Source organism: Chryseobacterium sp. KBW03 (genome assembly GCF_003852415.1).
Taxonomy (GTDB): Bacteria; Bacteroidota; Bacteroidia; order Flavobacteriales; family Weeksellaceae; genus Chryseobacterium; species Chryseobacterium viscerum.
On the sequence record NZ_QAJO01000002.1, the window covers coordinates 230,687 to 288,357 of the forward strand.

Annotated in this window: 53 protein-coding genes and 13 tRNA genes (2 of these 66 running past the window's edge); 10 read left to right on the forward strand and 56 right to left on the reverse strand. The window is 36.5% G+C overall.

Features of this window, described 5'->3' with window-relative positions; all coding sequences use genetic code 11:
• Positions 1-1,182: the 3' portion of a GMC family oxidoreductase N-terminal domain-containing protein gene (locus DBR39_RS03040; protein WP_124530796.1), read on the forward strand. 399 nt of this gene lie to the left of the window's left edge; only the last 1,182 of its 1,581 coding nucleotides appear in the window; the start codon falls outside the window, past its left edge; the stop codon is at positions 1,180-1,182.
• Between the two features lie 2 nt (positions 1,183-1,184).
• On the opposite strand, the gene DBR39_RS03045 is transcribed toward DBR39_RS03040, so the two are convergent.
• The 3 genes from DBR39_RS03045 to mqo all read right to left on the reverse strand — a co-directional run bounded on the left by DBR39_RS03045 (position 1,185) and on the right by mqo (position 4,034).
• Positions 1,185-2,051: an AadS family aminoglycoside 6-adenylyltransferase gene (locus tag DBR39_RS03045; protein WP_124530797.1), complete on the reverse strand. Its 867-nt coding sequence runs from the start codon at positions 2,049-2,051 to the stop codon at positions 1,185-1,187.
• 1 nt (position 2,052) lies between these two features.
• A complete protein-coding gene (locus tag DBR39_RS03050) occupies positions 2,053-2,454 on the reverse strand; it encodes a hypothetical protein (protein ID WP_124530798.1) in 402 nt (133 codons plus the stop codon).
• 74 nt (positions 2,455-2,528) lie between these two features.
• The gene (gene mqo, locus DBR39_RS03055) at positions 2,529-4,034 is read right to left on the reverse strand and encodes a malate dehydrogenase (quinone) (protein ID WP_124530799.1); all 1,506 of its coding nucleotides are present in this window, start codon (positions 4,032-4,034) and stop codon (positions 2,529-2,531) included.
• A 512-nt stretch (positions 4,035-4,546) separates the two neighbouring features.
• On the opposite strand from mqo, the gene DBR39_RS03060 reads away from it, so the two are divergent.
• From DBR39_RS03060 to DBR39_RS03070, 3 genes are read left to right on the forward strand one after another with little or no spacing between them, the layout of a single operon-like run.
• A complete protein-coding gene (locus DBR39_RS03060; protein ID WP_124530800.1) occupies positions 4,547-5,650 on the forward strand; it encodes a hypothetical protein in 1,104 nt (367 codons plus the stop codon).
• Positions 5,651-5,661: 11 nt separating this feature from the next.
• Positions 5,662-6,483 (forward strand): hypothetical protein, encoded by an 822-nt coding sequence (locus tag DBR39_RS03065; RefSeq protein WP_124530801.1) that lies wholly within the window; start codon positions 5,662-5,664, stop codon positions 6,481-6,483.
• 10 nt (positions 6,484-6,493) lie between these two features.
• Entirely contained in the window at positions 6,494-7,264 is a 771-nt protein-coding gene (locus DBR39_RS03070; RefSeq protein WP_124530802.1) for a hypothetical protein, read from the forward strand.
• A 79-nt stretch (positions 7,265-7,343) separates the two neighbouring features.
• Here DBR39_RS03070 and DBR39_RS03075 read toward each other — a convergent pair whose 3' ends face one another.
• Positions 7,344-8,384: an NAD(P)H-dependent glycerol-3-phosphate dehydrogenase gene (locus tag DBR39_RS03075; protein ID WP_124530944.1), complete on the reverse strand. Its 1,041-nt coding sequence runs from the start codon at positions 8,382-8,384 to the stop codon at positions 7,344-7,346.
• 225 nt (positions 8,385-8,609) lie between these two features.
• Here DBR39_RS03075 and DBR39_RS03080 point away from each other — a divergent pair, with 225 nt between their 5' ends.
• Positions 8,610-9,638 carry a M23 family metallopeptidase gene (locus tag DBR39_RS03080; RefSeq protein ID WP_124530803.1) on the forward strand — a complete coding sequence of 343 codons (1,029 nt, stop codon included), beginning with the start codon at positions 8,610-8,612 and terminating at the stop codon, positions 9,636-9,638.
• Between the two features lie 219 nt (positions 9,639-9,857).
• On the opposite strand, the gene DBR39_RS03085 is transcribed toward DBR39_RS03080, so the two are convergent.
• The 5 genes from DBR39_RS03085 to DBR39_RS03105 all read right to left on the reverse strand — a co-directional run bounded on the left by DBR39_RS03085 (position 9,858) and on the right by DBR39_RS03105 (position 13,756).
• Positions 9,858-11,030, reverse strand: a complete 1,173-nt coding sequence (locus DBR39_RS03085) for an MBL fold metallo-hydrolase (protein WP_124530804.1) — start codon at positions 11,028-11,030, stop codon at positions 9,858-9,860.
• A 16-nt stretch (positions 11,031-11,046) separates the two neighbouring features.
• Positions 11,047-11,700, reverse strand: coding sequence for an NAD(P)-dependent oxidoreductase (locus DBR39_RS03090; RefSeq protein WP_124530805.1), 654 nt, complete (start codon positions 11,698-11,700; stop codon positions 11,047-11,049).
• A gap of 59 nt (positions 11,701-11,759) precedes the next feature.
• The gene (locus DBR39_RS03095) at positions 11,760-12,170 is read right to left on the reverse strand and encodes an Rrf2 family transcriptional regulator (RefSeq protein WP_109738725.1); all 411 of its coding nucleotides are present in this window, start codon (positions 12,168-12,170) and stop codon (positions 11,760-11,762) included.
• A 65-nt stretch (positions 12,171-12,235) separates the two neighbouring features.
• Positions 12,236-13,186, reverse strand: a complete 951-nt coding sequence (locus tag DBR39_RS03100; RefSeq protein WP_124530806.1) for a hypothetical protein — start codon at positions 13,184-13,186, stop codon at positions 12,236-12,238.
• A 135-nt stretch (positions 13,187-13,321) separates the two neighbouring features.
• The gene (locus DBR39_RS03105; RefSeq protein ID WP_103233616.1) at positions 13,322-13,756 is read right to left on the reverse strand and encodes an FKBP-type peptidyl-prolyl cis-trans isomerase; all 435 of its coding nucleotides are present in this window, start codon (positions 13,754-13,756) and stop codon (positions 13,322-13,324) included.
• 226 nt (positions 13,757-13,982) lie between these two features.
• On the opposite strand from DBR39_RS03105, the gene DBR39_RS03110 reads away from it, so the two are divergent.
• The gene (locus tag DBR39_RS03110; protein ID WP_124530807.1) at positions 13,983-14,990 is read left to right on the forward strand and encodes a catalase; all 1,008 of its coding nucleotides are present in this window, start codon (positions 13,983-13,985) and stop codon (positions 14,988-14,990) included.
• Positions 14,991-15,113: 123 nt separating this feature from the next.
• Here the strand turns inward: DBR39_RS03110 and DBR39_RS03115 are convergent, their stop codons facing one another.
• From DBR39_RS03115 to DBR39_RS03160, 10 genes are all read right to left on the reverse strand, one after another.
• Positions 15,114-16,502 (reverse strand): T9SS type A sorting domain-containing protein, encoded by a 1,389-nt coding sequence (locus tag DBR39_RS03115; RefSeq protein WP_124530808.1) that lies wholly within the window; start codon positions 16,500-16,502, stop codon positions 15,114-15,116.
• Positions 16,503-16,670: 168 nt separating this feature from the next.
• Positions 16,671-17,084 (reverse strand): DUF1348 family protein, encoded by a 414-nt coding sequence (locus tag DBR39_RS03120; protein WP_124530809.1) that lies wholly within the window; start codon positions 17,082-17,084, stop codon positions 16,671-16,673.
• 3 nt (positions 17,085-17,087) lie between these two features.
• Entirely contained in the window at positions 17,088-17,615 is a 528-nt protein-coding gene (locus DBR39_RS03125) for a TetR/AcrR family transcriptional regulator (RefSeq protein ID WP_124530810.1), read from the reverse strand.
• Positions 17,616-17,974: 359 nt separating this feature from the next.
• On the reverse strand, positions 17,975-19,021 hold the full coding sequence (locus DBR39_RS03130) for a TerC/Alx family metal homeostasis membrane protein (RefSeq protein ID WP_124530811.1): 1,047 nt from the start codon (positions 19,019-19,021) through the stop codon (positions 17,975-17,977).
• A gap of 85 nt (positions 19,022-19,106) precedes the next feature.
• The gene (locus DBR39_RS03135; RefSeq protein ID WP_124530812.1) at positions 19,107-19,715 is read right to left on the reverse strand and encodes a TerD family protein; all 609 of its coding nucleotides are present in this window, start codon (positions 19,713-19,715) and stop codon (positions 19,107-19,109) included.
• Between the two features lie 80 nt (positions 19,716-19,795).
• Positions 19,796-20,743, reverse strand: coding sequence for a hypothetical protein (locus DBR39_RS03140; RefSeq protein WP_124530813.1), 948 nt, complete (start codon positions 20,741-20,743; stop codon positions 19,796-19,798).
• Between the two features lie 16 nt (positions 20,744-20,759).
• The gene (locus tag DBR39_RS03145; protein ID WP_185147122.1) at positions 20,760-21,935 is read right to left on the reverse strand and encodes a toxic anion resistance protein; all 1,176 of its coding nucleotides are present in this window, start codon (positions 21,933-21,935) and stop codon (positions 20,760-20,762) included.
• Positions 21,936-21,937: 2 nt separating this feature from the next.
• Complete coding sequence (locus DBR39_RS03150) at positions 21,938-22,495, reverse strand: TerD family protein (RefSeq protein ID WP_124530814.1); 558 nt, start codon at positions 22,493-22,495, stop codon at positions 21,938-21,940.
• Entirely contained in the window at positions 22,485-23,309 is an 825-nt protein-coding gene (locus tag DBR39_RS03155) for a phosphoribosyltransferase family protein (protein WP_124530815.1), read from the reverse strand. Before DBR39_RS03155 ends, DBR39_RS03150 begins: the two co-directional genes overlap by 11 nt.
• Before the next feature lie 8 nt (positions 23,310-23,317).
• Positions 23,318-23,986 (reverse strand): HAD family hydrolase, encoded by a 669-nt coding sequence (locus DBR39_RS03160; RefSeq protein ID WP_124530816.1) that lies wholly within the window; start codon positions 23,984-23,986, stop codon positions 23,318-23,320.
• Positions 23,987-24,612: 626 nt separating this feature from the next.
• Between DBR39_RS03160 and fusA the strand changes: the two genes are divergently transcribed.
• On the forward strand, positions 24,613-26,679 hold the full coding sequence (gene fusA / locus DBR39_RS03165; RefSeq protein WP_228447756.1) for an elongation factor G: 2,067 nt from the start codon (positions 24,613-24,615) through the stop codon (positions 26,677-26,679).
• 126 nt (positions 26,680-26,805) lie between these two features.
• Here the strand turns inward: fusA and DBR39_RS03170 are convergent, their stop codons facing one another.
• The gene (locus DBR39_RS03170; protein ID WP_124530818.1) at positions 26,806-28,344 is read right to left on the reverse strand and encodes a SulP family inorganic anion transporter; all 1,539 of its coding nucleotides are present in this window, start codon (positions 28,342-28,344) and stop codon (positions 26,806-26,808) included.
• Between the two features lie 624 nt (positions 28,345-28,968).
• Here DBR39_RS03170 and DBR39_RS03175 point away from each other — a divergent pair.
• The gene (locus tag DBR39_RS03175) at positions 28,969-29,397 is read left to right on the forward strand and encodes a transposase (protein WP_124530819.1); all 429 of its coding nucleotides are present in this window, start codon (positions 28,969-28,971) and stop codon (positions 29,395-29,397) included.
• 45 nt (positions 29,398-29,442) lie between these two features.
• Positions 29,443-29,748 (forward strand): helix-turn-helix domain-containing protein, encoded by a 306-nt coding sequence (locus tag DBR39_RS03180; RefSeq protein WP_228447757.1) that lies wholly within the window; start codon positions 29,443-29,445, stop codon positions 29,746-29,748.
• Between the two features lie 519 nt (positions 29,749-30,267).
• Here the strand turns inward: DBR39_RS03180 and DBR39_RS03185 are convergent.
• The 5 genes from DBR39_RS03185 to DBR39_RS03205 form a co-directional block, all read right to left on the reverse strand.
• Positions 30,268-30,684, reverse strand: a complete 417-nt coding sequence (locus DBR39_RS03185) for a hypothetical protein (RefSeq protein WP_124530821.1) — start codon at positions 30,682-30,684, stop codon at positions 30,268-30,270.
• Between the two features lie 27 nt (positions 30,685-30,711).
• On the reverse strand, positions 30,712-31,023 hold the full coding sequence (locus DBR39_RS03190; RefSeq protein ID WP_124530822.1) for a hypothetical protein: 312 nt from the start codon (positions 31,021-31,023) through the stop codon (positions 30,712-30,714).
• Between the two features lie 1,304 nt (positions 31,024-32,327).
• Complete coding sequence (locus DBR39_RS03195; protein ID WP_124530823.1) at positions 32,328-32,855, reverse strand: DUF6584 family protein; 528 nt, start codon at positions 32,853-32,855, stop codon at positions 32,328-32,330.
• A gap of 425 nt (positions 32,856-33,280) precedes the next feature.
• Complete coding sequence (locus DBR39_RS03200) at positions 33,281-33,937, reverse strand: hypothetical protein (RefSeq protein ID WP_124530824.1); 657 nt, start codon at positions 33,935-33,937, stop codon at positions 33,281-33,283.
• 162 nt (positions 33,938-34,099) lie between these two features.
• On the reverse strand, positions 34,100-35,617 hold the full coding sequence (locus DBR39_RS03205) for a TROVE domain-containing protein (RefSeq protein WP_124530825.1): 1,518 nt from the start codon (positions 35,615-35,617) through the stop codon (positions 34,100-34,102).
• 414 nt (positions 35,618-36,031) lie between these two features.
• Between DBR39_RS03205 and DBR39_RS03210 the strand changes: the two genes are divergently transcribed.
• A complete protein-coding gene (locus DBR39_RS03210; RefSeq protein WP_124530826.1) occupies positions 36,032-36,484 on the forward strand; it encodes a VOC family protein in 453 nt (150 codons plus the stop codon).
• Positions 36,485-36,630: 146 nt separating this feature from the next.
• Here the strand turns inward: DBR39_RS03210 and DBR39_RS03215 are convergent, their stop codons facing one another.
• From DBR39_RS03215 to DBR39_RS03355, 31 genes are all read right to left on the reverse strand, one after another.
• Entirely contained in the window at positions 36,631-37,974 is a 1,344-nt protein-coding gene (locus DBR39_RS03215; protein ID WP_124530827.1) for an SWIM zinc finger family protein, read from the reverse strand.
• A gap of 3 nt (positions 37,975-37,977) precedes the next feature.
• A complete protein-coding gene (locus DBR39_RS03220; protein WP_124530828.1) occupies positions 37,978-40,674 on the reverse strand; it encodes a DUF6493 family protein in 2,697 nt (898 codons plus the stop codon).
• A 6-nt stretch (positions 40,675-40,680) separates the two neighbouring features.
• Positions 40,681-41,553: a DUF6493 family protein gene (locus tag DBR39_RS03225; RefSeq protein ID WP_124530829.1), complete on the reverse strand. Its 873-nt coding sequence runs from the start codon at positions 41,551-41,553 to the stop codon at positions 40,681-40,683.
• 474 nt (positions 41,554-42,027) lie between these two features.
• Positions 42,028-42,579, reverse strand: a complete 552-nt coding sequence (locus tag DBR39_RS03230) for a 3'-5' exonuclease (protein WP_124530830.1) — start codon at positions 42,577-42,579, stop codon at positions 42,028-42,030.
• A gap of 106 nt (positions 42,580-42,685) precedes the next feature.
• On the reverse strand, positions 42,686-43,228 hold the full coding sequence (locus tag DBR39_RS03235) for a 3'-5' exonuclease (protein ID WP_124530831.1): 543 nt from the start codon (positions 43,226-43,228) through the stop codon (positions 42,686-42,688).
• 88 nt (positions 43,229-43,316) lie between these two features.
• On the reverse strand, positions 43,317-43,880 hold the full coding sequence (locus DBR39_RS03240) for a metallophosphoesterase family protein (protein ID WP_124530832.1): 564 nt from the start codon (positions 43,878-43,880) through the stop codon (positions 43,317-43,319).
• Positions 43,881-44,071: 191 nt separating this feature from the next.
• Positions 44,072-45,016 (reverse strand): MBL fold metallo-hydrolase, encoded by a 945-nt coding sequence (locus tag DBR39_RS03245; protein WP_124530833.1) that lies wholly within the window; start codon positions 45,014-45,016, stop codon positions 44,072-44,074.
• Positions 45,017-45,182: 166 nt separating this feature from the next.
• Complete coding sequence (locus DBR39_RS03250) at positions 45,183-46,199, reverse strand: RNA ligase, Rnl2 family (protein WP_185147124.1); 1,017 nt, start codon at positions 46,197-46,199, stop codon at positions 45,183-45,185.
• A gap of 7 nt (positions 46,200-46,206) precedes the next feature.
• The gene (locus tag DBR39_RS03255) at positions 46,207-46,770 is read right to left on the reverse strand and encodes a DinB family protein (protein ID WP_185147125.1); all 564 of its coding nucleotides are present in this window, start codon (positions 46,768-46,770) and stop codon (positions 46,207-46,209) included.
• A gap of 17 nt (positions 46,771-46,787) precedes the next feature.
• Positions 46,788-47,273, reverse strand: a complete 486-nt coding sequence (locus DBR39_RS03260) for a ribonuclease H-like YkuK family protein (RefSeq protein WP_124530836.1) — start codon at positions 47,271-47,273, stop codon at positions 46,788-46,790.
• Positions 47,274-47,351: 78 nt separating this feature from the next.
• Positions 47,352-47,422, reverse strand: a tRNA-Trp gene (locus DBR39_RS03265).
• A gap of 184 nt (positions 47,423-47,606) precedes the next feature.
• Positions 47,607-47,679: transfer RNA gene (locus DBR39_RS03275), tRNA-Phe, on the reverse strand.
• A gap of 94 nt (positions 47,680-47,773) precedes the next feature.
• Positions 47,774-47,849, reverse strand: a tRNA-Leu gene (locus DBR39_RS03280).
• A 91-nt stretch (positions 47,850-47,940) separates the two neighbouring features.
• Positions 47,941-48,014: transfer RNA gene (locus tag DBR39_RS03285), tRNA-Leu, on the reverse strand.
• A gap of 355 nt (positions 48,015-48,369) precedes the next feature.
• A tRNA-Glu gene (locus DBR39_RS03290) sits at positions 48,370-48,441 on the reverse strand.
• 81 nt (positions 48,442-48,522) lie between these two features.
• Positions 48,523-48,606, reverse strand: a tRNA-Tyr gene (locus DBR39_RS24125).
• Between the two features lie 175 nt (positions 48,607-48,781).
• Positions 48,782-48,863: transfer RNA gene (locus tag DBR39_RS24130), tRNA-Cys, on the reverse strand.
• Between the two features lie 226 nt (positions 48,864-49,089).
• A tRNA-Asn gene (locus DBR39_RS03295) sits at positions 49,090-49,163 on the reverse strand.
• Positions 49,164-49,167: 4 nt separating this feature from the next.
• Positions 49,168-49,241, reverse strand: a tRNA-Ile gene (locus tag DBR39_RS03300).
• Between the two features lie 83 nt (positions 49,242-49,324).
• Positions 49,325-49,396: transfer RNA gene (locus DBR39_RS24135), tRNA-Pro, on the reverse strand.
• Between the two features lie 68 nt (positions 49,397-49,464).
• Positions 49,465-49,538 (reverse strand) — tRNA-Arg (locus DBR39_RS03310).
• Between the two features lie 3 nt (positions 49,539-49,541).
• Positions 49,542-49,618, reverse strand: a tRNA-Lys gene (locus DBR39_RS03315).
• 8 nt (positions 49,619-49,626) lie between these two features.
• Positions 49,627-49,694 (reverse strand) — tRNA-His (locus tag DBR39_RS03320).
• Positions 49,695-49,756: 62 nt separating this feature from the next.
• Complete coding sequence (locus tag DBR39_RS24505) at positions 49,757-49,882, reverse strand: hypothetical protein (RefSeq protein WP_262697051.1); 126 nt, start codon at positions 49,880-49,882, stop codon at positions 49,757-49,759.
• 387 nt (positions 49,883-50,269) lie between these two features.
• On the reverse strand, positions 50,270-50,398 hold the full coding sequence (locus DBR39_RS03325; RefSeq protein ID WP_047428305.1) for a hypothetical protein: 129 nt from the start codon (positions 50,396-50,398) through the stop codon (positions 50,270-50,272).
• A gap of 394 nt (positions 50,399-50,792) precedes the next feature.
• On the reverse strand, positions 50,793-51,053 hold the full coding sequence (locus DBR39_RS03330) for a hypothetical protein (RefSeq protein ID WP_124530838.1): 261 nt from the start codon (positions 51,051-51,053) through the stop codon (positions 50,793-50,795).
• Positions 51,054-51,068: 15 nt separating this feature from the next.
• The gene (locus tag DBR39_RS03335) at positions 51,069-52,091 is read right to left on the reverse strand and encodes a hypothetical protein (RefSeq protein ID WP_124530946.1); all 1,023 of its coding nucleotides are present in this window, start codon (positions 52,089-52,091) and stop codon (positions 51,069-51,071) included.
• Positions 52,084-53,781: an APC family permease gene (locus DBR39_RS03340; protein ID WP_124530839.1), complete on the reverse strand. Its 1,698-nt coding sequence runs from the start codon at positions 53,779-53,781 to the stop codon at positions 52,084-52,086. The genes DBR39_RS03335 and DBR39_RS03340 overlap by 8 nt, the downstream gene beginning before the upstream one ends.
• A complete protein-coding gene (locus DBR39_RS03345) occupies positions 53,771-56,149 on the reverse strand; it encodes a hypothetical protein (protein WP_124530840.1) in 2,379 nt (792 codons plus the stop codon). Before DBR39_RS03345 ends, DBR39_RS03340 begins: the two co-directional genes overlap by 11 nt.
• Positions 56,140-56,883: a hypothetical protein gene (locus tag DBR39_RS03350; RefSeq protein ID WP_124530841.1), complete on the reverse strand. Its 744-nt coding sequence runs from the start codon at positions 56,881-56,883 to the stop codon at positions 56,140-56,142. Before DBR39_RS03350 ends, DBR39_RS03345 begins: the two co-directional genes overlap by 10 nt.
• Positions 56,856-57,671, reverse strand: partial view of an AAA family ATPase gene (locus DBR39_RS03355; RefSeq protein ID WP_103234728.1) — the 3' portion only. 318 nt of this gene lie beyond the right edge of the window; only the last 816 of its 1,134 coding nucleotides appear in the window; its start codon lies off the right edge, out of view; the stop codon is at positions 56,856-56,858. Before DBR39_RS03355 ends, DBR39_RS03350 begins: the two co-directional genes overlap by 28 nt.

A 57,671-nucleotide genomic window follows, 5' to 3' on the forward strand; every position in this document is an offset into this window, starting at 1 on the left:
GGTGGTTCTCTTGTGAATGGAGGAATGGCTGTAACCCCGAAAGAGAACTATTTCAAAGAAGTTTTCCCTGACCTTGATGCTGAAAAATTTTACAGTCATTACTTTCCTCTGGTAAAGGAAGAACTGAAAGTAAATGTTATTGATGAACAGTTTTTAAAAGACTGTCCTTATTATAAGTTCACACGGGTAGGTGAAGAAGAGGCTCATAAGGCCGGTTTTAAAACCATCAGAGTTCCGAACGTATATGATTTTAAGTATATGGAAAAAGAGTTCAAGAATGAAGTTCCGCGCTCTGCTCTCAATACTGAAGTTATTTATGGAAACAATCACGGGAAAAACAGCTTAGATAAAACCTATCTGAGAAAAGCACTGGAAACCGGAAATTTGGAAATTCTTGATCTTCACCGTGTACAAACGATTCAACTTAATGATGATAAAGGCTATACATTAAATGTCCAGCAGATCGATACTTCTGGCGCTTTGGTTACCGATAAAGTTTTCAACTGTAAAAAGCTGATTCTTTCTGCAGGAACTATGGGAACTTTACAGCTTTTGCTGCAGTCCAATGCTGAGAATGGCTTCCCTGTTCATGAGAAGATCGGGAAAAACTGGGGAAATAACGGAAATTTCATGACGGGCAGAAACTGGGTGCGGCCTTTATCAGGCGGTACGGGAGCCAAGCAATCCACTATTCCGGTAGGTGGAATTGACAATTGGGATGATCCGGAACATCCGTTTTTCACGGAAATAGCTCCTTTACCGATGGGAATGGACGTTGCTACTGCTTTATACCTGCTGATCAACAGGGTGGATAAAAAAGGGGAAGTTGTGTACAATAAAGCCAGCCAATCCCTGACCTTGAATTGGGACGAAAGCAATACTGCCAAAATGAAAGAAAACGCTCAATATTTTATCCGGAAAATGAATAAGGCTAATGGCGGAACCAGAAGTCATTTGCTTTTCAATAATGGTTTCGGGGCAGATATCTGTTATCATCCGCTCGGAGGATGTGTCCTGGGTGAAGCTACCAATGAGTATGGAAAGCTAAAAGATCATGAGAATCTGTATGTGCTGGATGGATCCTTAATTCCCGGAACAATTGGCGTCAATCCCTTTGTTACAATTACTGCCATTGCAGAATATTGTATTGAGAACCTCATCAGCCAGAATGAATTTGCCTGAAATTAAGATACTGCCTGTATTTCAGTAAGATAATTTCTGATATCAGCTTCCAGCTTTGCCGGATAGGTACAATTAAGTTTTTCTGCCAAAGAAGTTCCTAATTCATGCACCAGATCAGCATAACCAAACAAAGCTTTCCAGTTGTCATCAATATCACTTCCGGAGAAAGTGGCTTCAATTCTATTCCATAGATCTGAGGGCAGATATTTTTTGAAAAGCCTTCCGTGTTTGTTAGTCGTTATATGATTCCAGTTATGATTGCTGGCAATATACCATTCTATCAAAGGAACAAGATAGTCTGTTCGCAAAACATTTTCAGACATAAATTTGGCATAAAAAATATCCCCGCGCTTAAGACATTTTGCCACATAGGTGGTATCCCACCAGAAATCATTCATCAGCTGTTGAAACTTTTTTTCCGTTGGTTTCTGAATCATGATTGACTGGTACGTTGGGAGCTTCAGATTTTTGGTCAGATTATCTTTATCTACTAAAACTTTATAGCCTACGTCCCAATCTTCAGGAAGGATTTCCTCATTTATTTCTCCAATAAAGTCTGATACCTGATACAGCTTAAAATCAACTTTCACATGGTCTTTATACAATACCATTTTCATAGCATGCTTTCTATCAAAAACACGGTCATCTTCGTCAATAATAGAAATGGGATCACCAAAAAGTCTGATCCATTCATTCCCGGATTCATAAGATCTTCTGTTTTCAAATACAAGTTCTATATCAAGATCACTTAAATCGTCTACAGGAGCATAAGGGTTTACCAATGAACTCGTAAGGAGCACAGCACGGATATCAGGATTGTTTTCAGCCCAATGAATAATCTGTTCCAGCTTTTCTTCCCTTACTTTCATATTAATAAGATTCTGATATTTTCACACGATAAACGTCTGAAGAATTTCTTTTGATTGATTCTACAAAAAAGCCTCCTTCCTCAGGAATAACCTCTTTTAAGTCAAAACTTTTACAGTCTCTCGGAAGCCCTGAAAATATTAGGGTAAACCAAAAGTCTTTCATAAAAGGAACCGGTGTCCAATACGGGGAAATTGAAATATTTTCGGCATGAATCATCTTGCTTCTATGCTCAGACTGCTTGTCAAAAAGATAGGTTGAGTGCCAGATCCTGATCAGATTCCCTAAAAACGGAGATGCCGGAAAACAGCAATGTACAATAACCTGCTTCTCCTCTTCTATTTTCGTCTGAAGAGATTCCAGGATTTCCTTTGCAATAACAGGTTTTACAATTATTTCTTCCACCTTTTTATGAGTAATGAGTAATAAGTAATGAGCAATGAGTAATAGCGATTATTACTTATTGCTCATTACTGATGTTAATATTCTAATTCTAATTTTTCTTTTGTATAATTTCTTACTTCATTGGTCAATTCAGGATTTCCTGCTAATCTTTGTCCATAAGAAGGAATCATTTCAAGCAGTTTTCCTTTCCATTCCCCATTAAGTTTTTCCGGGAAACATTTCTCAAGAACATTCAACATTGCATATACTGCAGTGGATGCACCCGGTGAAGCTCCCAATAGAGAAGCAATAGTCCCGGTCTTGTTTACCACGACCTCGGTTCCGAACTCCAGCTTTCCTCCTTCTTTTTCATCTTTTTTGATGATCTGAACTCTCTGTCCTGCCACTTTCAATTCCCAATCTTCTTCCTTAGCGTCTTTGATGAATTCTCTCAGGTGCTGCATTCTCTGAGATTTTGTCATAGCAACCTGCTGAATCAGATATTTCGTCAGAGGAATATTATGCCACCATGCACCAAAGAGTGATTTTAAGTTTTTGGTGTTGACACTTTCAGGAAGGTCAAGGTAACTTCCTTCTCGCAAAAATTTGGTGGAGAATCCTGCAAAAGGTCCGAAAAGAAGGGCTTTTTCCCCATCAATAATTCTAAGGTCAAGGTGTGGAACAGACATTGGAGGTGCATCTACCGTAGCCTGTGTATATACTTTAGCCTGGTGTTTTTCTACCAGCTCCTGATTATGGCTTACCAGCCACTGTCCTGAAACCGGGAAACCTCCATAGCCTTCACTTTCTTTAATATCTGAACTATCTAACAATGGAAGTGCATATCCTCCTGCACCGATAAATACAAAATCAGCCACCACTTCCTGCTTGTGGCTGTGGATTCTGTCTTTGATCTTCATTTCCCATTGGCCATTTTCTCTAGGATTCACATCCTTTACTTCATGGTATAAAAAAACCTCTACATTGGAATCTTCCAGAAGGTGTCTTCCCATTTTTCTTGTCAGTGTTCCAAAGTTTACGTCCGTCCCCATATCCATCTTCGTTGCCGCCATGACTTCAGACTGATTTCTTTTACTCATCACCAGAGGAATCCATTCTCTCAGTTTCTCGTGGTCTGTTGAGAACTCCATTCCTGAAAAAAGAACAGATTCTGCCATTTTATCGTGGCGTTTTTTAAGATATTCAGCATCTTTTTCTCCGAATACCAGACTCATATGCGGGCAGGAATTGATAAATTCTTTGGGTTCCTGGATATATCCTTTGGTAAGCAGATAAGCCCAGAACTGTTTTGAGATTTCAAATTGTTCCGCAATGCTTTCTGCCTTGGTGATATCAATAGACCCGTCTGGTTTTTCGGGGGTATAATTTAGCTCACAAAAAGCGGAGTGCCCTGTTCCGGCGTTGTTCCATGCTGCTGTACTTTCTTTGGCAAATCTTCCTAGCCTTTCGAAGATAGCGATTTCAAGATTTGGATCAAATTCATGAAGCAGTGTTGCTAAAGTGGCGCTCATGATCCCGCCGCCTATCAGTACAACGTCATATTTAGGTTTCGGTGTTCTGCTTGTAAGCGATTGTGACATAACTTTTAAATTTTACTTCAAATTTCGGGAAAAGTTTTAAAAACCGGAACGCGTTTAACGATTTTAACATGTTATTTTTTGTTTCTAAAATACTTCTTGAGTACACAACAAAAAACCATGGAAAATTTCAATAAAGAATCATTGAAATGATTGATAACAGTAAAATTTTCATTAAAAAAATATTAAAATTTCACTTTTTTTAATTCACTAATTGGTAAATAATTAATTCACTTTTCACTGTTAAAATTTCATAAAAACTTAAGTTTATTTAAGTTCACAGCAACAAACACCGTAACCATAAACCTTTACGGCATTATATTTTATCAACCATAAGTGATTAACGATTACACATGATGTAAATAAAATCACTTTTTGTTGATAAATACATAATTTAATCGACATAAATCTATATGCAAGCCATAAAATAATGGTTTTTTTTATGTACCTTTCAATTAAATTAATACATATTCTAATAAGTATTTAATTAAAATTATTTCATAAACATACTAAAGATGAAAATTATTATCTTCTTGGGTACATTGTTTGCGACAGCGACATTTGCCCAGAGCGGAAGTGTAGGAATCAACACGTCCACTCCAGACCCCAGTGCCATTCTGCACATTGAAAACTTTAGCGGAACTCCAGCCATTGCCACTGCAACTATTTCAGGAGGAGCAGTTACCGGCATTACAATCAACAACGGAGGAAGCGGCTATACCTCAGCACCAACGGTGAATTTTTACGGAGGAGGACCTGTTGTAAACGGAGGCTCTAAAGCACGTGCTACGGCTACTCTTTCAGGAGGAGTCATTACGGGCATTACGATCAACAACGGAGGAAGCGGTTATACAGCGGCCCCTACAGTAGTGGTTTCAGGCGGTAATAAAGGAATGTTATTTCCCAATCTGAATCTTGCCAATCTAAGCAGCACAACTACCCCGGTTGCATCCCCTGTCAATGGACTTATTGGATTTAATGGCGGAACTAACAGCAATAACAAAGCCCTGCATGTTTTCAATGGTACGACCAACTCATGGCAGAGTACAATTGATGCCCAAAATACACCGAAGGTAGCTTACCTTGATTTTACAGGTTCTTTATCTGCGTTGGATAATGCAGTGGCAGGTGCCAGCACCCAGCTTCTGGTAAATAATCCGGCTGTTTCCGGGGTGTCAAACATCAGTGGATTTAAAGTACTTCCGAACACTTCAGGAGGATATTCTTTGATTCTTCCACAGGGAAATTATTTGGTAGAGGTGAATCTGAATCTAAACTCGCCTCAGGAAAACCCTGCAGGGGTAAACAGTACTGCCCCACTTTCAGGAAGCACTTATTATCTGATGGGGTATTTTATTGATTTCATCAACGACAGCTATAATAATACAACGAATGTCTTTACAGGAGGAAGTGCCACCAGAAAAGAGGTTCCTATTGTTTCAAAAGTAAGTACCAACCACCTGGCTACCTGGTCTTTTTATTATACTGTTCCTACTAATACGAATGCGAATATCATCGGAGGACTAAGATTAAATCTTGGAAGAATGCAAAACAGCACCTTCTACGATCTTGTGAATGTAATCCCGGCCGGATCTTATATTAAAATATCTCAGCTTTAAAAACAATGAATATGAAAAAAAGTTATATCCTGCTATTATTGATCATAGCACAGACCATATATGCACAGGTTGCTATCGGGAAATCCACGGTTACCAATTCTGCTGTCCTGGATGTATCCTCATCAACCAATAAGGGAGTTCTTCTTCCAAGAGTGGACATTGTAGATGTACTGAGCAATACTTCTCCGGTAAATAATCCTACAGAAGGACTTGTTGTATATAATAAAGGAAATTCTATCAGCCCTGGTGTTTACATCTGGAAAAATAACATGTGGACTCTATTGTCGGACACTTATAATCTGGTAAGCTATATGATGCTTCAGCGAACCACAGACTATGCTGTATTAGGAGGTCTCGCCAACGGTACTTATAAAAATTTCAACGATGCAGCATTTACTGTTGTATCCAATGATATTGGAGCTTTATATAATACTTCTAATGGAGTGATTACTCTTCCCGGCAACAGCGGCTATCTGATGAATGTATGTCTGAATATCAGAACAGCTCTTGAAACTGCAACAGGCGGAATCGGAGGAACTCAAGTTCATCTGCATCAGTATCTGGTAAAACTTATAGATCCTTCGAGTGGGATTCAGTATGGTAAAACAATCAGTATCAATGCACAATCTATTGCCAACAATAAAACGCACACACTGAATATGAGTTTTTCATTTGTAACGACCTCTGCATCCCCTATCCTTTTAGTACCTGCCATTGCTCATGATGCAGGAGGAACCTATCAGAATGGATCCGGAGGAGCTGCTCCTAATAATGGAGAGATCATTATTACCAATGCGAAAGTTGACATTCAAAGATCAGCACTTAACCAATAATTAAAACACAATGAAAACATATATTTATATTGTCTGTATGGTACTATTTAGCGGTTACACAAACGCACAAGTTGGTATCAATACAAGCACTCCTAATACAAGCAGTGTTCTGGACATCAATTCTTCGAATAAAGGGGTTCTTTTTCCACAATATGACCTTGTTGTTCTTAACAGTACTTCTACTCCTGTAGCTAATCCGGCAGACGGACTTATTATCTACAATAGCGGAGGCGCTTCCACGTTCCCGAAAGGATATTATGTATGGGTCAGAAATCAATGGCAGCGTACCCTTATTGCAGGAAGTGAGCCTCAGAATATGTCTCTGCTTATAGGTCCTGGAGTACTAATTCCTGCCGGAAGCACAAATAATACACTCACCAATTTTGCTGTAACATCTAATAAAATTACCGGTGCATCACTTGGAGCGGATAATTCTACGATTACATTACCAGCAGGTAACTATATTGTTCGTTATTCTGTAGACTCAGGAAGTGGAACCTTTGTTAGCGGTACAAACACACAGTATCTTGGTCAGAATTTCACCTGTACAAGGTCTTATCTGATTAATGCCGGCACCAGCGCAACGATTACGGAAACCAACAGAATGTGTCTTTTATCAAGTTCTTTTACCTTCTTTCAGGGAACTTATTTTTTAACCCTGGCTGCTCCAACCACCATCCGTCAGAAATTTGAATTTGATTCTCCAGGAAATGGCTATACTGCCAACAACCTTAATGTCAGATCATCATTATCACTGGTGATTACTAAGATGGGTCAATAAAAAAAGCTCAAGCATTAAAAATGCTTAAGCTTAATAATTTATATTCAAACAGGGCTTTAATTACAAGGCTCTGTTTTTTTTAATTCAATTTTGCCGTCAGTTTTTTAAACTGTTTTTCAGCATTTTTACCTTCATAAAGGATAGCATATACAGCATCTATAATAGGCAGCTTAAGATTTTTCTGTTTTGCTGTCTTATAGATAGAATCTGCAGCATAATATCCTTCTGCCACCATATTCATAGACTGAATCGCTGACTTCACAGTATATCCCTTTCCAATAAGATTTCCAAGGTTTCTGTTTCTTGAGAAAAGTGAATAAGCCGTTACCAAAAGGTCACCCAGATAAGCACTTTCATTCACATCTCTAGGCGCTTCATAGATAGCTTCCAGGAAAGTTTCCATTTCACGGATCGCATTGGAAACAAAAACAGCCGTAAAGTTATCTCCATAGCCTAATCCGCTTGCGATTCCCGCTCCAATTGCAAAAATATTTTTAAGAATAGCGCTGTATTCATTCCCTAAGATATCTTTACTTGTCTGTACTTTGATAAAGTCTGAACTGAAAATACCTTCCAGTTTTTCCGCAGTTTCATCTTCTACCGTAGCAATGGTAAGATAAGAAAGTCTTTCCATAGCAACCTCTTCCGCATGACAAGGTCCGGCAATAACCGCCTGATTCCTGAAACCAATTTTAAACTCATCGCGCAGATAATGGGCTACCACATCATTTACTTTAGGAATAATCCCTTTAATTGCAGAAATAAAAATTTTATCTGAATATTCACAAGTCATTTTATCCAGCGTATCGGACAGGTAGATAGATGGCGTTGCCAAAACAATAACATCGCAGGCAGACACCAGTTCATTAATATCTGTTGTCAGTTTTAAGTTCTTAAGATTAAAATGGGCAGCGGTAAGATAAGTCGGATTATGTCCACGAAGTTCAATGGCTCCTTTTACAAATTCACTTCTTACACACCAGTGTACGACTTTGCAGTTTTCAACAAGCATTTTTACGATTGCGGTTGCAAAACTTCCGCTCCCTACAACTCCTACAGAAATATCCTTTTTATTCTTTTTTGGATTCGAAGATTCTGAAATAATTTTCTTTTTAGCCATAATTGGAATGTGAAGTGCAAAGATATTAAAACAAAGACGTAACGGAGGCTTTGAAACTATGATAAAAGCCATTTTTTGAAAAAATTAACACTTCAACACAATTAAATAGCTAATTAACCGTTAAATACAGAAAAAACTGAATTTTAATTAAAAATAACCTGCAAAGACTATTTTTAATTAAATTTGCAGCTTCAAAACCGTTTTAAATTTACTAACAGAAGAAATATGAAAAAATTTCTAAGCAGCAAGAAGAACGTAAACATTCTCCTGGGAGGACTTTTGCTAGTAGTTTTTGCACAGGGTGTCTTCATTGCGAAGCTCTTTTCTGAAAGAGACGACAAAACCTACGAAGTCAACCTTGTAAAAATAAACACTGAAAAAGACAGTGTAGATTATCTAAAAATGAAAACTGATCTTACTCTCGTAGATCAGACAGTTGCTCAACTTAACTCCTTCCTGAAGTCCAAAGACATTACCAACGAAAAACTGATGATGCTCGACCAGGACAGTATTTCAAATTCTATTTATCTTTCCAAACAGGCAAACCGGTACAGCCAGTATCTGATGGATCTTCAGAAAAAACTGATGCAGGTTCCATTAGGTATGCCTACAGACGGATATATTTCCTCTAATTTCGGAGTGAGAAAAAATCCGATTCCGTTCAAAACTGTTTTCGCTTCGGTAAAAACGAGTGCTGCAGCGGAAGCTAAACCAGCAGTTGCTGTGGCTTCAAAACCTGAAGTAAAAGCTGAACCTGTTGAGAAGATCATAGAACTTACAGACAGCTATGGAAATAAGAGAGAAGTAAAAGTAATGGTTACTCCAAAAGCGGCTCCTGTGGCGGCGGCCTCTACTCCTGCCGCTACAAAAACGACTGCCGGAACTACAACAACCAAAACTGCCGTTGCTGAAAAAAATAATCCACCTGCTGAAGCTGATCAGATGCAATTCCACAAAGGACTGGACATTGCTGTTGCCTATGGTTCTGATGTAAGAGCTGCAGCTGCCGGAACGATTATTTTTTCCGGACAGAAAGGAGGCTATGGAAACTGCGTGATTGTTTCTCACGGAAACGGATTGGCTACGCTCTACGGACACTTATCACAGCTTGTATCTAAAGTAAATGATAAAGTAAAAGTAGGTCAGGTGATTGCTAAATCCGGAAATTCAGGGCGTTCTACAGGTCCTCATCTTCATTATGAAGTACACAAAAACAATACTCCGATTAATCCGAAATTGTTTATGAATCTATAAAACAAAAGGCTGTTCAATACGAACAGCCTTTTTCATTCAAGATAAGAATGAAAATCTATGGGAACTTTTAAACCATTAAGAGACTTATTAAGTTTTTAAGAATATTAAGAAGAGTTTCGCTTTAAGTTGATTTTTCTTAATGCAACTTCAGTACTTCAAAATCTTAACGGTTCAAAATAAAAACTGCCATCGTGTGATGGCAGTTTTCTTATTTCTGTATTATTTTATAATTTTCAGGGTTCCTTTTGGATGGGTAAATGTACCGTCCGGACCTGCAATATTTGAGTAAATAATATTTTTATTATAATCCTGTATATGGGTTACATTGAAACCAAGATGAGGCTCATGCCAATACACCATAAAAACATTCTTTGCTACTTCTACAGCGGTATATTCTACAGTATCTGTACTGTTTTTTGAACTTCCGGCTGTCCCTTTAAAGGTCATTGTCTTGTTATCTTTAAAATCCAGAATGAATTGTACTCCTCCAAAATCTACTTCAACTTGATGCCCGATTGCTGGATATGGTGATTTTAAATCCCAATCCATTTCTTTAAGGAAAACCTTTACTCCCATTTCCAATTCTTCTTTTCCGTGTAGATTAGGATATTTTTTAACCATAAAATCTACAATAGCAGATGAAGTTTTATTTTCAGTAACCGCTTGTTTATAGTTTTCCAGATAGCTTTTCACAAAATCAAGTGATTGTGGTGATGTAGACAATTCTGCAAAATGGGAAGCAATCACCTGATTCGGTTGTAAGGCTTTCATGGCATCAATCTGTCCTATCCATTGATCAATAGCCTTTACACTCTGCGTATCTGCCATCCAAAGATGGGATCCTACTGAAACTGAAATTCCTCCTGCAATGGTTTTAATAGATGGAATCCAAAGAAAACTGTGCGCCGGATCTTCAGGGTTTTGTCTGATCTCAATTTTGTTTCCTTCAAGATCAGGAATAGAAAAAGCGGCTTCAGGAATGATGATCTCTGATGGGGCATCTGCTTTTAATTGTGGCTTCCACACTCCCATTTTCTCATCCTTCGAAGCTGAAATCAGGTAAGCAGTCTGAGCTGTTGAGATAATCTTTGCATTGGGGAAAGCTTTTTTGATCACATCTAACCCGAAATAAAAATCAGGGTCGCTGTGAGAAATAAAAACTGTTTTCAGGTTTTTTCCTGTCGCTTTTATTTCTTTCACAAGCTGCTCTGCATACTGTTTCTGAAACTGGGCATCAATGAGAATGGCATCTTTATCTCCATAAATAATGGTGGAAGTGATCGGAAAAATAGCTTTGGTTCCCGGATTATACACTTTCACTTTGAGGTTTCCTGCAAATATGCTGATAAAACTCAACAGCGTCAATATCGACAATAATTTCTTTTGTATCATTTTGTTCTTTTATCTATTAATAAGCTGCTGTAAAACGTTCACGAATGTGGTTGTTCTGTTCCAGTTCATCTACCAAAACTACTGCTACATCTTCTACAGACAAACGGCTTCTTCCGTTTTCATCAAATACCGGAGTTTCTAATGATGTTCTGTATTTCCCTGTTCTTTCTCCTACATTGGCCTGGTTCATTTCTATGGCAGGACTGAAGAATGTCCAATCCAAAGTATTATTTTCTTTGATTTTGTTTAAATAATCTCTCGCTGCTGTTGCACCTGGTTTGTAAGCTTCCGGGAAATCTGGAGTATCTACGATCTGTACATTATCCGGAGTGTAAAGACTTCCTGCTCCACCTACTACGATCAGTCTTTTTACGCCTGCTGCTTCTACTGCTTTTTGAATATTCTCAGAACCATTCAGAAAATCGTTGTAAAGATTAGGGTTTGTCCATCCTGCATTGAAGGTACTGATTACCGCATCGCTTCCTTTTAATGCTTCAGCCAATTCATCTACATTGTTTACATCAATGCTTTTTGCTGTTACATTTTCCTTTGTATCTACTTTTGACGCATCTCTTACTAATGCTTCTACAGCATATCCTCTGTCTGCTAATTCTGATACTACGTGTGTTCCTACAAATCCTGTTGCACCGATTACTGCTACTTTTTTCATAATGTTTTATTTTTAATTAAATTGTAATAAATTTTGTTACATTTAAGGTTAAAAAATTTTTATTCGAACTGGTCAGCGAATTCCTGCAATGACTTGTCTCCTAAAAAGTTTACTACCAAACGATCTGTTTCTTCAAATAATGTATTTAAATGAACGTTAATTTCTTTTCCAACACTGCATGCCGGATTGGGATTCTGATTTTTCTTTCCGAGTACTTCAGTATTTTTTACTGCTTTATAGATCTCAGAAATTGTAATCATATCAGCATTCTTTGCAATCTGGCTGCCTCCTTCTTTTCCCTGTCTGCTGATAATAAGACCTGCTTCTTTCAATACGCTGATCTCCTTTCGGACAATCACCGGATTTACATTGATACTACCGGCTACCCATTCGGAAGTAAGCCACTCCTGAGGGCTCTTTGCCAATAATGTCATTATATGTACTGCCGTAGCAAATCTTGTATTGTTCATTGTAATTACTTGGCAAAGATACACATTTTTTAAATGTAACAAAATTTATTACAGTTATTTTTTTCTTAAAGGATTAATTTGTCCAGATCAAGCAACAAATAATTGATGTTCTGATTGATGGTACGTGTTGCAGACTGCATCTGATTGAGCATAGCAGCACGGTTATGAAGATCATCTGCCCTATAGAATCCACCATCACTGAAAATAACAGACTTATCTGCGACTTCTTTTACATCATCAAACTGATAATGAAGCCATCTCGATTTCATATTTCCAATAATGGAATGTTCTTCCCTGTTGGAAAATTTTTTCTCAGTATACATATACCAGATGAAAGGTGGAAAGTTGGGAGATTCTAATTTTTCTTTCCAGATATCCCTTAAAAGATTTCTCTGATGGATAAACTCTACTTTTTTCCCTTTGGGATTGAGCGTTGCCAAACCAAACCCTGCTCCCAAAATACCTCCTCCGATACCTATTGCATTATCCCAACCGTCACTTTTAACGATTCCCCCTGCTATGGAAGAAGCCGCACCGGCAATGATTGAATATAAAATCAGTTTATTATTTCTTGATGAGTTCAGGTTATCCACATAGTTTCCAATCTGTGCAACTCTTTCTCCTTCACAATCGAACTCTGCTGCTACGGCATCCAGCTCTGTTAAAGCAATAGTAATTCTGCTGTTGATTTTTGTCTTAAGCTGCAATATTTTCACCTGTGACGTCAGCGAAGAATCTTTTTTAAGTTCGATGATCTTGTGAACGTCCTCCAGATTGTTCAACGCATTTAAAATTAAAATGCTCTGATCGCTAAACATTTCTTTAAGATCTTTATTCGCTATTAAAATAGAATCCGAATTATAAGATGGAAGTTTATTGTTGTAGTTATACTTAAAAGGAGCCTTACAATAGCTGTCTTTTAGGGTAAGAATATTCTGCTGGATAGCCTGGTTCTTTTTGGAAACACAGGATACCAGTAAGCCCACCACAGCGAAAAGGTAAAAGAGTTTTTTCATTCAGTTATATTTTTGTGTCAGCAGGATCCATTGCAGAATAGATCTATCCATTTTACAATTGATCTATACGAAGATAGTACAAATAAAAAAATTTACCTGAAATCAGGTAAATTTTTAATCTATTTTTAAGAAGGATTATTTAATATCCAGCAATTCAACTTCGAAAACAAGCGTACTGTTTGGTCCGATCTCTTTGCTGATTTCCTGATCTCCATAGGCTAAATGCGGAGGAATAATCAGTCTCCATTTGCTTCCAACAGGCATCAGCTGAAGTGCTTCTGTCCAACCTGAAATCACTCTGTTTAAAGGGAAAGATGCAGGAGTTCCTCTTTTTACAGAGCTGTCAAATACTTTACCGGAAATAGTCGTTCCGTGATAGTGGCATTTTACAGTAGACTTAGGTCCTGGTTTCTGGCCATCCCCTTCTGTAATGATTTCATATTGTAAGCCGCTAGGTAACTGCACAACGCTTTCTCTCTTACCATACTCTACCATATATTCTTTACCATCATTCAGGTTTTTCTCTGCCAATTCTTTTTTACGTTTAAATAACATATCTGCTACTCCCATATTATAATTTTTTTACAAAGATAAGATTTGTTGCCGGAAGTAAGAAGCGAGAATTATTAAACATTAAAAATCAACAACTTAAAAAGGTTATTAATCAAAATAAGGCATCCATATTTGTATACTTTTCGTGATTCAAAGTCGCTTTATCAACAAAATTCAAATAATTGTAATACTTGCTTAACACAGATTCCGAAACTTGGCGTTATAATTGGATTTTAAAAACTAAATGCCAAATCCATTAAAATATAATAAGAAGTTTGATGAACTAAATGAGGAGGAAAAAAAACTTCTGGAGATCAATAAAAAAACAATAGCGGATTTTGTTGAGCAATCCTCTTCTATAAGTGACGTCAATTATGCTACCCGGAATGCTCATGCAAAAACGTATGCGGTAGCAAAGGGTACATTCTGGATTGAACCGGATATCCCTGAATCATTACAACCTTTTTTTGATAATGAAAAATTTGACCTGACTATAAGATTTTCTAATGCACAGCTGAAAATTAAAAATTCTAAAAAAGATATTCCTGCCTACGGATTTGCCGTACAGATCAGGGATGAAAACAGTGTATTACTTGCCAATTACCCTTTGGTGAATTTTCCTTTATTCCCTGTAAATTCGGTTTCTACTTTCCTAAAACTGTTTACAGCAGTCAACCGGCTTTATATGAAACAATGGAGAAGTTTGTTCCCGATGTTTATTCAGCTGGTCAAAATGATTCCAACTCTTTGTACAGTTGATTTTATCCGGCATAGTTTACAACTGATGGGCAAAAGGAATGATTTTATCCTGTCGTTCGATTATTATTCTGTAGGCGCTTATCGTCTGGGAGATCAGGTGATCAAAATAAAACTATGTCCAAAGTCTGTAGATAAAAATACAGGCAGAAAGCAAAATATAAAAGATTCGTTAAAAGATTATCTTCAGACCCATGAATTTGAAGCAGATGTGATGATCCAGATTTGTTATGACCTGAAAGATCAGCCGATCAATAAACTGAATGTAGAATGGAAAAATTCTCCTTTTATTAAGATTGGCGAGGTTAGAATTAATAAAGACTCACTCCTGGATTCGCGCAACTGTACCAATGAACTTCTTTCATTCAATCCTTTTGAAAGTAAAATCTTTTTCCAGCCTGTAGGAAAAATACAAAAACTGCGTGATGAAGCTTATAAAGTATCTGTGCAGACGAGGAGAAAGATCAATAAATTACTTCATGGGAAAGGGGGCTAGCATAAAGATAAATTATAGTTATAAATTTTTGAATACAGGGCTACAAAAGTTGTTGGATATAGCCCGATCAAATAAAAAAGGAACAGTGCTTACACCGTTCCTTTTCTAATATTTATTAAATTATTAATTTTCAGTTTTAATTAATTTTCTTGTGATTATAGTGCCTTTGGCATCTTCTACTTTAACCCAATATATACCTTCTGATAAGGATTGTACATTAATGCTATTACTATCAGCATAGGAACCGACTAATCTTCCTTCTTCACTATAGATTTTCACTGTTTTAATTCCTGATAGATTTTGGATTTTAAATAACTTTCCTGTAGGATTTGGATACAATATTATTTCTTCATTTTTTTTACTATTTTCTCCTACTTGCAATGTCATAGTTGTAGGACATGAAATGGCTGTAGGTATGATTTTTTCATTATTGGTACCATTTCCAAGCTGGCCTGCGCTATTGTCTCCCCAAGACCAAAGTGAACCATCCGTTTTTAGGGCTAGTGTATGATTATAACCCCCAACTACACTTTTCCAATTACTATCTGTACCTATTTGTATAGGTGTCATTTTAGTAAGATATGTACCATCACCTAATTGTGCTGTCATGTTATCTCCCCAGGCCCAAAGTGTTCCGTTATTTTTTATGCCCAGTGAATGATTCACTCCGGCGATGATACTTTTCCAATCAGACGCAGTTCCTATTGGGGTAGGTACAATTTTGTCTGTACTCGTACCATCACCTAATTTTCCACTATTATTGTATCCCCAGGCCCAAATTGTACCGTCTGTTTTTAATGCAAGAGTATGATTAGCTCCAACTGATATGCTTTTCCAGTTCGTATCTGTTCCTATCTGAACGGGAACTTTTTTCCCAATTGTAGTACCATCTCCCAATTGTCCTGTAGCATTAAACCCCCAAGCCCAAAGTGTTCCATCTGTTTTAAGTGCAATACTGTGAAATGCTCCGACTGCAACGGCTTTCCAATTGATATCTGTTCCTATTTGAATATAATTATTTTGGTCCGTCAGCGTTCCATCACCTAACTGCCCAAAAGTATTATTTCCCTTGGCCCAAAGCGTTCCATCTGTTCGTATAGTTAAAATATGCACCCCCGGAGCCACACTTTTTAAATTTGCAGCACTCCCGATCTCTATAGGACTGGTTATATTTTCATTGGTTGTACTCACGAGTATTCCCATAAAATTACTTCCCCATCCCCAGAGCGAATCATCAGATTTTATAGCCAGAACATAATCTTCTGCAGGAGTTGATATGATACTTTTCCAGTTAGCATTTCCAATCTGAACCGGGCTTGTTTTATAAACATTGGTTCCATCACCCAATTGTCCATACCAATTACTTCCCCAAGTCCAGAGAGTTCCGTCATTTTTTAAGCCGACAGAATTCCATCTTCCTGTAGAGATTTCTTTCCAACATTGGGGAAAAGCCAGAAAAGGCATAAGTAAAAAAAGTAAGAATACTTTTTCGATTGATCGATTTTTTCTCATTTGTATTTAAGTTTTATATCCAAATCCTCCTTCTAACGAAAGAAAAATTCAGATGATTATTAGTTTATATATAGAATTATTAACCTAATTTTTTTGGTAAATATAAAACAAGAAAATGAATTTTCATCATAAAAAAAGACTGTTACAATGACAGTCTTTTTTTACTTTTTATTTAAATTTTCGATCTTCTTCTTTTATAGCCAGATCATTGATGCTTGCATATCTTTTTGCCATCAGTCCGTTTTCATCAAATTCCCAGTTCTCATTTCCATAAGCTCTGAACCAATTACCGTCTTTTGTCTGATATTCATACTCAAAACGAACAGCAATGCGGTTATCGGTGTGTGCCCAATATTCTTTTTTAAGCTTATAATTGAATTCTTTCGCCCATTTTTTCTGCAGAAATACTACAATATTTTCCCTTCCATTCACGAAAGTATCTCTGTTTCTCCATTCGCTGTCGATCGTGTAAGCTTTAGAAACCTTTTCGGGATCCTGACTGTTCCAGGCGTCTTCTGCCAGTTGAATTTTTTCCATTGCCGTTTCAAGTGTGAAAGGCGGAAGCGGGTGTTTCTGTTCCATAACTTATTGTATTAAATTGGTGGCTATTTTTTTTGATTTTTCAATCAGTTCATTGGATTTGAAAAGCTGGCTTTCTATAATACTGCTCTCAAAAAGCATATAAATATGAGTGGAAAGAGTATCATCATTCAGTATTTCTAAAAAGTAGTTTCTGAGATCTGTTTTATGGGATTGGATAACCTTCAGGATTTTAATATTATCCATCGGAATTTCCGACAAGATGTTTAGAAAACTGCATCCCCTGAAGCTCTCTTTTTCATTCATATACACAAGGAAATCGAAAGCTTTCGTGATTTTAGACCTTATCTCTTTTTCATGCGATACAAAATTGTTAAGCTCCTTAAACCAATACTCATGTCTTACTTTCAGAAATTCTACACACAAGTCTTCCTTAGATTTAAAATGCTGATAGAAACTTGCTCTGGCTACTTCTGCTTCAGAAATAATCTGGTTGATTCCGGTAGAATTATAACCTTGCCTGGCGAACAATTGAAAGGTAGTTTCTATTATTCTTTCTCTTGGAGATTTCATATTGCTTTTCTTTTACTGAACAAATGTATGAAAAAAAACAACGAACAGACTGATCTGTCTGTTTTTATTTTTAAAATAATAATTTTGGAAAACGCAAAGGCGCAAAAATTCTTATAAAAATAATGTGGTAAGGCGCAAGGATTTTATCTCCGATAAAATTTAATACTGCTAACTATGATTCTTGATAAAACCGACAATTAAAAGGTAACCTTACTGAAAATCTTTGATTTTCTTACGCCTTAAAGCAGCATAATACTTATAACCTTTGCGTCTTTGCGTTTTCTAACAAAAAGAATTCTTAAGTCATAAAAAAACCTCCAGGAATTAATCCCAGAGGCTTTTCATATATTTTAAATATTTTATTTTTCTTCCAATTCTTCTTTTTTCTCTTCTTCTTTTTCAGGGAAGATGATAGATAAAAGAACAGAGATAACCAATACTCCTCCTACAATCCCCAATGAAACCGGAGATGTAATATGAATCCAAGGTGCAATAAGCATTTTAACCCCGATAAAGGATAAAATAATGGCCAAACCGTAAGGAAGTTTGCTGAACATATGGATAAAGTTCGCCAACAGGAAGTATAATGATCTCAATCCTAAAATCGCAAAAATATTGGATGTATAAAGGATGAATGGGTCATTTGAAATCGCGAAGATCGCCGGAATAGAGTCTACTGCAAAAAGAACGTCTGTAAACTCAATAACCCCAACTACTACTAAAAGCGGTGTTGCCATTTTGATCCCGTTTTGAACAGTGAAGAATTTATCACCATCATAATTATCGGAAACTTTCCAGAAACTCTTGATCAATCTTGCTCCTGCCGTATTGCTGTAATCTTCGTCATCATCATCACCTCCATCACCCCAGGATTTGATCCCGGCATACACAAGGAACAGACCGAAAAGAGCCATTACTATATTGATCTGTACTGCTTTTCCGAAAATATTCATTTCAGGAAGATACGTCAGGTTAATCAATCCTACTCCTGCAAAAATAAATATTGCTCTGAAGATCAATGCCCCAATAATACCCCAGAAAAGAACTTTATGGTGAAGGAATTTCGGCACTTTAAAGAATCCGAAAACCAGAATAAATACAAATAAGTTATCTACCGAAAGTGCCTTTTCAATCCAATAAGCAGCCTGGTACTGTGTAAATTTCTCCACCGCTACTGCATGACTTTCAGGTGATCCGTCTGTATTGAATACCCAATACACCACTCCTGAAAATATCATGGAAAGTGAGATCCATACAATAGACCAGATGGTAGCTTCTTTGGAAGAGACTTCATGACTTTTTTTATTAAATACCCCTAAGTCCAGGAGCAGCATGATAACAACTGTTATCGCGAATCCCCACACCAGACCTGGGTGCAGTTCTAAAATACTTTGATGTTTATCCACTTGAGTTATGTTATTATATGATAAAAGCAATAGATGTACAGAGTACAAATATTGCTATTTTATTTATCTTTTGATTGTCAATTGATTATAGGTAATTCATCTGTACTGTCTGAACCGTCTGCTCCAGCTTTCTATCTGCTGTAGGATCTCCGACCGCATTGAATTTCCATTCCCCATTTCTCTTATAGAAAACTCCCATTACCATGGCAACATGTCCGTTGAAAGAAGCATCATTTGCAACATCATATTTTGCAAAGACCTCTCTTACATTGGTAGGTGATCCTTCATAAATACGGATAGAAGCAAAAGGAATCGTACCGAAATCCTGACCTTTGTAGCTGTTCAGCACCATTGCCACATGTTCTACATTCGGCTCCAGCTGGCTGAAATCAACAGTGATTACTTCATTATCCAATCCATCATCTCCGTCTACATCACCAGTAAGGTCATCTCCACTGTGTTTTACAGATCCGTTTCTGGATTTAAGATTTCCAAAATAGATTACTTCCGTAACATTTTTGTTTGAATCATATAAAATACAGCTTCCGTCTAAGTCTACTGCTTCTTTTTTGGTTCCGAAAAATCCTTTCTTTTCGATTGCTCCCCAGTTGATTCCTACACAGGCTTGGGAAAGCTCAGCTCCATTTTCTTTTTTAAGGTTGATTCTCTGACCTTTTTGTAAGTTGATAGCCATCTTTTTATGTTTAGTTGTTATTTACTTTTTGTAAAGGCTGAACTGCAAATTTGTGATTGTACTTTTTGCTGTTTTGCCTTCTAGTTATTATTCAAATTCAAATTAAGCATTGCGCGCAGAATATTCGTTTCTTCATCGAAATCAAATATTTTGCTCATAATATCTATATTTTCCAGGTTTCTGATATAGTCTTTCAAAACGGCTTCCACTTCGGCTGGTAACGTACGTTTTCTTTCGTTCATACTATGATCCAGCAGATCATTTTTACTTCTCAGCTGATCGATAATGGAACTCTGGTTAGACTGATTTTCAGAAATATCCAGCTTATCCAATTCTTTGTCGAAAAGATACAATTTCTTTTCGTCTACACTGAAAATAAAATAATCGTCAGACTGAAAGACTTTGAAAAGTTCATAATCGCGGTTCGCAATAAGGTAACCACAAACAAAACGGACTTTAAATCCCTGTATATTCAATCTCCCTAACAGTTTTCTTTCAATAGCGTAGTCTTTATACTGATAGGCAGGAAAAGAACCGGACTGCAAAAGAGATTCATCGGCTTCCGCTCTGTAAAATTCCTGAGCATATTTTTTGTGAAAATACAGAACATTCTCCCAATTGGCGGTAAAAACATCTTCTGTAAGATCTTTGTACAAAGTTTTCAGATGTTGGGAAAATACACCGCTGTACATTTTCCTGTCGGTCTGAAAGCTGTCTACGCGTCTTTCTTCAAAACCTGAAATATATTTATTGTTGATGTTAATTTCATTAATGACAGCCAGCATATCATTTTCCTTTTGCCTTTTTATCTTCGTCAAAAGTTCTATGAGACTGTCGGTATACTGCAGGTGGAAAAGTTCCAGTTTATTATAATCTAAAGCCGTATTTTCCTGGAACAGATTGTGGATAATATCTGTTTTGATGTAAATCGATATTATGTCAATATGTTCAAAAAAATTCGCGAGAAGCTTAAGTTTTGTTAATCTTCTTTTGCTTTGCGACAATATGGTTGCTGCATCATCCCCCACCTTGGTATCCTATAAATTAACTTCTGACATTCGCTTTAAGTTCATGCTCCAATGTCTGAAGATCCTGATCCAGTTTTCGTCTGTTATCGGCTCCCTGTTTCTGGATTTGTTTCACTTCATTCAATGTATTGATAAGCATTGATGTTGTTTCTCTTAATGTTTCTACTGACACAATAGTCTGCTCGTTCGCTCTGGCAACATTCACTGAATTCTGGCCAAGGCGCTCTGCATTCTTTCTTAGAATCTCTTCTGTAGTAGAAGACACTTTCTGCTGAATTTCAATATTCTGCTGTTGTCTGTACATCGCCACAGCAAGGGAAAGCTGGTTTTTCCATACAGGAAGCGTAGTGGTAAGAATCGTCTGTGCTTTTTCAGCAATAGAAACGTTGTTATTCTGTACCAGTCTGATCTGTGGAAGCGACTGCATCATAATCACACGCACCACTTTAAGATCAGCCATTCTTCTGTCTAGCCTTGCGATGAAATCTCTCTTATCTGCAATCTGGTAATCCTGAAAATTCTGAGGACTGGCTTCCATTTGAGTAAGCTCAACGGCTGCTCTTTCCATTCTGATATTTCCTGCAATCACAAGACTTTCAATCTGCTTGATAGAATTCACATTACTTTCAAAAATAGTCTGAAGAACAGCATTATCTTTGGTCGAAGTAATGATTCCGGCATTTACTTTATAAGAGATCTGCTCAATATTATTGATGATCTTGTCATATTTTGTAAATAAGTTTTCCACCTGAGTGATCACCTTTTTCATGAAAGGTAATTTACTCAGGAAGCTTTTCACTTTATTTCCGTTAAGCTCTTCTACATCTACATAGTTAAGCTCCACTAAAAGATCATTGATAAGCCCGCCTACTTCTCCGGAGTTTGATCTTCTTACATTTCCTAAGAAGCTGTCACTCTGGTTTGTTAACGTTTTCTGAAGCTCTGCTCCGAAATTCACAATCGAACCTGGGTTGGCTTCGTCAATAGAGTTCGCTAGAACTTCATATTTCTGACGTTCTTCTGACTGCATCTGAGTCAGATTTACATTTCCTTCTCTGTCCACAAGAACTGCCGGCGCTGCATTTTGTACAGGCTGAGCTGGAGTTGGGGGAACCATTGGAGTAGGTTCAAATGTTTTAAGAGGTTCTATTGATCCTAGTGGATCTATGGGTTGATTTTCCTGATTGTCCATGATTACTTTTGATAAATTGATACAAATTTGTCAAGGCCGTCTCTCTGTCCTGCACCTACAGCCTCAAATTTCCATTCTCCGTTTCTGTTGTAGATTCTTCCGAATTCTACTGCTGTTTCGATTGAGAAATCTTCGTCCAGTTCATATTTTAAGATCTCTTCATTGGTATCTGTGTTGAAAATTCTGATGAAAGAATTTCTTACCTGTCCAAAGTTTTGTTTTCTCGCATCTGCATCGTGAATCGTTACCACTACTGTAATTTCTTTGATGGCATCGTCAATTTTCGTAAGATCAATTTTGATCTGCTCATCATCACCTGTTCCTTCTCCTGTAAGGTTATCACCTGTGTGGATCACAGATTTGTCCGGAGACTCAAGGTTATTATAGAAAATAAAGTGGTTATCTGAAACTAATTTTTTGTCGTCACCCAGCAAAAATAAAGATGCATCAAGGTCGAAAGCAGTTCCTGTAGAAGTGTTATTGATATCCCATCCTAAACCTACAGTAAATTTAGGTGCGTTAATATTTTCTCTTTGTCCTTTTTGTAAGTTAATAGCCATAATATAATTCCGTTTGTGTTAAAGTATTGATGTTATTTTCGTATTCTTTTATTAAATGATAATTGTTGCTGATGGCCAGCTCCAAAAGCAGATCCATCTGTTCTTTTTTTACTTTAGACGTAAGATAATCAAAATTACTTGAATCCAGGCCTAAAATATATTTCACAATCCTTGTATTGAACTGAAAGCTGTCTTTATTCATCACTTCTGCAACGTGTTTTACATTTTGCACTGCATAATAATTAAAAAAGTTTTCGATCTTAGGATCAAGGTTAAAATTCATCAGTTCTGCGTAATACAGGAACATAAAGTCTGCTTCCACGCTATATTCATCCAGAATCCTGTTGACTGTATATTCATGACTTCCCGTGATTTTTATATCGTCTATAAAAATACAAAGTTTTCCTCTTAAAAAATCTTTATCGATATAATAAGTATCATTGGCAATCAGATTTTTACGATCTTCAAAATTAAGGTTGCCATAATCTGTTATATACGTGTGATTTCTATTGATTTTGGATAAAACACTTGATTTTTTTCCTTTTTGAAACATATAGAAATCCAAATACTTCTTAAAGTAAAAGCATAAAAAATTGGAAGCTGTAGGAATAGCCATGTACGGGCTTGGAAGCACTACAATCTCTTTATCAGTCTGTAAAAGTGCTTCATTTTCGGAAATAAATCCGTCGAATAATTCTTTTGCAAATTTTTCAGCATACGACTTATCGCCATACTTGAAATAGCTGTATTCTGCAGGTGAGAAGCTAAATTCATCTGCCGAATGAATGTGGTGTAAGCTGTATCTTGTATTCATGTTTATTTTTAGTGTTTAAGTAAATGTGCACTGAAACCGAAGTCTTTTGCCCCCTGATAATCGGCTACCGGATTGTCTCCGATATGCAAAATCTGATGCAGTGGCAAATCCTGGTCTTTGATCTTATTCTTCACTTCCTGAAAAATAAGCGGGTTCGGTTTGGAACAGTTGATTTCATCAGAATAAATATGAAAATCAATGTACTGATCCAGGTTTTCATGAATCAGAAATTTTCTCATTGTCTTTCCTTTGATAAATCCTGTGTTGCTTAAAATATTAATGGTCTTTCCCTGGTTTTTTATATCCTCAAAAAAATCATGAATATTTTCAAAAATTACAACCGGTCTGTATTCCAGAAATAAGTCTTCACTCTTTACATAAAACTCATTGAGTCTTTCTTTATTTAACTCTTTTATATCTACATCAAGAGAACCAAGAATCATCAGATACATCTCAAAAGTATCTATATTCCCTCCTGTCACTTCATTGATGGTATTACAAAGATCATCGTAATATTTTACGGTTTTCGCAACCTCCTCTATTGGTTTATCTACATTGAAAAACGAGGAGAACAGCTCAACTCTTTTTGCTTTAAATTCAGGATGAGATTTGATTAAGGTGAGCCACAGGTCAAAAGAAAAATGACAGTGGTTATGGATGTCGATATCTGTTTTCAATAGGTTTTAAGTTAAAAGTTTTATTTAGCTTTCTTGAAAAAGATTTAATTTTTTTTAATCATCAACAAGTGTTTAAATACTATTCTTCCCAAAGATAAAATTTTTATCATAAATGCATTACGTTCGTTCTGTGTTTTAAGATATTTTTATGAAAATTGACGAATTTCACAGACTCTCAGAAGATGATTGATGAACCGTTTAATTTCCGTTCACAAAAAAATAGTTGCAAAAATTCTTTGGAAATCAAAAAAAAATTATAATTTCGCAACCGATTAACAATCAATAATGTCAACAAAAATGATAAATATTATAACTTTAAGCAATCCTGTCAGAGCTGTGTTCTTTGGCAGCACTGAATATTTATCTGAATAGTTCTATAGATCTTTTATACCCAAAAATATATTGAAGACCTATCTATTCGGATAGGTCTTTTTTGCTGCCCTATTTTCAGACTTTAACAATTCAAACAACTTCTGTTATTTGTTAAGATCTCTGAAAATTATTCTCAACTCAAAATACAAAAAATGTTTTGCCGGTTTTATCAAGCCGGAGTGTATTTTGTGTTCATTATTTTCAGAACCTTTTTAAAATACAGATCTAAAAATCAACAATTTAAATCAAACAAAATGAAATACAACACACGAAATATAGGGATCATAGCACATGTAGATGCAGGAAAAACAACGTTATCGGAAAGACTTCTGTATTACACGGGACTCATTCATAAAATCGGTAATGTAGATGATGGAAATACCACCATGGACAAGGATATTCAGGAAAGAAACCGAGGGATCACCATTTCATCAGCCGCTGTTTCAACGCAATGGAAAAAAGATCATAAAGTGTATAATATCAACATTATTGATACTCCCGGACACATTGATTTCGCAGTGGAAGTAGAACGTTCCCTAAGGGTTCTGGACAGTGTTGTCGCAGTTTTCTGTGCTTCATCCGGCGTACAACCGCAAACTGAAAATGTATGGTACCAGGCTGAAAAACATGGCACTTCCAAAATATGTTTCATCAATAAAATGGACAGAATTGGAGCAGACTTCTTTGCCGTTCTCCAGGAGATAAAAACCAAGCTGAATGCTGTTCCTCTTGCTCTTCAGATTCCGATGGGCGCTGAAGTACATTTTGAAGGAGTCATTGATCTTGTCAAAATGAAAGCATTATACTGGACCGATGAAACCGGGGAAACCATTGTTGAAAAGGACATTCCGGCGGTATTCCGTACTGAAGCTGATGAATATAGAATGAAGTTACTGGAGACTCTTGCAGAATATGATGAGACTTTCTTTGACATTTTTATGGATACCGAAAATACAGTCACCGTTGAAATGATCGTAGAAGCTGTACAAAGAGTCTGCAGATCGGGAGCAGCCGTTCCTGTTCTCTGTGGGTCTGCCTTTAAGAATAAGGGAATCCAGCCTCTTCTTGATGCCGTGGTAACTTATCTTCCAGCTCCGGATCAGCTTGCTGACCTGCAGGGAAGAGATCCTCATACAGAAGAAGCAGTAATATTGGAAAGAAATGAAGCGGCTTCTTTTTCGGGACTTGTTTTCAAAGTTGTGATTGATAAACATATGGGAAGACTGGCCATGCTTCGTGTCTATTCCGGAGTGATAAAATCCGGCGATACGATACTGAATGTAAGAACGGGTGAAAGTTACAGGATTTCCAGAATTTTACAGATGCAGTCGGATAAAACGTTATCAATGGATGAAGCTAAAGCGGGAGATATTATTGCTTTAACGGGAATAAAGGATGCCAAAACCGGAGATTCTTTATCTTCTCTGGACAAGCCGATATTACTGGAAGCGATTACGATCCCAACTCCTGTTATCAGAGTTGCTATTGAGCCGAAAACGAATGGTGATGAGAAATCTTTTGGTTTGGTACTGGCTAAAATTCAGGAGGAGGATCCTTCTTTAGTTGTTGAGAGAGACAAACAGACCGGAGAGACTTTATTGAGTGGGCTGGGAGAACTTCACCTTGAGGTTACTTTGGAAAAAATCCGTCTGAATCATGGTATTGAAATCAATCAGGGAAGACCTAAAGTTTCTTACCGCGAGATCTTAACGGGAACTAAAATCCATAGAGAAAAGCTTTCCAAGCAAAACGGAGGAAGTGGTCAGTTCGCCGATATCAGTTTTGAAATCGGACCAAGGAATGACAATGAATATGGACTGGAGTTTGTCAATGTAATCAAAGGAGGTGTTATTCCAACTGAATTTATTCCTTCTGTAGAAAAAGGATTCAGAGAAGCTATGGAACAAGGTCCATTAAAAGGATATCCTCTGGAAAACATGAAGATTACCCTTCTGGATGGTTCTTTCCATGCTCAGGATTCTGCTGCATTTGATTTTGAAATTGCTGCCAGAGAAGGGTTTAAAGCCGCTGCCAGAGGATGCAGTCCTAAATTGATGGAGCCTGTCATGCAGATAGAGATTCAAAGTATTGAGGAATACACGGGGGCCGTCACTGCGGATATCAACAGAAGAAGAGGAATCATCACTTCTATTGATGAAAGATCAGGAAGAAAGATTTTTGCCGCGCAAGTTCCGTTAGCTTCAACTTTCGGGTATATTTCCGATCTGAGAACGCTGACAAGCGGACGAGCTTCCATCAGCATGAAATTGTCGCACTATGCTTTAGTGCCTGATTTTATCGCAAATACATTAATAACCTAAACAAGCAAGGACTGTAGATTTATCTTACAGTCCTTGTCTGGTTATTGAGGTTTATATTTTTTTATTGATAATTGATAATTGATAATTGATAATTGATAATTGAAACAAAATTCAATTTTGATTTCTTTATTTTTCCGGAATTACCTTATAAGTAGGGTCTTCTTCAATATTAATTTCAACTACTGCTTCGGCATTTTTCAATATTTTCCGGCAGTCCTCGCTGAGATGCCGTAAGTGTAATGTTTTATTCTCTTGCTTATATCTTTTGGATAACTTGTCTAAGGCATCTATCGCACTCATATCCACAATACGGCTTTCTTTAAAATCAACAACCACCTGATCCGGATCATCCGCAGGATCAAATTTATCTGTAAATGCTGTCACTGAACCAAAAAACAGGGGTCCATATATTTCGTAATGCTTCACTCCATTTTCATCAATATGTTTTCTTGCTCTGATTCTTTTAGCATTATCCCATGCAAAAACCAATGCTGAGATGATAACCCCAACCAAAACCGCTAAGGCCAGGTTATGTAAAATAACGGTAATCAATGCTACCGTAACTCCAACAAAAATATCGGACTTCGGCATTTTATTAACAATCCTGATCGACACCCACTGAAATGTACTGATGGCTACCATCATCATCACTCCTACCAAAGCCGCCATAGGAATTTTCTCTATCACAGGAGCTCCAAAAAGGATAATGATCAAAATCAGCAGAGATGCTATAATCCCCGACAGTCTCGCTCTGGAGCCTGCATTAAGGTTTACCAATGTTTGTGCTACCATTGCACAGCCCCCCATTCCACCAAAGAAACCGTTGGTAATATTCGCCAATCCCTGAGCCACAGATTCTTTATTTGCGCTGCCTTTAGTATTGGTAATTTCATCAACCATCGATAAAGTAAGAAGAGATTCTATAAGACCTACTCCTGCCATGATTAAGGCATATGGAAATATTATCTGTAGGGTTTCCAGAGAAAAAGGAATCTTTGGAATATGGAAACTGGGAAGATTTCCACTGATATGGGCAATGTCTGCTACCGTTTTTGTTGGAATATTAAATCCAAGAACTACGGCGAAGACAACAATAATCGCTACTAAAGAAGCCGGGACTGTTTTTGTTATTTTTGGAAAAAAGTAGACTACGGCAATTGTCAGGGCTGTTAAACCAGCCATTATATATAAAGACATTCCCTGCAGCCAGCTTACAGCTCCATGGGCGTCTGTAATTTTGAACTGTTCGATCTGTGCCATAAAAATAATAATGGCCAATCCGTTCAGGAATCCATACATAACGGGTTGCGGAATCAGTCTTACAAATTTTCCCAGTTTAAAGATCCCAACCAACATCTGAAGTATTCCGGCTAATGCTACAGTGACAAAAAGATATTCTATTCCGTGAGACTGTATCAAAGCAATCAAGACAACGATGGTTGCTCCTGCCCCACCGGAAACCATTCCCGGGCGTCCTCCCAAAACCGCTGTTACCAATCCCATCATAAAAGCGGCATACAGCCCTGTGAGCGGAGACAAACCGGCAAGAATCGCAAATGAAAGAGATTCAGGAATCATCGTCATGGCTACTGTAAAACCAGCCAGCAGTTCATTTTTGTAATTGATTTTCTTCGAAAAGTCAAATAAGCTTATGGTATTCTTCATTGATTGGCAAAGGTATGGAGTGTCCCGATGGTATACAATATTTTCTTTTTATCATTTTTTATGGGTAAGCTTTTTCACTGTAAATAATTCACACATTAAATCTTATAATATGTTAATTTTAATTAAAATCAATAGATAAAGCATGATTTTTATATTTCCGGTTGTTTTTACTTCTTATTTTTGTTTACATTTGAAACCGAATAAGCAATTATTTGGTACTAATTAAAAATTCAACGCGGGGAAAGCTGTTTATCAATCTATCTACAGCTTTAACTCATAGAATTATATAAAAATCTTAATAGGTTATATATTATTTCACACAAATGGCAGGAAAAAGAAGTTTGAAAGAGAAGAAGAAGAATCCATTGAAAATAAAGAATATATCCCAAGTACATTAAGGTGCTCCCTACTCACCTTTTTTAAAGTTATTTGGTAAGTCACAAATCCGTTTTTTAAGATTAATCATCTTATTAAACGCATTTACCTATTCTTTAATCATAATTTCTATTTTTTATCAATTTCAAATTAAAGTGAATTATTTTTCACTCTACACAATAATATATATTGCCTATTATCGTTTTTTTAATACATAAGTTAAAACAAAAGAATAATATTCAATAAACAATGTTATATAAAGAAATCCATATTGGAAAGTTTATTAAGGAGAGGGTTGATGAAAATGAAATAACAATAGAGAGAATCTGCAAATTTTTAGGCAAAGACGAAGGAACTATCGAAATGATGTATGCCAGCAGATCGATGGATACAGATCTTCTTCTAAGATGGAGCAAATTATTAGAATATGATTTCTTCAGGCTCTACAGCTCACATTTGATTTTATATGCACCTCCTTCTGCCATCAACAAAAACCAGCAGAAGTCCGAAAAAACGCCTTATTTCAGAAAAAATATTTACACCCAGGAAATCAAAGACTTTATTATGAAAAGAATTCTTTCCGGTGAGATGACGCAAAGCGAAGTCATTACAGAATATTCTATTCCGAAAAGTACTCTTCACAGATGGCTTCAGAAGAGTGATAATGCCAACGGATAAACAGATAAAGACATGCGCCCCAATTACAAAAAAATCTATCAGGATATGCTCAGAATAGAACATCCTGAAAAGCTGAAGGACCCGAAAATCAAAGAACTTCTTGAAAAGCTCCATAGCAGTGAGGATGTTCTTAAATTTAATGATAAACTTTTCAAACAATCCAGTGAAAATCAAAAGCTCAAAACCTATGACAGGCAGACTATGCTAAAATTGCTGCAGTATCAGAAAAAGCATGGTCATTCTACCAGTTATATGTCGAGAAAATATAAAATAAGCAGAACAACTCTTTCCAAATGGAAGATGATGTTTGAGGGAGAGCTGGAAGAGACCATGAAAAATGCCGGTAAATAATCTACCGGCATTTTTATAAAGGTAATAATAAGGAAAAAACGGGCTGCCGTTTGCCGGAGTCGAACCGGATAGCCTTGCCGGAGTGACCGGCTTCGCTATTCCTCCCATAATTGTGTTACGATGAATTTTTTCCTAACGACACTTCAGAATATGAATATAAAGAAGCTGAAAATGGGAAGAAGGAAGATGTTAAAGTCTGAAAAAATCATCTGACTTTATAGAAAATTATGATACAAAGATATCTTCCAACGTCCCAATTTCAGCTTCTCGTTGTATGAAAACAAGGCGACAGGCGAATAATGCAGTCGTGCTCTAACCAACTGAGCTACTCTTCCTATATCAATCGTGTTTTTTTACTGTGGAAGAGACGGGATTCGAACCCGTGACCCCGTCGTGATGAGCGAAGTAACATTTTTCTACGGCACTTGTTTATTTTTATTTTTCTTCCTCAGTAATATGTGTTTTGACAATAGGATGAATTTTGACATTCTCCGGAGAATAATTCAAACCGAAACTCCTTCATCCACAAGACCAATAGAGAATCCTTTCTTTCAGGTAAGGAATATCTTTGGTTTCATCGTACTTAAAATTTTCATCAAATATATTTTTTACCTCATCAATGAGTTCCGGATAAAACATTTGGTCTTCTTCATTAAAGACATCCCTATGAATATCAAGATGGTTACGTAATTCATTTAATAAATAAGTTCTAAAATCCCAACCCATAACAATGATATCTGAAGATCCCATAGAAATAACAGGTTTCCATTTAAGATTTTCATCACTTACAATATATCGAAGACCTGTTAATGGCAAAAGAGCTGGAATATGAGAAAACCATTCTTCAAAAACTTCTATTCTTTTTTCCAAAGATGCAGGTTTTATTCCCCATGAATTAAGCCATACCTGGCTCTTCTCATTCACATCGTGCTTCATCCAATTATAAGAACCTTTTATTATTTTCTAAACTTCCTTTTCATCAGCAAGCCAATTATAAAAGAAATCACGTTCTTCAGTAATTAATTCTCCATCATATTCATATTCAACAATTTCTTTTTTGTCAATCGCATGAAGAATCTTTAAAAATTCTTTATGTTCAGGGATAAAACTGACATTATATTTTCTTTGAATCTGATCAATCTGTTCTTCAGAAAGCCCTTGCCATTTGGCTCCATAAAATCCTTTAGGACAATTTTCAGCATCTACAGACCACAGTTTTTCTGTGCGTTCTTTGACCCAGTATAAAAATTCAGTCAGATTACTTGGTATATGCATGGTTATACATTTTTAAATAAAAAGAGGCAAGATTCGAAAAGACTTATACAAGATCACTTCCGTGACCTTCTGGAGTCGAACCAAATTAAACCGAAGTAGGCCTTTTCTACGGCACTCTTTTATACAATCAAGGTAAAATTCTCAGAATCTTCCGTGCATTTGCTCTACCTGCTGAGCTACTTTTCCTTTTCGAGGGAAAAGGCAGGATTCGAACCTGCGACCCAATGTTTATTCAATTTCGAAGTATGATTCTAAAACGACACTTGATTCTAATTATTCATAGTTATTAGTTTTCTTTTTACAAAATTATATAGCTACTGCGTAATCTATTTACGTAATATAATTTTTATTTAAATATTTGTTCGTTTTGCCTTGAAGCAAAAGAACCAAAAATTCAAGACCTGGAAACTCCGGCTAAAAATAACCTACACTCTCTAAAAATTCTAAAACTTGCGCGAATGTTATATTCGTTCTTCGTTTTAATTTCTGTGTCGCGCTTCAAACAATAGAATTTTCTTAACGTTCGCATAGCTTATTTTCTTAACGCCTCCATTTCCTATGTCACATTTCCATAGTTCTCGTCGCTGGAAATTTCGAGTTCTATTTTTTCATTGATGTGATTTAAATAAAAGAGCCTAGATTCAAAAAGGTTTTTACAAGATTACTTTCGTAATCTGTTTTGGAGTTGAACCAAATAATTCCGAAGTAAACCTTCTCTACGTCACTCTTTTATATGATCAGGGTAAAAATGGCGGAATCTTTCTGTCTCATCTGCTCCACCTGCTGAGCTACATTCCGTTTACAACAAGAAAGACAGGAATCGAACCTGTGACTTGATGGCTAATTCGAAGTATGATTCCAAAACGACACCTGATATAATTTAAACAAGGTAATTAAATCAAACAGAGACCAATACGGCGTGTTACCATTTCTACTATCTGCTGCTGCAGAACAGGATTCGAACCTGTATTACCGTCCCTTAAGAAGTAACTCTGTTTTACGACACTTGCTTTTTATAGTTATTCATGACTATTAGTTTTATCTTTTGCAAATTTATATAACTACTGCGCATTCTTTTTACGCAGTTATTTTTTTATTAAAAACCAAGCAATGAATGATAAGAGTAAATGATATTCAATTGGAAGTTGACGATGAAACTCTTATTAACGGCATTGGTTCGTTACCGGGCTATCTGGTGAAAGACTCTGTCAGTTTGGAATCGAAGGAGGTCTTTCTAACGGCACCAGTAATATTAACACTGCAAAATTATATTGCATGTACGCAATATTTTTACGCAGTTTGATTTATTTTAAAAATAATGATGAGATCAATTCAAACAGTTTAAAAATTCCTAAAACCGGAATTAAAATAATGAATCCGACTAATAAAAAAAATCCAATTTTGCTTATAAAACCTGTGTGGTTTTCTGAATAGTTTCCTTTTTCTCTCGTTTTAGCTTTAAAAACAGGAATATGTTTTGTGGTTTTGAGACTATGTTGCTCAAGTTCAGTGATTATTTTAATGGCGTACTCGTTAAGCAAGCCTTTATCTCCTCTGAAAATAATATCTTTTAAAATTGCATTTCCCGAATTACTTAAAGACTTTCTGTAAATCTCCACGGCATTTTCCATTTCATGATTTTCTGGTGTGGATAGAATCCAGAATTTACCTGCTTCATCAAGGAATCCTGCGTCAAAATAAACTTGTCCTAACTTTTTTCTCAGGGAAATATCATTGGGAAACTGATTGATCATGTTTCTTAACCTGTCGCATGCTTTTTTCTTTCTGCCTTCTTTAATATCTTCTTCAATTCTGTACAATAAGTCTCCCATTTTTTTATTTCTATTTTAAAACCAAGTAACAATGTATAAGAGTTTTTGATTCTGGTCAAATTAAAAGTTTGATGATGGAACTCTTATGTAACGACATTGGTTTGTTCATTTTGGAATCGAAGAAACCCTTTCTTATGGCACTGATTTTTATTTACAGTGCAAAATTATATTGTATTTACGCAATCTTTTTACGCAGTTTATTTTTTTATTTAAATTTTGTTCGTTTTGCCTTGAAGCAAAAGAACCAAAAGTTCAAGACTTGGAAACTACGGCTAAAAACAATCTACACTCTCTAAAAATTCTAAAACTTGCGCGGATGTAATAGTACTTCTTCGTTTCACTTTCTGTATCGCGCTTCAAACAATAGAATTTTCTTAACGTTCGCATAGCTTATTTTCTTAACGCCTCCATTTCCTAGGTCACTTTCAAATTCCGGCTAATTGCTTAGAAACTTTCTCCGGATAATTATAATTCATCGTTTTTAAAATGGATAATATTCTGTTCTTAAAATTGATTTGATGTCGAATTACTTTTTCAAACTCAGCTTTGAGTTCAGATTCATCTACTTTCGTAACAATTTTTATATTTTCAATATCTTCTATATTTGATTCTGTATATTCTGAGAAACAGATTTTTCCGTTTTCTCTTTTGTACAAGATCCACGGATGTCCTATCCAGATATCTCTCCATTCTGAAGATGGATTTTTAAAAATATTTTTCCAATCTTCAATATTACTTATATCCCCACAACAATTAGGTTGTATCAGTATTTCATTTTCTATCTTTAATACAATTCCACCGTCAAAAGCCATGACGAAAAGATCTTCTTCAGATTCCTCTGATTCTATGCCTTCAATTTTAGCTTCAATAATCATCTTCAGAGTTTCATCATCAATAGTTTCCATATCTACTAAATACGATCCTTTCTCAATAGTCTCAAAATTAAAATTCAGCCGAAAAACAGCTTCTTTCCATTTTGCAAACCATTCTTTATAATCGGGATAATCGGCAATTTCCGGTAATCCGACTTCTTCTTTGAAATATCGTAATGGGTTAATTTCAATTGTATTAATAAGTTTCATAGTATATAGTTTAATTCACTAGCCCCGATTGCAACGGTATCCTTTTTCTGAATGGTTTGAAAAAGCTTTGGCGAAAAAGATAGAGTGAAAAGCGGGATTAAGCTTCTAAATATATTGATTGTTTTTATGATGACTAGCTTTTATTTTTAAAAGCAGTGCCTGTTACAGCACTACTTTATGTATCATTTCTACAGCTGATTTTTTATCTTCCAATGCATTCAATACATTGAAAATTTTGTCTGACCAACCTGCAATAAGGTATACATCATTTTTTCTGACGTCAAGCGGCTGTGTACCATAACCCGCCAGGTCAAAAATATACAGTTTTGCATAAGGAGCGATAGCTTTGTATCTTTTCCATACGTCTTCAAAGGAGTTTCTGTTTCCTGTGCTATCCCACATCTGAGTATCGGTAAACAGCATTACTTTATCTACTTTTTCTCTTCTTTTGATCAGATCTTCGATGACCAGATAACCATTGGTGGAATACCCTGCTTCACCTTCACGTTTGTAGAATGCATCCACATTTCTAAGAATACCGTTTTTAGGCATCGGAACCCTTAGCCAACGGTCACCGAAGATGCCTGTCACCACATTTTTACACTGTGACTGCAGAATCATCGACATCAGCAAACCAATATCATACAGCAATATTTTACTTTTGCTGGAAACCGCTTTCTGCATAGAACCCGAGACATCTGCAGCGATCACTACTGAAGTATCAAAACCAAAGCCTTTGATGTTTCTGGCACTCACCACTACGGCATCTTCCAATGCTTCCAATACTGATGACAAATAAGGAGAATCTATGGTTTTCAATTCTCTGTAAGCCGCCAGAAATCGGAATGGAAGTTGTTTTGAGTTGGATACCGCTCTTTCATCAGAAAGGTATCGGCAAACTTTGTTCATTGCGTCAGATGATACTCCGGCTTCAAGAATATTCCTCAAGTTTCTCATGGTTGCCATATAACCTAATTTGTTGCTGAAGATCAGTTCTTCCCATTTGTTTTTGAAGGCCAGTTTTCTTTCTGTATCATCTGCAAATTTCGTTTGACCTAGAACAGAAAGCTCAACTTCCCAGGTATAAGGTGCTTCCAGTGTATTGTTAGCAATTTTGTTGAAAACTGCTTGCTGGTTTTCGTCTTTAGCTTTTGGATGAACAAGAAATAATGCATCTTTTAAGGTTACGTCTGCTTTCCTGTTGTATTTCGCAAACTGATATTCGTCAAATTTGTTGAATGACTTCACCAAACCTTTCTGAATCTGCTTTGACAGCTTATTAAGCTTTTTAGTATCTGTTCTTTTATTCGCAAGCTGGTAATAGGCAAGCAATTCTGTGATTTCGTCTGCTCTTTGAATGATTCCATCTACTGTTTTGCTCACCAGATCTGTACCGGAAGCCTGTTTTGCCAATTCGGTTGTCAAAACCAATGGAATGGAACGCAAGTACATATCTTTTCTTGCATACACGGCCAGTTTTGCCGCAAATTCAGGATCATTTTTTTTAATCAGAGACTGAATTCTTTCCAACCTGTCATTTCCTTTTTCATAGTTGGCATCTGACAGTCCTGTTGTAACAACAGCACTATACAATTCTTCTGCAGGTGTCATCGCATATGCTTTTGCACCTTCGTAGTTCTGTACTACTTTATTTTCTTTTTTTAAAAAATTAAATTTCATGGTTACTGTTTTTTTTTGTTAAACATGGTGAAGGATTGATATTTCCTCTCTGATTTCTGATGCAAAGTAAAAACAGTATTACGCAGTCTTTTTGCGTAATATTATTTTCTTTGATTTTTTTTTCAATTTTTATTTTTGAAATATGATTAAAAGAATATTTATATTGAATAACTCTTGCAGATTTTAAGTTTTGGCTGAAGCCGGCGGAATAAAGTCATAATTTATTAGGCGGGCTAAAGCCCACCCCTACTGAATTAACATTGAAAACAATTATTGATATTTAACAACAATCTAATTTCTAATTTCTAATATCTAATTATAAAATCCTTCTATCATTCATTTTCATTAAAGGAATCGTCTCCGACAGGTATTTCAGTAAAGGTTTTCTAGCTTTGTGTCATTAAAATTAAAGCTATGATTAAAGGATTATATGAAACTCATGTACAGGTAAGTGATTTGGAAAATGGAATTCAGTTTTATACGGAAGTATTAGGATTGAAACTGGCTCATAGAGATGAAACCAGACCTATTGCTTTTTTATGGGTTGGAGAGGGTAAAGAATTTATGCTGGGGTTATGGGAGCAGAAGGAGAATCTTCAGATCAGACATTTTGCCTTTTCAAGCAGTAAGGAAGATATTTTGAATTACTCAGTAGAATATTTAGAAAATAAAGATTTAAAACCTTATAATTTCCTAAAAAACGGCAGTGTTGAGCCTATGGTATTTGCATGGATGCCGGCACTAGCTATTTATTTTAATGATCCGGATGGAAATCAGCTTGAGTTTATTTCTATTCTGGAGGGTGAAAGCAAACCGGAATTGGGGGTGCTTAGCTATAAAGAATGGCTGAAGCAGGCAAAAAATTAATAAACAAAAGTTTATTTAATGTTATACAATGCAAAGGTGCAGAAAAATCAGAATTGTAAGGAGATTAAGGATGAGTCTTCTTATAAAAACTAATTTTTGCACCTTTGCGATTGTTAACAAAATAATATAATAAGCATCAACAGATTCTAATTGTTTACCAGTTTTTTCACTGCCAGCACGTGTTTACAGGGACCTCTTTCACCCTGATATTTACTAAACCATTCACAGGTACAGCGTTCTTTTTCTTCTTCAATGATTACCGTATGATGTACACCGGTTCCTTCTACTCTGGCTTCTGTTCTTTCCTTATTGTTGTTCAAAATTTCTACTTTTCCCGCTTCTATAAGCTTTTCAGCATTTTTTATACGGGGATTTAATCCGATAATACGGCTTAACTTAAAAGGAAGTCTTCGGTAGAAAAATTCATTATCATCAAGGTCGTAGCCTAACAATCCCATTGCGGCAAGTCTTCCTGTGATATTTTCAGCCTTATTAAAACTGATGTTTTCTTCCAGAGCAAGCATGGCTGGGTTAAAAGATTGGTTGGCATAAGCATATTTGTCCAAAGCGTCAATCCACTCATCTGAAACTTCAGAAACCAAACTGTCCAGCAGAGCGCCTTCTCCCGAGAAACCTCTCCAGCATTCTCTTGACAAAGAAAAGCTGAATCGGATATTCCCCATATAAAGCTGCCAGGTGGTAGACTGCATATTAGCATGTGGAAAAACCTGCATAGAATCAATATACGGAAGCAAAGGTTCCAACAGACGAAGCCTGTGAAGTCCTCCTATACAAACGGCATCAGCAGATGTTACCGGAGAGAAGATTGGCTTATTTCCTCTCACAATAAGGTAATAATCAGACTTTACGACTCCTTTCGGCATTCCACGAAATAGTTGTTGTGTCTGAATTCTATTAAAAGTATGTCGTTTTTCAGATTCTGACAAATACACCTGAACCGTTCCGAGACCTTTGATCCATTTTACAGGCAGGGGAACTTTTCTTTCTATTATTTTTTTTTCTTCCTGATAAAGCCCAACTTCTTTTTCACCTACGGAAAGCATAATCTTTTCATTCGGTCGGATACTTCCCAATGCGGTTATCATCGGTTGATTAAAATCCACATTCGTTGTTCCGTTTTCCAGGAATTCACCATCAAGACCATCAGGCAGGACGTCCAGCCTTGCGTAAACTCCTGCGCAATGGGAAAAACCTTCAAAGCGTAATCTTCCATTTCCGGCAGTCACAATCGGATCTTTAAGAAGTGCCATCTGAAAAGGAGACAGGTTAAAGCTGGATTTCACAATATTGGAAAGCGTGATCAGACATCTCGCCAAAATAAAGGGCTGTCCTACATTTCCCCAAAAAAAGCACGAAACACCAGTGTCTTTCTGTATCTCACTATATTTAGCAAGAAACAGTTCTTCCATGGCATCTCTCCTAGCCAGGGAGGATTTCCCTGAATAGTTATAAATAAGCGTATCTTCCATAATTTATTTTTTGAGAAGAAGATTGCAGATTTTTTTCAGACTCGAGTTTTCTTTCCAGGTGTTTAATTTTTCTTTGACCTCTTTATGGGCTTCTGATTGGTTCAAAGCCAATACTTCATGATAAATTTCCAGAATTTTCTTCAGGTTGGTAACGGGGGTATCCATTTGAAGCAATATATTGGAAATCAATTCCTCAAGGGCAATATTATGATTTTTGCTGACATTCAGCATATGATGTTGTATAAGGTCTGTAAATCTTTTTACAGGTGCCCATTCTAACTTTTCGTGCAGGCCGATCACTCTTCCTAACCAGGCATTGTCCATCATGTGATAAGAAACATGTTCCAGCCACATTTCCGCCGCCATACCACGGATGGTTTTATCACTGTCCAGGAAAATAGTTCCTAAGAAGAGATATCCTATTTCATCCAAAGGCTTTTTGATCTTATAAAGTGCATTCGCGGTATTCAAAACCAGACTTCTTTCATAGACCTCAGCAATTCCGGAATAGAAAAGGCAGTATTTAATGACTTTCGCCAGCGCATTTGCAGGTGTATTTGGAAAGCAAAGCATCAGTGCGGGAATTTCTGAAAGCTCTTTCTGCTCCGCAACAAAATATTCCATGAACAAAGGTTCTTTTCTTTTTTCAAGATGATATTTTGGAATAGTAATATTCAGTTCTACAGGGTAGTATGAGTTTTTCTTACTATCAATGGTTTTCCACTTGTAATCACCTGAAAAGAATTCCACAGGAATATCATCATATCCAAAACCTCTGAATTCTTCAAAAACAGTTTCCGGTGAACGGGTAATTCCAGCGGTCATCCACCATGAAGGATGTTCAAATTTCCCTTCCGGTTTAGCATTTTTACCAAAGAAGAAAAGTAGTAATTCCCTGTATTCACCTTTTAATCTTTTTTCAACTTCCGCTATAGCTTTTGAGGTATCGTCTAAAGCACAACGCTGCAATGCCAGCTGAATATCCAGGTAATGGGGTTCAATATTATTATTCTGATAATTCTCCAATCTTTCTACCAGAGTGACAGGAGAAACCCAGCACGGAGCATGCGTGATTGGAAACAACAAAGGAGTCTTATCTCCTGATGCTATTTTTTGGAAGGCATAGACAGCAAGCTCTTTAAACGCTTGTCTGGCAGGGCAGTCTGCTCCAACTTCTTCTATCGGACCTAATTTTTTCTGATAATTTGAATAGGACTCTCTTCCCGCTTCCTCTTCTTCTGTTTTCTGATATATTTTCTCCAGATTCTTAAGCTGAATCGGATATTTTTCCAGTAAGCTCAAACCATAATTGATAATAGCGTTGCATAATAAAACATTCAGATAGGGAACTTCCCATTTCGCAATCGTTTTACAAGCTTTTAAAAATACAGGTTCTATCAATTTCACAGATTCGGCATCTACATCACCGGCAAATTGGATAAATCCTGTCAAAGCAATATCGCAATGATAGCTATAGGGATCATCCATTGCCAAAGGAAGATAAAACATCAGGTCTTCAAAATTTTGAAGTACCTGTACTGCATTTTCTTCTGCTGTCAGAGACAATTTCTCAGAGTCTATTGCTTCCAGCTCTTGGTGTCTCTCTTCTATATATTTTGCCAAAAGGGGACGCACATTAGTCAGTATATTATCTGAATAATGGGAAAGCGCCTCCATCATATTTTCAGAAGCCGGAATATATTTCAGGATAATCTTTGCTGTTTTTGATTGTATACCGTCATCTTTACTTACAAATGCTGTACTTAAAGCCATCCCCAACATTTCAGGATCCATTTTCTTTCGCTGAAATATTCTTTCTGTAAGAACCAGACTGGAAACAACCACTGTTTTCACTTCTGAGCTCAGCAGATTCGGAAGATAATGGGAAAATTCATCATTCTTAAAATCAGGACTGCCCACTATTTTCTTCAGATGTGATAATATGGTATTTACTGCTTTTGATTGTGAAGAAGATAATCCTGCAAGCAATTCATCCTGTAATTCAGAAAGCTCTTCGTCACTTGGTTTTAATGCTGTGAATGCATCCATAAACCATCCCGTAACATTTTTATTAAAGTTTCTGTTGGAAGCCAGCAGGCATTCTTTTAAAAATCTTTTTCTTTCAATTTTTTTATCTGCAATCAGCTTTTGAACAATAGGAAACCATTCTTTACGGAAGGGTAAAGATTTGGAAGGGTATTCACATAAATACCAAAAGTGGGTATTAAGTGTTTCAGGATGATCGTCAAGGTCAGCCGGATAATTACTTAGGTGGTGCCCCAGCAATTCCGGTTTAGGTTCTACATATCCTTTTTCCGTCCACCCCAGAATATCCTTATAATTAAATGCGGTAAATTCTGCTTCTACAGATTCATTGATAAATTCTGAAAACCATTCCGGGCATCCCCACTCCAGTATCTGTTCGGTTTGTTCTGCATTACGGAAAAGACTCCAGTAGTTTTTACCGAAATTCTTTTTATCCATACAAACAAATGAAGCGATATCTATTATCGAATGCTGATTCACAGATCCTGCCGTATGGTAGGAATTTTTAGTCATTACAATCTTACTGATCTCACGGTCCATTTTCTTTATAGACGGTACCAGTATTTTCCTTTCTTCAGTGCTAAGCTCTTTTAGGAAGGGGATAATCTCATGTATTTTTTCCTCATTAAGGATCTCATAAAGTCTTTCTTTCATGTGCTTTTAATTTGACAATATAGTTTTCAGGTTATTTTCGTTTTTCCATTCTATAAACAGTTCATGATCGGGCTCCAGGAGCTTTTTAAGATTAAAAACCGACTTCTCAACAACTGATAGAATGGGCATCAGCCGCTTTTTGAAACCAGGGTTATTATTGACAATCAAATTGATAAGATTCCCAATACCATCTGTCCATCTCTTTACAGGTGACCATTGAAAACTGATCTTTTTATCGACTCTTGTTTCCAGGTTCTGTATCTTTAAATCATAGGAAACTACCTTGCTTATTATGACTTCAAAAGCCGTACCACAGAGGGTTTTGTATTTATTAAACAGTCTTGAAAACAGAAATAAATAATGTACAGGTTGAAAAGGTATATTCGTTTTCATCCAGACATCCACATCTTTTATATCATATTGATAATCAACATCAAACACTATATTTTCATGTTTTTTTACAAAAACAAGGTCTGAAAAATACGGTGCTCTATATAAAATTCTGATCAGGTTATTATGATAAACACCTTGATAAGAATTGAATAAATAGTGTAAAAAATAAGTATTTTCAGGAACGTCTTTATGGTTTCCAAACTTCACTATCCATAACGGAATGTAGGTTTCAAGTATTTGGTCGACAACATCAGCCGGTATTGAATAATATCCGGATCGTAGTCTTTTGTACTCATTTCCCGCTTTGCAGCCAACCAAAGCAGCCCACACAGAGATCGTATTGCGGCCCCCTTTTTTATTAGCATGTTTTTTTAAAAGAGCAACAACTTCTTTTTTATCTTTTGGTGTAAGCTTTTTAAGAAAAGGAGCAGTCTCCTTTGTTTTATAGTTTAAATATTTTGTCTTAAAACCTTCATCAATAAGCATAAATTCATTCTTATCAGCTAAAATAAAAAAAAATGACTGACAGACAGTAAATTATCCCTTTAAAGTGAATTTTTTAACAAAATATTAAGTTAATAAAACAACCGCTACCACCACCTTTAGTACCACAAAAACAATTCCCTGTTTAAAGATATATTAGCAAAAAAGTGGATTCAGGCTCGGTATTTTACTTTTTAGTCTTTTTCTACCTTGTCAGTTTTCGGATTTCAGCTGCTTTAAAATATCATCTTTTTACCATACAGATACGTTAATTTTAATTAAAATATTAAAATCAAAATTGTAATACATTACAATCTAAATATTTGCAAAATAAAAGCACTTGATAACTCAACTCTTTTCAATGATAAGAACAGAATTATTATTTCTTGCAGTTATCACTCCTAATAATAAAAAGACTGCCTCATTACTTTGAGACAGTCTCCATTTTTAAAATGACCTGTTGTTATTTCAGATTATTTAATAATTTTTCAGGCACCAGTGCAGGATTTTCGCAATGTTTTTTGCATCATCCACTCCTCTGTGATGGGTTCCTTCCAGGGTAAAGCCTAATTCACCCAAAGCCCTGTTCATCCCAACACTTTTCCTGATCGTAGGATGAATTTCGCCAAATAATGTCTTTACATTGATATGATCATCACTCATAGGATAATCTGTGTAGAATCTTCTTGCCTGATCCTGAAGCATATTCAGGTCGTAGTTTCCATAGCTCGCCCACGTCAGTTCTTCTGAATCGTATTCTGCTCTCAGGATATCAAATGCATCATCCAGCATGATTCCTTCGTTATCCAGCATATTTTGGGTAAGCGTAGTAAGCTCTGTACAAAACGGGCTTACTTTTGAATATTGGGGCTTTACTAAAATCCCTTCATTTTTAGAGATCTTACCGGTTTTTACATTCATGATGCATACACCGATCTCGATGATCTCGCTTTCCTGGCCTCTTGGCGGTCGGGTATCCCAACATGTCGCTTCCAGGTCTACTATTAATATATTTTCTGTTGTTTTCACTTGTTTAAAACTTAATTGTTAAAGGGAGGAAGAGGGATGCGGGAAGTTTTCACAGTGTCTAATTTACTTCCAGCCTCCAGCTTCTGTCTTCCAGCCTAATTACTATTTACAGAATCTTAGTTAAAATTCTGGCTGTATTGTAAGCATCGTCTGCTCCGCTGTGGTGAGTGCCTTCAAAATCCATATTCAGATGACTCAGGGCTCTTTTAAGCCCTATTTGTTTGTGCAATTTGAAATGTCTTTTGAATTCATGCATCACATTCATATAGTTTTCTGAAAAAGGATTGGTTATACCAAGCCAATCACACTGCTCTATGATCTGCTCTCCATCGAAGTTTCCGTATCCAGCCCACGTAAGGGGTTTGGAATGGTATTCATTTTTGATTATTTCACAGGCTTCTTCGAAGTAGATTCCTTTTTCTGCTATCAGCTGTGGAGTAATTCCTGTCAGTTGTGTGCAGAATCTGTTGATATCTGAACGTTCAGGAATGACGTAAATGCTTTGTTTTTGGGAAATTGCTTTTGATGTTACATTTAATTTGCAAATCCCTATTTCTATAATATCGACTTTCTGCCCGATGGGAATTCTGTCGTTTTCCCAGCATGTAGCTTCCAGATCGATGATTATGATCTCATTGGTTGTTTTCATGATTTTTTTAGAAATTAGAAGCTAGAGGTTAGAAGTTAGTTAGGTTTCTACTTCTCCTACCCTTCAGCTTCCTTTCCGTTGTTAATTGTTAATTTCTAGGGGCAAATGGAGGCGTCCATTTTTTCCTCTTCATCAATTCTTTGACTTCCTCATAGGAAACCGGATAAAAATTGTGGCAGTCTACCCCAACGTCAAAACTCAGAGCCATCTCATCATCCGGCAATGTTCCGTGTGAGTGTCCGTATAACTGCCATACACCGCGGTGCGAGCCATTCCAGGTACGCATGGCGTAATGGAAAAGAATGATTTTTTGTTTTCCGTTACTTTGGTCAGGCTCATCAATTCTCAGTTCGTGGTAATCTCTGATGGAAGCAAACCGCTTGGGATAAGTTAAAGCCGCTCCTTCATGATTGCCTTTGATAAGGTGAATGTCACCATTTAACCTGTCTAAAATTTCTTTGGTAAAATCCGGCTTTCCCAGACTCATGTCTCCTAAATGATAGACTGTATCACCGGGTTGAATTTTCTTGTTCCATCTTTTAATGAGTTCTTCATTCATATGGTCGATAGATTCAAAGGGTCTTTCGGAAAATTTTATAATATTTTCGTGACCAAAATGATGGTCTGCTGTAAAAAATATATTGGGTTTCATTTTTTTATTTTTTTTTAAACTATAACACTCTCAATGTCATTCTGAATACAGACTAACGGTCTGCGAACGTAGTTCAGAAGTGGAGTGAAGAATCTTTAAGTTCCTTAAACAGATTTTTCCTTCAAGATTCGACGTAGTCAATGACAAATTCAATCTGTAATTTTTATAGTTTTAGGTTTAAATATTTTTAATTAATTCTTGCGAAATGCTTGATAAAAAGCTGTTTCAATTTCTTCCTGATCGCTCTCCGTATATCTTCTTGAAAAGTGAATCGGTATTGCTTCTTTCACCCCGCATTCATTCATGATTTTTCCTGATGCAGAAGCGAAACTGTGATAATTGATCTTTGCAAATTCCTGGTCTGTATCTTTATAAAATGTTTCGATATATACCAGGTCAGCTTCTCCAAACACGTTTTTTATTTGTTTGTAATTGTTTTCGTCTACTGCATGATCCATGATAACACCAAGCTTATACCCTGCATTACGGGTCAACAGATGAAACAAATCCGCTGCTTTGTACATTGTTTGTTCAATTTCGATTTCTTTATCAACATCATTATTTTCAAAAGCGGTCTTCATCTCACTGATCCATTTTCCTTTTCTAAAGCCGGAAGCCTCTTCATTAAAGGTGACCGAATCTTTTTCTTTAAACAGATAAGCAATAGAATCTGTTTTGTGATCAAGAATGGCAAAATCAACATTGATGTATTCATCTTCAAACAGGAAATCCTGCGTGCTGATCAATTCAAGGTTCCAGTGTGGTGGACGAAGGGAGTAAACATTAATTTCTTCTTTTGAAACAATCTCCCGGATTTCATACTCAATCGCGTTTTCAGCAATCAGATTCCAGGTGTAAGATTTTAACCTTGCTTCAACCTGTTGATGAATATTTTTTGGTCCGCAGATCACCACTTTTTCTCCACTTCCGATCTGATGTCTGAAAATTCCATCAAAATTTGAAAAGTGATCAATATGGGTATGACTGATGAATACTGCTGATATAGACTGTACTTCTTTCACCGTCAATAAGCTTGCTTCACCACAATCACACAAATAATGCTTTCCTGAGTTGGGAACTTTGATCAATATACTGATGTCTTCTTTTAAAAGACTTTTTATTTCTGCTTGTAACATTGTTTTTTCTTTTTTTAAACCACCCCGTCAAAAGTTTTTGAATTTCCGCCACCCATCTAAAGGAGAGGCATTCTCACACTTTCATTAGTAATATCTCGAAGTGTTTTTCTGACAGTAATGGCTGCGTTTTTATACATAAAAAAGTTTCGGTAAAAAATTACCGAAACTACACTTTAAGAGTCATCAACTCTTCTTTTATAAAATCAATGACTAAAGAATTCAACTTTTTGTTGATCCTTTTCTGCTCTTCTTTTTCAATCGTAGTGAAAGCTGCCGGGAAGTCTTTTTGGAAATCCTCTAAAATATCCTGTGAAAAAAGACCAATAACCTTACCTATGATTTTAGGTTCGAATTCGCCAATTTTGCTTACCACATTATTCAATCTGTTGGCAGTAGCATATTTTTGTATTTCTTCCCAGATTTCCTGAGCTTTTTCACCGAAATGGACCTGTTTCTGAACAGTTTTACCTTCTTTTCTAACCATTTTGGATTTTTCGACCCATTTTTCATTCTTATTTTTCAGAATGATTCTTGCACCGTTTCCAAAGTATTGGGTTTTCAAGGTTTTCACAATGGTACCTTCACACATGTTATCTTCCAATTCAGGAAGTCCCAGCCAAGCCGGAATTTTTGAATTGAAAACATTGGGGAATCTCAAAGCTTCTTCCAAAGTTCCCTGGAACAAGATTTTAGCATAGAAAAATCCTGTCTCCTCAAAAATCTGATTGGCCACTTCTGTATCCAAATAGGTAATCCCATTCAGTTTAATATCGAAAGCGTAAAATTCGTTGTGAGGCGTATATTCAATACCTTTCTGTACCTTCACAGCATCTTTTACCGGTTCCACTTCTTTATGTTTGTAACCGCCCCCGAACAATTCACCGTAGATTACCACAGTTTCAACATCCGGATAGATGGTTTTCACTTTTTGAAACACTTCTATTACATTTTTTCTGTAGCGTTCCAACATCTGATGTGCATTGAAAAATTTCTCATCTTTTTCGATGAAAGCAGTTCTCTTCGCGATTTTAATTTCCTTTCCATCGGTAAAGAAAGAGAAATTAGCCCCGTGAACTTTTTCCTGTACAATGAAAACCTCATCCCCAAAACCCTGCATCCTGATCTGTTCGATCACGCGGGCCTGGTAAGCATTTTCTATAGCGTTATATGTTTTAAAAATCATTTTTGTTTTAGTTTTTAATTGTTTCTGATTCATTTTTCTTCATCTGGGTAATGTGCCTTTGGGCATGAAGGGAAAGAAAATAAATATATTCATATACATTGATTTTTCCCAGTTCATTCACCGTCATTGTCGTTTTATACAATAGACCTTCTCCATTTTTCATCACCTCTAAGTATTCTAAACACTGAAGATATTGCTGAGTAATCAAGCTTCTGATTTCATTCAAACTTAATTCTCCTTTTGGCTCCATATGTTCTGGTCTTATCCATTCAAAAGCAGCATACTCACCTACTTTGTCAAAGTTTTCTTTATTAAAGCTGTAGTTTCTCATTTCAAATTCCAGATCAAGATTCAAAGAGTTCTTCATAGCTTTCTTGGAGCCTTTTTCAATAAGGATCAGCAGATAAAAATTCGTAAGATAAATATGCTCTAAAATCTGTTGAACTGTCCAGCCTCCGTTTGAAGGCTGATCATTCAACGTTTCTTTATCTTTTTTGAACCATCCGTCCACCTCATCAAAGGTGAATTTCAGATGTGCTTTTATATCTTGAATATATCTAAAAATGTCCACTATTATTATATTTAAGTTTATACCATCATATCAGCACAATTGGAACTTGCGAAGGCAAAAGGTTTTGCTTTAAACACATATCCCATTCCCAGAATGTATCCCATTGCATCTTTTAATGCTACATTGGATTTAAAATCCGGGTCGGTATTAATGTCTGCGTGTACCTCCATTTCCACCCCATAAGTATCCAACACAGAGCAGATAGCGTATGCAATTTCTACGGATTTGTTGACCTCATTCAGCATTCGCTCTTTGATACTGATACTCTGTATTGCTCTTTCTTTTCTGATAAAGGTAAACGCTCCTTTTCCTTCACGAATAAATACCACTGCCGTAGCATAATTGATGGCATCTCCATATACATGAGAGTCTGATCCCACACATACTTTCAGACGGTGTCCGTCTGCCTGTTCGCGAATGATGGCTTCTTCTACCAGCTGTATGATAGAGTGTTGGAAAATTTTTCCGTTCATATTCTGCCATGTTTGTTGTTGCGTTTCCATTTTTTCTACATGTTTTAAATTTATAAATGATTATTGATAATTAATAAACGATAACGAGTCGTTACTTTTTATTTTTTGCACTCCGAACCGGACTCGAACCAATACCCTCAGTTTTGGAGACTGAGATGCTGCCATTACACTATCAGAGTAAATGCTGTTAATTCATTAGGACTCGAACCTAAACTACAAGAATCAAAATCTTGTGTGCTGCCTATTACACTATGAATCAGAGTTTAAATTTATGAGTAATAAGTAATTGATCATGAGTAATGCCAGAAACTAGTCAGGTATCAATGATTACTCATTGCTCATTACTTATCATTCATATTTTTGCGGAACAGACAGGAATTGAACCTGTACCTTTAGTTTTTCAGACTAACGTGCAGACCTTCTACACCACTCTTCCGGATTTTAATAAGCAATGAGTAATTGGTAATGAGTAATATAAAAATCTGCTGCTTGCATCATTACTCATTGCTCATTATTTATTGCTTATATTTTGGTACGGGAAGAGGGATTCGAACCCCCAAAAGCTTGATCCTAAATCAAGAGTGTCTACCATTCCACCATTCCCGCAGGTTTTTTTATTAGTAATGAGTAATCGGTAATTAGTAATTTTTTGTGCTGTTTAATTACTCATCATCCATTGCTTATTAATCATATTCTGTACCTCTCCCCAGATTCGAACTGGGACTTTACGGGGTTTAAAGCCGTTTTCTCTGCCAATTGGAATAGAGAGGCGTAATTTATTAGTAATTAGTAATATGAAAATCTATGGTTATTACTCATTATTCCTTACTTATTACTCATATTATATCTAGGTTTGAGAAAGCTCTGTCTGTTTATAAACTATGCTTGCTAGTGTTTGTAAAGATCTTCTGCGCTTGACAAACCTTTCTCATTTCCTAATTATATTTTATTTTAAAAAAAGTAAAAGGCTGTCTTTATTTTTATTGATTAAAGATCTTCTGCTCTTGACAGTCCTTTTTTTCTTTTCTTCTTTTTTTTGTGAATGGTAACTGGCCAATTTTTAAAAAAAATCTGAACTTTCATGGTATTAATATCAATTCAATATTGACCAGCTATTCACATCCAGTACTCTATAAGGGAATCGAACCCTTATTTTCTGCTCGAAAGGCAGGCGTCCTCACCGTTAGACGAATAGAGCTTTAATCCACTGACCAGGAATCGAACCTGAACAACAAGAGTACATTTCCTGCATGCTGCCATTACATTATCAGTGGTTGGGTGGAAGTAGTAGGATTCGAACCTACTCAGCTATGAAGCAACAGATTTACAGTCTGCCCCGACTCTCCAACTTCGGCGTACTTCCGGATTTCATGAGTAATTAACAATGGTTAATCAGTAATTTCTCATTTTCATTTTAAAAAGAAAAAGCCTGTCTATATTGAATGTTTGACTAAAGATCTTCTGCGCTCGACAGCCTTTTTCTTTTATTAATAAAGGATATTTCATAAGAGTGATCCTATCTCATCGCTCTTTCATTGAGATGGTTATGGGATTCAAACCCACTCAGTTTACACAACGGTTTTGCAGACCGTCCCGACTCTTCCACTTCGGCGAACCATCAGATTTATAAAAAATAAAGTTTGCTCTGATTTTATTTGATGTAAGAACTTCTGCGCTTGGCAAACTTTATTTTTACCTAAAATTTTATAAATGATATTCTTCATTCTAACTGTTCTTTGGAGAGATCAGAAAAAGCTTGTCTGTACTTTTGTGTTTGGTGTAAAGATCTTCTGCTCTTGACAAACTTTTACTTTTTCTCCTGAAACAATTAACAATTAGTTACCTGCGATTTTGGAAAGACTTGAACTTTCAACTTCCGGTTTAACAGACCGGTGCTCTAACCAATTGAGCTACAAAATCATTGTAATTCCGGAAGGACTCGAACCTTCAACCTTCGGCGTATCAGACCGACACTCTAACCACTTGAGCTACGAAATCATTTGTATTCCATAAGGGGATCGAACCCTTGTCGTTCGGTAGAAAGCCGAATGCACTTACCTCTATGCTAATGGAACAAATTGTCTGGAAAGCAAGATTCGAACTTGCGACCTCCCGCGTCCAAGACGGGTAAACAACCACCGTTATCTTTCCAGCTTTGGGGCTCACTTCTGTTTCTTTTCCGGGAGACAGCCGGATTGGAAATTTTCCATGAACCTTTTTGTGATTCCGAGAGGACTTGAACCTCTAACCCTGGGTTTAGAAAACCCATGCTCTATCCAGTTGAGCTACGGAACCGCTTGGTAATCCCAGAAAGATTTGAACTTTCAACTCCCGGTTTAAAAGACCGGTGCTCTAACCACTTGAGCTATGAGATTTTATATTTTGGGTATCTCCGGGGATCGAACCCTGTTCTCCGGTTCCACAGACCGGCGCTTTACCAAATAAGCTAAAGAAACCATAAAAAAAGCGCCTCTTTTCGGGAGGCGCTTCATATATTTTAACGTAAAAGATCATTAGCTGACCCACGTATATAAGCACCTTTCATCCACAATTTCACTATCAAGAATACACAGAACTCCTGTCGGCTCCTGTCCGAATAGTCTTGAATATTGATTGAATATGTTGTGTAACTGTTTCATTTTATTTTTGTTTGTTTCTAAATTATTTTTAATTGAATCCTGAAAACCTGTTGCTTTCAATTTTCGGTTGCAAAGTAAATATGAATTTTTGGAATCCGCAAATAAATTTTAAAATTAAATTATTGATAATCAATTGATTACGCTTTATTTTTAGAATAGGGAATTTCTGCCCGCAATATTCTGCAGATATCTTAATTACCTAAATGACTGTCTCTCATTGGGTTGCTTATCACTCTATTTTATCGTATTAAAGTTTCATTGTTAATTAAAAAATTTTCATGTTTATAGTTATTTTTTTTCATTCTAAATAATTTCTGACCTAAAAAACAAAAAACGCCTCGATTTTTCGAGACGTTTCTGTTGTATTTTGATTAATTTTTTACAAGTTTATAGTAAATAATTTCCAAAGTCAGCACATTTCGCCTCATTCCATATCACCTCATCATACCCGAATAACCCTTTATTAGAAGGACTTTCGAATAGTTCTGCATTGATATGTGCTCTTTGTATTGTCATAATTTTCTGGGGCAAAGATAAATATTTTTTGATATTATTTTATAATTTTCAGAAGCTTGGGAAGGTTTTGGATATGTAAAGGCACTAAATGACATCAAAAAAGCTCTTATAAAGCTCAAGGATTTTATCTGCGAAAATATGTTTAATCTATAAGAAGTTTTTAATGTTTACTTGCCGAAAATCTTCGATTTTCTTGCGTCTTAAAAATTATACATAAAACTTAGAAAACCTTTGCGACTTTGCGATTTTCCAACAAAATAGAATTGCTGTGCTATCTTAAACGCAAAGTTTTATTTCAAGAGGTTTTTATTTTAAGGGAGCTAAGGGGAATCAATTACCATTGATTTGATGAAGCAGTCTATTAAAAGTTCATCATACAAAGTTTTCCAATCTATTAATTATTTTTGTTTATTTCTTCATCAAGTTTTTCAAGTTGTATGAGTAACTCTCCTTGGTAATCATAAAGACTTTTATGGTCTGAAGTTGCTATAACAATGACTTCTTTAGCTTCCATTAATGAAAATGCAGGAAATTTCCCCTTAATTTCCTTTATTGCATACAATGGTGATTTGCCTTTTGATATTATTTCCTGTACAATTTCAAAAGGATTTTTGTTATCATATTTAAAATGAAGATATTTAGCAGTATTGTCCATTTTATTTTTTATCCTTTAATTTCTGAACATTTTATTTCTTCCTGTTTTGAATCTGGAAATGTCTTTCAGAATCACCTCATCATTGGGATTAAAAAATTTCAGTTCATTCACAATTTCGGAACGGGTAGCTACTTTCTCTGCAATGATCTCATAGGCTATATTTCGGGTTGCTGCATGTAATTTCGGGTCTTTTTTGAACTCATGCTTCATCGCTTCAAGGTAAGTGATCTTTTTGTGAGCCGGAGTTTTTTGATATAAATACTGTATTTCAGATTCCAGTTTTTTAATATCAAAGATATTGGCGAAGTAGTTATTCAAGCAGTTGAATGCATCTTTGTCTTCTTCCCATCCTTTCAGCAATACTTTTTGTGCATCTTCTGTTTTTTCCATTTTTTTACGAAATACTAAAGAAGCTTTTACCATCTGATTATTGGTAACATAATCATCTGCAACGATCTGATAATAGGTATGGGCATTTTTAAGATCGTTGATTTCTTTATAGAGATCTCCTACTTTTTCTTTCTGCTCCATTTCTTTGTAAAGGTCAATTGCTTTTTTGTATTGCTTTGCTTTTTCATAACAAATTGCAGCATCGGATTTATTGTTCAGTTTTTTAAGATAGACTACGGCTGCTTCATTGTAGAACCCACCATTTTCCAGCGTTTTTGCGCCTCTGTAGTTATCCTGCAGCAGATTCATGTAAACTCTTGCTGCTTTTTTATAATCATTTTCAGCAATATATTTTTCGGCAAGTTCTTCGTATTTGCTGCGGATCCTGTCAAAAAGGGAATTTTCCAGGTAGAAATTGCTGCTTCCACTCCCTTTTCTTCCTGCTGAGTTCCTGTTGTTTTGTTCTTTATCTTTTAAAGAAGTGATCACAATAAGGATAATAAAGGCGGCTATTAAGAAAATAACCAATGTCCCTATGACACTCCAGAAACTCTCATGGAAAAGCTGGGCAACGATTCCGATGACCTTAAATAGGGCCAACACCATGAATGCAGCTATAAATTTGTCTATAAATTTCTGTTTATTCATCATCATCGGAGTTTAAAATGGTTTTATCATCTCTGAAAAGACGATACAAAAGTAGCATCACACAAATCACAAGAACACAGACAAACCAGTTGTATCCAAACATTTCTACCAACGGATAGAACAGATAAATCAGCATAGCTACAAGGATTGCGATTAAAATAAATTTCACCCAGGCAGGTACATTATCGCCACCAAGGTTTAATGATTTATTTTTAAATAGGAACAAATACAATCCTACGCCGGCAATCATCAGGATTACCATATACATGATGTCTGAAACCGGGGCTTTTTTCTCCAACGGAGTTCCTTCGGAGCCCATTCCTTTAACCTTTGATTGATCAATGGATGCGGAAGAAGGATCTACAATATCCAGTGTACCGTAAAGTTTCCCCAGTGAGTCAGCCATCAAAGCCTTTCTTTTCTTCAGAAGAAATTTTACGACGTCCCCATTTACAGGTTTACCTCTGGTATACTGCTTCAGGGAATCTGAAATTGTATGCTTCAGCTTCTCTGTTTTTTCTTCTATATGTTTTGTAATTTTTTTGGTATAAATGGTTTTAAGAGAATCCCGGCTTTGCTTTTCTTTATTCACAAGCTTTTCGATGTCTTTTCCTATTTCTCCTACTTCTCTGCCACCGGCTTTTTTATAATTTTCTTTGGCTTCTTTTGTTTTTGTTTCAATGATTCCGGCATTAAGAAGTTCTTTGGATAATCCTTTTCTCGTCTGATGGTATATGGAATCGATCTTAAGATCAATTTCCGAGGTTCCGGACTGGAAAGCAATCATATCAGAAGGTGCTTTTACAGCATTGTTTACAATTTTCCCTGAAGAAGTAGCATTTTCGTCCTGTTCGGGGTTCTTTTTATCTGAAGGCAATGCAATCTTTAAGACTATAGCTGCAATAATAACTGCCCAGAATATTCTGCGGAAATTTTTTGTTCCTGTACTCTCTATTTTACCTTTGGAACCTCCGCCAAATAATCCTTCCAGCCAGGTGAATTTTCCAAAGCCATCCCCTCTTGAAGTTCCCATAACATCAAGAGAAACGCCCAGTTCTACTGCTCTTTCAGGATATTTTTCAATGTATTTTAAATACTTTTCTATTTCTTTTTTATTCCCGGCCATTACTTTTTTAAGGTCAAACGGCAGGTTGTTCATCCATTCTTCTTCGGTTTGTTTTGGCTGTAATGTTTCCATCACTTTTTCGTCATCCATTTCAACGGTATAGCTTTCAATTTTTTGAGGAATTGAAACTCCGTTCAGAGGTTTTCTGATACTTTCATCGATAATGCCGGGTTGCTGAATCAATGAGATCCAGTCGATTTCTTCAGATAGTTTTACCAGTCCGAATTCGGGATGCATAATCAGAAAATGGGAATCAAGCTGTGCCCAGTCTTCCGGATTTATTTTAGGATAAAAAGTAGTGTTTTCAGGGATAAAAAGCCTGTTATCTACACACTGGAAGTAAGCATTCCTGCCTATTTCCTGCGGGGCATTGTCATTAAAAACAAGGAAACAACCGTACAGTACATTGGGAATGTTGGCCGGAATGGCATAGGATCTTACCTGGTTTAAATCAATCCCAAGCATTTCCATTTCCTGAAGCCAAACCACAGGTGAAGAGCCTCTGATCAAAAGCCCCTTTTTGGGATAGTTATTTTTCGGGAAAGGTTTTATTCTAAGTTCCATAATCCAAAATCTGTTCTATAAACGGTTTCAAAAACCTGTCACACATATCATCCATTGTTCTTACTTTCAGCAGAGCATGCTCCGGGAGATAATATTCTGAGCCTCCAAATTCGGTATAGGTTGCCAAAGAGAGAAATCCATTAGCAGTGGAAGGGATGAAAAACTCTTCAATACTCTTGCTACTGCTTCGGAAAGTCAGCATTCCCCGTGAGTCTGTAATAATCTCGCTTCCATCGGGAAATGTAAATTTATTTTTATGCTGCTCGGCAAAAATTTTAATATCATATTTGCTTCTGGAAAAATTCAGGGTATTTTCTGAGGCACTGTACAATTCATTTCCGGAAATGACCAGATTTTCATATTGATTGATTCCTATTTTCTGGAAATTGTTGATAATCCTCAATCCGCTTCCCTTGAGTTTGGCGACTTCAGCTTCGGCTTTTATGTTATTTTTCTCAAATTCTTTATCCTTTCCGGTAATAGGTTCTACAGAGATATTTCCATCCATATTTATTTTATAATGGGTAGGATTATCCGGATGATGCAGGTAAAAACTTCGCCCAAAATAAGCCAGTTTGTAGGACTCCGGAACATTCATCCCTGTGAGATTCTGCTCAGAATATTCTCCTGTATTAAGATTAAGCTTTGATATTAATTTTTGCTCAACCTGATACTGGCACAGAATAAAGTGCTGCTGTCTGTTTTTGGCAAGAGCAAACTGTCCTTTTGGTTTTATAGAAATGTTATCGAATAATACTTCACAGCCATGATGTGTTTTATAGTAATCATAGGAATGTTTGTCGTAATAGTTATCAGAAAGATAAGTCTTCAACAATTGTTTTTTTGAACTCAGAATGAAAAATTCTCCTTCATATAAGAACTCAGCAATCTTATTAACAGGGGTTGGAAATAAGACCGGATAGTTTTGCGGAAGATCCGTTTTCTTTCCATTGAAGTTATGAACAGACTGCCTTTGTTGTGGGGGATTGGCCCACAGCTCCTGCAATGGAAGTTTTATTTTCTGAATATGTTTTCTGGCTCCTTTGTGATGTTTATAAAAATTAATCTCACCATCTGAAGTGGTAGTGACCAAAAACTTAAGCCGGTCTCTGTTCTGATGAACTACCCGCTGAACTTTTTCATCCTCCATATTGTCCTGATGAGTAATAAAGAAAACTTCAATATCTTTTTCGGTGTGTTCCTGACTAAAAAAATGTTCCAACGCTTCCGAAACTTCGAGAACCGGGCTCACCTGATTAAGGTTTTCAACGACTTCTTCCACCTTGTTGAGGGTAATAGGAACACCTGCCTGTCCTAAAGCAAAAACTTTACATTCAGAATGGGCTTTCGGATGTTTGATGACCGCAATGGCAGAGGCAAAAGCCAATACTTTTGGCGTCCCCCAGTTTCTAAGGGAAGTATCAATCAGGATAATTCTTTCGAAAACATTTTCTTCGGGCGGAATTTCTCTTTGAATGTAAAGGGCTTCATTATTGGCCACACGATTCATAAAAACATCATCTTCATTGGCAAATTCGGATAGAAGCATTCTGTGAAAGTCACCTTTGTTGGTCATATCAGATATCCCTCCGATAGGCTGTTCTCCGGGAGAAAGATGACGCATCGGAATTTTCAGCCCGCTCCATATTCTTTTGATCAGACTTCCTACCTGAAATGTTTTGGGCTCTTCAATCAATTCTTTGATAAAATCTTTATCGGTATCCGCTGTTGTTTCTTCTTCTACCACTTCATCATCCAACTCCGGCTCATCAACCAAGCCTTTCATAGCATCAATGATAGATTGCGCGGTAGGAAACTTTTCGTTCAGATCCAAAGCACTTAAATCTTTGTTTAAGGCTAATGAACCAGTATCTTGCTGTTCTGCACAAGAAGCCAGTTCGTGCGGTCTTTTATAATAGATTCTTATATGAGCTTCAGCATTCACTGAAGATATTCTGTTGTGCCCATTTTTGAATAAGGTCTGCAGAAGTACAATTCTGTTTTGTTTCTGCTTGTAAACTTTGGGAAGCGATCGTATTTTTTCAAGAAATTCAATTTGTCTTTCCACATTGAATTCGAAATCCTCTCCACTGTAAAACTCAGCTGTACGTCTTAACGGGCCGGCAAAATCTACATATCCGTCCTGCATCGCATACACCACTATAAGCAATGCCCCGAACGGAGGCCATCCCTGCGGCTGAAGTTCTTTAAGGATCTCCATCACATAAGGCCTGTAAGCTATCGCTCCCACTCCCGGAACCGAGAGGAGATTGTTTTCGTGATAACCGGAATCACCGGGAACATCTTCATCAGTTTTCCATTCCCAGAAGTAGTTTTCATAGGACTGGAAATAGGCCTTTAATTCCATTCTCTTGATTTTTCTGTAAGACGAAATGAGCTTACTGACAACGGGCGGAAATCTGTTTCTTTTATTAAAAGGTAGCTTCCATTTTCATCCCAAAGCAACCATCCTTCCGACTCTTTATTATATTTTTGCTGTAGCAGCGTACTTACATTTTTAAATTCAAAATCCAGGCCTGCCGGCAGTAAATGTCTGTCTTTTGTCCAATAGGTCTTTCCGGGAAAGCTCAATAATGGAATACCCATAAACAGGGCTTTATCTCCCAGAACAGTCCATTTTATTTTTTCAAGTTTAAACCTGGGTAATGCTGTAATACTTTCCTTAATATCAACAATATTGCTCAATAAAGCAACTACAGGCTGTTCTTCGTTGCTTTCTTTTACCCTTACCTGAACCTGTTCCTGAATTCCAAAATAGTTTTGATTCGAAGGCGGAAAAGTAAGCTGCAAGGCCTTGTCTATAGGTATCCAAAGCAATGCTGTTCTCATTTTTTTACTCGGAACCCAAGCTTCTTTCCTAAACAAAAGGCCATCCCGAAGCTCATACAGAATAAAATCCGGTAATTGCTGTATTTCAGGAGCTGCTGCCTGCTCATCGGTAAAGCCTCTCAGCCAGATTGTTTCTTCTTCCACGGCAATCTGAATATTTTTCCAGTCTCTGATGGAGCCCAGAAAATCTTCATCGGGACGGGGAAGTTCTGCCCAGAATTCTTTTAAACGCTTTGAAGGATCTTCTGCCATAAGCTTTCAATTTCTTGCTGGATATATTGCTTCTGTTCCGGATTTCTGATCCAGTCACAACGGGTCTGCAGGTATCTCAGTTTATCTTTTATTACATTCTGTTCTTCAAAACTCAGCATTCCACCATTCCATTTTTCCACAAGAATTGTCACATCTTTCATGACTTCTTCAGGATTGGGTGTTTTGTTGTGCATAGCCTGTGGATGGGAATCCGGATGGTCATCTTTCTCGATGGTCCTGTTGATAATTCCTTCCAGAATTTCAATCTGTTCTTCTGTATCCCAGATATGCTTCAAGACCCAAAGATCGGAAAGTACGGCTTCTTTTCTTCCACAGATCAGGGCACTGGCAGCGATCAGGTTTTGAAGTTTCACCGCTCTACGGTCTGAAATGGCAATACCTGTATTTCGAAGATTGATGATCGTATTCAGGTAGACTTCATAAATGGGTTTAAGGTCTATTGTTCTACACAGATTCTGAAGCTGTCTGATCTCATCGGCATGAATTTCCGGAATTTCCGTTTCTTCTTCGTTCTCCAGTTTTCTTCCTGCTAAAAGGACCTGCTGTAATAATTCAGGATTTACGTAATCTACATTGATTCTTACCAGAAAACGGTCAAATAATGCGTTCAATGCTTCGTCTTCCGGAAGAACGTTACTTGCTCCTACAAACATCAGTGCCGGCAAGTGCTTTGTTTCTTTTCCTCTTTTAAAAATTTTCTCATTGAGCGCCATCAGAAGTGAATTCAAGATGGCAGAATTGGCATTGAAGATCTCATCCAGGAAAAC

Bases quoted from the DNA above. Each gene is read 5' to 3' on its own strand.
- DBR39_RS03045 (WP_124530797.1), bottom strand. From the start codon at position 2,051: ATGAAAGTAAGGGAAGAAAAGCTGGAACAGATTATTCATTGGGCTGAA.
- mqo (WP_124530799.1), bottom strand. From the start codon at position 4,034: ATGTCACAATCGCTTACAAGCAGAACACCGAAACCTAAATATGACGTT.
- DBR39_RS03060 (WP_124530800.1), top strand. From the start codon at position 4,547: ATGAAAATTATTATCTTCTTGGGTACATTGTTTGCGACAGCGACATTT.
- DBR39_RS03065 (WP_124530801.1), top strand. From the start codon at position 5,662: ATGAAAAAAAGTTATATCCTGCTATTATTGATCATAGCACAGACCATA.
- DBR39_RS03070 (WP_124530802.1), top strand. From the start codon at position 6,494: ATGAAAACATATATTTATATTGTCTGTATGGTACTATTTAGCGGTTAC.
- DBR39_RS03075 (WP_124530944.1), bottom strand. From the start codon at position 8,384: ATGGCTAAAAAGAAAATTATTTCAGAATCTTCGAATCCAAAAAAGAAT.
- DBR39_RS03080 (WP_124530803.1), top strand. From the start codon at position 8,610: ATGAAAAAATTTCTAAGCAGCAAGAAGAACGTAAACATTCTCCTGGGA.
- DBR39_RS03085 (WP_124530804.1), bottom strand. From the start codon at position 11,030: ATGATACAAAAGAAATTATTGTCGATATTGACGCTGTTGAGTTTTATC.
- DBR39_RS03090 (WP_124530805.1), bottom strand. From the start codon at position 11,700: ATGAAAAAAGTAGCAGTAATCGGTGCAACAGGATTTGTAGGAACACAC.
- DBR39_RS03095 (WP_109738725.1), bottom strand. From the start codon at position 12,170: ATGAACAATACAAGATTTGCTACGGCAGTACATATAATGACATTATTG.
- DBR39_RS03100 (WP_124530806.1), bottom strand. From the start codon at position 13,186: ATGAAAAAACTCTTTTACCTTTTCGCTGTGGTGGGCTTACTGGTATCC.
- DBR39_RS03105 (WP_103233616.1), bottom strand. From the start codon at position 13,756: ATGGGAGTAGCAGATATGTTATTTAAACGTAAAAAAGAATTGGCAGAG.
- DBR39_RS03110 (WP_124530807.1), top strand. From the start codon at position 13,983: ATGCCAAATCCATTAAAATATAATAAGAAGTTTGATGAACTAAATGAG.
- DBR39_RS03115 (WP_124530808.1), bottom strand. From the start codon at position 16,502: ATGAGAAAAAATCGATCAATCGAAAAAGTATTCTTACTTTTTTTACTT.
- DBR39_RS03120 (WP_124530809.1), bottom strand. From the start codon at position 17,084: ATGGAACAGAAACACCCGCTTCCGCCTTTCACACTTGAAACGGCAATG.
- DBR39_RS03125 (WP_124530810.1), bottom strand. From the start codon at position 17,615: ATGAAATCTCCAAGAGAAAGAATAATAGAAACTACCTTTCAATTGTTC.
- DBR39_RS03135 (WP_124530812.1), bottom strand. From the start codon at position 19,715: ATGGCTATCAACTTACAAAAAGGTCAGAGAATCAACCTTAAAAAAGAA.
- DBR39_RS03145 (WP_185147122.1), bottom strand. From the start codon at position 21,935: ATGGACAATCAGGAAAATCAACCCATAGATCCACTAGGATCAATAGAA.
- DBR39_RS03150 (WP_124530814.1), bottom strand. From the start codon at position 22,495: ATGGCTATTAACTTACAAAAAGGACAAAGAGAAAATATTAACGCACCT.
- DBR39_RS03155 (WP_124530815.1), bottom strand. From the start codon at position 23,309: ATGAATACAAGATACAGCTTACACCACATTCATTCGGCAGATGAATTT.
- fusA (WP_228447756.1), top strand. From the start codon at position 24,613: ATGAAATACAACACACGAAATATAGGGATCATAGCACATGTAGATGCA.
- DBR39_RS03170 (WP_124530818.1), bottom strand. From the start codon at position 28,344: ATGAAGAATACCATAAGCTTATTTGACTTTTCGAAGAAAATCAATTAC.
- DBR39_RS03175 (WP_124530819.1), top strand. From the start codon at position 28,969: ATGTTATATAAAGAAATCCATATTGGAAAGTTTATTAAGGAGAGGGTT.
- DBR39_RS03180 (WP_228447757.1), top strand. From the start codon at position 29,443: ATGCTCAGAATAGAACATCCTGAAAAGCTGAAGGACCCGAAAATCAAA.
- DBR39_RS03185 (WP_124530821.1), bottom strand. From the start codon at position 30,684: ATGAAGCACGATGTGAATGAGAAGAGCCAGGTATGGCTTAATTCATGG.
- DBR39_RS03190 (WP_124530822.1), bottom strand. From the start codon at position 31,023: ATGCATATACCAAGTAATCTGACTGAATTTTTATACTGGGTCAAAGAA.
- DBR39_RS03195 (WP_124530823.1), bottom strand. From the start codon at position 32,855: ATGGGAGACTTATTGTACAGAATTGAAGAAGATATTAAAGAAGGCAGA.
- DBR39_RS03200 (WP_124530824.1), bottom strand. From the start codon at position 33,937: ATGAAACTTATTAATACAATTGAAATTAACCCATTACGATATTTCAAA.
- DBR39_RS03205 (WP_124530825.1), bottom strand. From the start codon at position 35,617: ATGAAATTTAATTTTTTAAAAAAAGAAAATAAAGTAGTACAGAACTAC.
- DBR39_RS03210 (WP_124530826.1), top strand. From the start codon at position 36,032: ATGATTAAAGGATTATATGAAACTCATGTACAGGTAAGTGATTTGGAA.
- DBR39_RS03215 (WP_124530827.1), bottom strand. From the start codon at position 37,974: ATGGAAGATACGCTTATTTATAACTATTCAGGGAAATCCTCCCTGGCT.
- DBR39_RS03220 (WP_124530828.1), bottom strand. From the start codon at position 40,674: ATGAAAGAAAGACTTTATGAGATCCTTAATGAGGAAAAAATACATGAG.
- DBR39_RS03225 (WP_124530829.1), bottom strand. From the start codon at position 41,553: ATGCTTATTGATGAAGGTTTTAAGACAAAATATTTAAACTATAAAACA.
- DBR39_RS03235 (WP_124530831.1), bottom strand. From the start codon at position 43,228: ATGAAAACAACCAATGAGATCATAATCATCGATCTGGAAGCTACATGC.
- DBR39_RS03240 (WP_124530832.1), bottom strand. From the start codon at position 43,880: ATGAAACCCAATATATTTTTTACAGCAGACCATCATTTTGGTCACGAA.
- DBR39_RS03245 (WP_124530833.1), bottom strand. From the start codon at position 45,016: ATGTTACAAGCAGAAATAAAAAGTCTTTTAAAAGAAGACATCAGTATA.
- DBR39_RS03250 (WP_185147124.1), bottom strand. From the start codon at position 46,199: ATGATTTTTAAAACATATAACGCTATAGAAAATGCTTACCAGGCCCGC.
- DBR39_RS03260 (WP_124530836.1), bottom strand. From the start codon at position 47,273: ATGGAAACGCAACAACAAACATGGCAGAATATGAACGGAAAAATTTTC.
- DBR39_RS24505 (WP_262697051.1), bottom strand. From the start codon at position 49,882: ATGAAACAGTTACACAACATATTCAATCAATATTCAAGACTATTCGGA.
- DBR39_RS03325 (WP_047428305.1), bottom strand. From the start codon at position 50,398: ATGACAATACAAAGAGCACATATCAATGCAGAACTATTCGAAAGTCCT.
- DBR39_RS03330 (WP_124530838.1), bottom strand. From the start codon at position 51,053: ATGGACAATACTGCTAAATATCTTCATTTTAAATATGATAACAAAAAT.
- DBR39_RS03335 (WP_124530946.1), bottom strand. From the start codon at position 52,091: ATGAATAAACAGAAATTTATAGACAAATTTATAGCTGCATTCATGGTG.
- DBR39_RS03340 (WP_124530839.1), bottom strand. From the start codon at position 53,781: ATGGAACTTAGAATAAAACCTTTCCCGAAAAATAACTATCCCAAAAAG.
- DBR39_RS03345 (WP_124530840.1), bottom strand. From the start codon at position 56,149: ATGGAATTAAAGGCCTATTTCCAGTCCTATGAAAACTACTTCTGGGAA.
- DBR39_RS03350 (WP_124530841.1), bottom strand. From the start codon at position 56,883: ATGGCAGAAGATCCTTCAAAGCGTTTAAAAGAATTCTGGGCAGAACTT.